Genomic DNA, 45,970 nt, shown 5'->3' with positions numbered 1-45,970 from the left:
GCTCGGGCTGAACCCCGAGGACATGAGCGAGGCGGCGAAGGTCAAGCGGGTGCTGCGTGGGCTCGCCGATCTCGACGGGATCAGTTTCGTCGCGAAGATCCAGATCGAGCCGAGCCGCAACCCCGCCTACAAGGACGCCAACAAGCTCGACCATGTCGTGCTGCCCACGGCGCCCGAATGGCAGAAGGTAATGGCGGGCGAAACCGTGCCCGCGCAGCCGTCGAACAAGCCCCGGCCCGCCGCCGCAGCCGCGCAGCCCGCGCCCCCGGCATGGGGCCAGCCGCAGTCGGCCTCCGCGCCGGCGGCGCCTGCCTGGGGCGCGCCGTCGGCTCCCGCCCAGCCCGCCACCCAGACACCGCCCGCCGCCAAACCCGGCAACGGCCCAGCCTGGCTGAACCCGTGAGCCCGGACGAATGGCAGGCGCATGTCACCACGGAGGCGGCACTGGCGATGGGACGCTGGCTCGAGGCGCGCGGGCGTCTCGACCGCCCCATCGCCAGCCTGACCCGGCGCGATCTGGAATGCATGGCCTCGAACGCCATCAGCCGGTTCATCGTGCTGTCCTCCGAGCGCCGGACCGCCGCCCCGGACAAGGAGGAGCGCGACACGCTGGACCTGCTGCTCATGGGGTGAGCGGCGTCTCGGAAAGGCTCCGGGGGAGCGTTTCAGCCGCGAACGGGCGGAGCCCTCCTTCACGCGCGGACCTCGCCCGGCGCGTGCCCTGCGCCCAGTGCGGTCGCGAGGCCCGGGGCTTTGGCTACTGCCACGGCCTGCGCTGGGATCACCACCCTCATTACCGCTTCTGCTCGATGGCTTGCCTGATGGCGGGCTCGGCCAACGCCAAAAGGAACCACGGCATGATCGACAAGACCGACATGGAGACGCGCGCCATCGTGGAGGCCCGCCGGATGCTCGCCGAGGCGCTGACGGAGCTGGGCCTGATGGCGCCCTTCTTCGACCGCCCGGCCGCGGACATCGACCGCGTGATCGAGGCCTGCGTCGACGGCTTTCGGGCCTCGATGCAACGCCAGTCCGACAATGGCGACGTGCCGTTCTGAAGGGGTGCGGATGCTGGTCGATTTCAATCACGGATCGGGCTTTGTCTATGGCCGCGGCACCTCTGATCCCGAACCACTGGGCGCGCGGATCAACTCCCGCATCGATGCCGCGCTGGTCGCCGAACGCGAGGGCCAGCGCCCGCGCGACTATCTGGGCGCGAGCCGCATCGGCGAGCCCTGCGCGCGGCGGCTGGTCTACGAGGTTACCCGCACGCCGCCCGATCCGGGCAAGGATTTCGAGGGGCGCGTTCTTCGCATCTTCGCTGCCGGGCATGTCTTCGAGGATCTGGCGATCCGCTGGCTCCGGCAGGCCGGATTCGATCTGCGCACGCAAACGCAAGCTGGCGGCCAGTTCGGCTTCGAGACGGCGGGCGGACGCATACGCGGCCACGTGGACGGCGTGATCGTCGGCGGCCCGGAGATCGGCCTCGAATGGCCTTTGCTCTGGGAACACAAGGCGCTGAAAGCCTCGTCCTGGTCCGACACCGCGAAGAAGGGCGTGCAGCTCTCGAAGCCCGTCTATTTCGGCCAGATGCAGATCTACATGGCCTACATGGGCCTCGGGTCCGCGCTTTTCACGGCGCTGAACAAGGACACCTGCGAGATCTACCACGAACATGTGCCGTTCGATCCGGCCGCCGCGCAGGCGCTGTCGGACAAGGCGGTCGACGTGCTGCGCGCCGCGGACGCGGGCGATCTTCTGCCCCGCATCGCGACCAGTCCCGACTTTTTTCTCTGCCGGTTCTGCCCGTTCGCAACCCGCTGCTGGGAGGACCGCGTATGACCATCACCCTTTCTGATACCCAGGGCCGCGCCATCGCCGCCATCCGCGACTGGTACGAGACGCGGCGGCACGACCAGCAGATCTTCCGCCTCTTCGGCTATGCCGGGACCGGCAAGACCACGATCACCGCCATGGCGATCGAGGCGCTGGGGCTTGAACCGATGACCCCGGGCGGGCTTGGCGGCGTGCTCTTCGCCGCCTTCACCGGCAAGGCGGCGCTCGTCATGACGCGCAAGGGAACGCCCGCGCAGACCATCCACAGCCTGATCTACCGCGTCTCCGAGGCGACGCCCGAAGAGATCGCGCGCGCGACCGAGGATCTGCTGGCGCTGCGGCGCGACCTGCCGCGCATGGGCCCGGCCGAGCGCGGTTTCGCGATGACGCGCATCGCCCAGCTCGAACTGCGCCTCGAGGACATCCACCAGCCGAAGTTCCTGATCAACGAGCAGTCGATCCTGCGCGACGCGGACCTCCTGGTGCTCGACGAGGTGTCGATGGTGGGCAAGGAGATGGCCCACGATCTCATGGCCTTCGGCAAGCCGATCCTCGTGCTGGGCGATCCGGGGCAGCTGCCGCCCGTCAAGGACACGGGCTTTTTCACCGAGACCGCACCGAACGTGATGCTGACCGAGGTGCACCGCCAGGCGAGCGACAGCGCCATCCTGAGGCTCGCGACGCTGGCCCGTGAGGGGCTGCCGATCCCACCCGGCGCGCATGACGACCATGTCTGGAAGATGTCGCGCCACGAGGTCGGTCCCGCGCAGATGCTGCAGGGCGGCCAAGTGATCTGCGGCACCAACGCGACGCGGCGCTGGCTGAACACCGCGATGAAGCGCGCGGCCGGGTTCAGCGCCGATTATCCGACAGGCGGCGGCGAGAAGATCATCTGTCTCAAGAACCGCCACGATCTCGGGCTGATCAACGGCATGTTCCTGACCCTGACCGAGGTGCGGCAGGATCCGGACGACGCCTTCGCCTTCAGCGCCATGGTCGAGACCGAGGACGGGGTGAGCCTCGGCGGGCGACAGAGTTTCTGGCGCGGCGAATATGCCGATCATGTCGCCTACGACCCCGAGCGTGGGCGACGGGAGTGGCAGGTCCGGCGCGGGCTGATCGAGTCCAGCTGGGGCTATGCGATCACCTGCCACAAGTCACAGGGCTCGCAATGGGAGAACGTCGTCGTGTTCGACGACGGGTTCGGGCGCAGCGCCGCCGACCGCAACCGCTGGCTCTATACCGCGATCACGCGGGCCGAGAAAGGTCTGGTGATCCTTGCTTGACCTCAACGACGCCAAACCGCTCGGTGGCGAGCCTCTGCGCTACGATCTCGATCTGGTGGTGGCGCGCCTTCGCGAGACCGCCGAGATATGGGTGCCACGCCTGTTTCCGCGCGGGCGCAGGTCGGGCGACGAGTGGCGGCTCGCCAACATCCGGGGCGACGCGCCGCGCAATACCGGCTCCTGCGTCATCACCCTGCGCGGCGCGCATGCTGGCGACTGGATCGACTTCGACGGCAATCAGGGCGGCGGTCCGATCAGCGCCATCGAGGAAGCGACCGGGCTCGACGGCCGGGCCCTGATCGTCGAGGCGGCCGAGATCGCAGGCATTGCGCCCGGCGCGCCGGAACGTCGCGCTCCGCCGACGCCACCCCCATTGAAGCGCGATCCCGCGCTGGAGATCGCGCACATCCTGACGGGTGCGGAGACGATCACGGGCTCTCCGGTCGCGCGGTATCTGACCGGACGCGGCCTGACCGTGCCCGAGGCCGCCGATCTGCTGTTTCACCCCGACCTTACCCATTGGGAGACGAAGACCGGCTATCCGGCCATGCTGGGACAGGTCCGCGACCGCGATGGCGCGGTCATCGGCCTGCACCGCAGCTACCTCGCCACCGATGAGGTGGCGGTCACCAAGGCGCCGCTCGACAAGGCGAAGAAGATGCTGGGCCGAGTGGCTGGTGGCGCGGTGCGTCTCGCCGATCTCGGCGACGGTGATCGGCTTGCGCTTTCCGAAGGGATCGAGACCGGGCTCGCGGTGATGACCGCATGCCCCGATCTGCCGGTCTGGGCGACGTTGTCGACATCGGGCCTCGAACAGGTCGATCTACCGCCTGGCGTCCGGCGCGTGCTGATCCTGGCCGACAATGACACCTCCGGGGCCGGTCTGCGGGCCGCCGAGGCCGCCGCCCGGCGCCTGCGCGCGCAAGGGCGCGACGTGGCCGTCGTCTTGCCGCCCGAGGAAGGCGAGGATTTCAACGACCTGCTGCTGCGCGAGGGGCCCGAGGCTATCGCCGCCCTGATCGCAGATGCGGAGGCCATCACCGAGGCCGAGCCCACGCTGCTGATCGGGCAGCACAGGCCGGTCAACTATCAGGGCAGCGGCGAGGCCATCCCCACCTTGCGCGCCGACGAGGGCGATCTGGCCCGCTCGGTCGAGCGGGTCTGGAGTCTGCTCATGGCCTCGAACCGGACGCCATGGGTGTTCCGCTTCGCCGGGCAGCCGACATGGGTGGTGCCCGACGACGAAGGCCGCCCGGTCGCCACCGCGATCACCGAGGAACGGCTGCGTCACATGCTGGCGCGGCTGGCGCACTGGAAGAAGCTGAACGGCAAGGGCGAGTTGGTCGCGGCCCCGCCGCCGATCGCCGTGGTCAAATCCGTGCTGGCCACGCCCGACCCCGCGCTGCCCGTGCTGGTGGGCATCGTCAACACACCCGTCTTCGGTCGCGGCGGCACGCTGCTGACCACGCCGGGATATCATCCCGATGCGCGGCTTCTCTATGCCCCGACTCCCGGCTTCGTGGTGCCGACCATTCCGGCCAAGCCGTCAGCCGCCGAGGTTGCCGCCGCCCGCAGCCTCCTGTGCGAGGATCTGCTGGGAGACTTTCCCTTCGTCGGCCCCGCCGAGATGGCGCATGTGATCGCGCTGCTGCTGCTGGGCTTCCTGCGCGGCATGATCGACGGGCCGACGCCGCTGCACCTGATCGAGAAGCCCAGCCCCGGCTCCGGCGCCACGCTGATGGTCGATGCCGTGGCCACCATCCTCACCGGCTCAGGCGCGAGCGTGATGACTGAAGGGCGCGACGACGATGAATGGCGCAAGCGCGTCACCGCCAAGCTGCGCCAGATCCCCGCGATCGTGCTGATCGACAACCTGCGCGCCAAGCTCGACAGCTCCGCCGTCGCGGCCGCCCTGACGGCGCCCTTCTGGGAGGACCGGATCCTCGGCGCATCGGAAATGGCGCGGCTGCCGATCCGCTGTCTCTGGATCGCCACCGGTAACAACCCCGAGTTCTCCAACGAGATGGCGCGCCGCCTCCTGCGCATCCGGCTCGACCCGCACGAGGAGCGCCCCTGGCAGCGCACCGGCTTCCGCCATCCCGATCTGATGACATGGGTGCGCGCAAACCGCCCCCGGCTGGTCGCCGCCTGCCTCACGCTGTGCCAGGCGTGGATCGCCGCCGGAAAGCCGCGCGGGGCGCGCACCATCGGCTCCTTCGAGAACTGGGCGCATGTCGTCGGCGGCGTGCTCGAGGTCGCGGGCATTCCCGGCTTCCTCGGCAATCTCGACGAGATGATGGAGGCCTCCGACAGCGAAGGCGCGGGCTGGAGCGCCTTCATCGCCGCCTGGTGGGACCGGTTCGGGACCGCCGAGGTGGGCGCGGCCGACCTCTTCGACGTCGCCCTGTTCTGCGATCCGGCGCCCCCCATCACCTGCCACACGGATCGCGCGCAGAAAACCAGCTTCGGGATCGCCATCAAGAAGATGCGGGACCGCGTGTTCAAGGTGGGCGATCTGACGCTCAGGCTGGTGCAGGCGGGCACGTTTCGGAGGGCGGTCAAATGGCAGCTGAAGGTCTCGGAGCAACCGTCGCGTCCGCAATCGGGCGCACGAGGGCCCGACGCGTGTGAACCTCCGAGCGCGGGTGTGAACCTCCAAAACCGAGGTTCACACGATCAAGCCGTTGATAAGAATGGCAAATGTGAACCTTGTGAACCTTGTGAACCTCTTCCAACCCTTACGTACGCGCGCGCGCACGCACATGCGAAGGATGATGCCGGAAAAGGTTCACAAGGTTCGCGAGGTTCACAAAGCCCAGCGAATTCAGAGCCTTGTGCGTGTGAACCTCCATGTGAACCTCCCGCGGCAGGTTCCCGAGGTTCACCCGTCCCCGATTGGCTGAGGGAGCTCGATCCATGAGCCCCGCATGCCCCGCCCGTCACCCCATCGAGCAGCAAACCGGAAAGGAGCCCATCATGGCCCACGCATCTCCGACCCCGACACCCATGAGCGCCCCGTTCCCCGGCGTGCCGGTCATCCTCGCCCTCGATCTCGGTACCACCACTGGCTGGGCGCTGCAGGCTGCGGACGGTCTGATCACCAGCGGCACCGTGTCATTCCGGCCCAGCCGCTATGACGGCGGGGGCATGCGCTACGTGCGGTTCCGGGGCTGGCTCGAGCAGCTGGCGAACGACGCCGGAGCCATCACCGCCATCCACTTCGAGGAAGTGCGCAGGCACGTCGGGACTGACGCGGCGCATGTGTATGGCGGGCTGCTGGCCACGCTGACGTCATGGGCGGAGACCGCGGGCGTCGCCTATCAGGGCGTGCCGGTCGGCACCATCAAGCGCCACGCCACCGGCAAGGGCAACGCGAACAAGGACGCCATGATGGCGGCCGCCCGAGCGCGCGGCTTCTCTCCCGCCGACGACAACGAGGCCGACGCCATCGCGATCCTGCTCTGGGCGCTGGAGACCCGGGGAGGTGTGCAATGAGCGGCATGCGGTTCACGCCCAAGGGCTACGGCGGTCACCGCCGCAACCCTGACGAGGTCAAGCGCGACGGCTGGAAGGAACAGGGCCTGCTGGCCGTCGCCGTCGACGACGACCGCCTGACCTGGCCGGAGCGAGAGCTGGTGCGCCAACTCGGCGAGCGGCTCTACGGCAAGCGGGAACAGGAGGCGCGCCATGGGTGAGTGGACCACAGCGCAGGTGCAGGATCGGCTTGAACTTGCGGCGGGCGTGATGCGGCAGATGCCGGGCGTGATGCCGCAGGGCTTCTTCAACGCCTGGCCCGAGTATTTCCACAGCTTCGCCGACAAGGTCGGTCAGGAGCCGCAGATGCGTCGCCCGAGGCCCAGCCCGCGACAGATCACGCAGGCGGAAGAAGCGATGCTCTGGCTGCGCTGGCTCGAGCCCGAGGACGGGCGGCTGGTCTGGGCCCGCGCCGACGGAATGGCGTGGAAGCCGATCTGCTGGCAGTTCGGCCTGTCGCGCACGGCCGCGACCAAGCGCTGGCAGTACGGCCTTGCGGTGATCACCTGGCGGCTGAACGGTCGCGTGCCGTCGCCCCGGCGCTCGCAGCAGTTCGTCATCGAAAACGCCAATCGGCTGTCAAGAAAAATCGTCCTCTGAGGAAATTTTCGGGTGTACATCGCAGGGCCTTACACATTTCGTCGAGGCCGTTAGAAAACCAATATGCTCGGGAGAGAAGCGCGCAGGCAGAGGCCGCGCCGCTGGCTTCCGGGGTCCAGCGAAGGGTCCAGCCGGGGTCCAATGGGCTAACCCATTGAGTTCTTGGTTCCTTCCTCGCGATATTCGTATGCTGGCGGGCGAAGCGCGGGACATCGCCAGCGACAGGGCCGGATTTTTGGGAAGCCACCCGGAAGCCGGAGCCACCCGCGCCTTGCGCAAACACCAATGAACGCTGGCCTTCCGACCGGACACCGCTGGTGGCCGCTGGACCCCGTGTGGAGTCCTGCGCGGCATCCGGAGTCCGGATGCCACCGGCATCCACTCGACCGAGGAACCTTGCCCACCATGACGCTGAGCTTCGCCCCGGACGCGATCGAGATGTGGCCGCTGTCGCGCCTCCAGCCCTACGCGAAGAACGCGAAGGCGCATGGCGCGGACCAGGTGGCGAAGATCGCTGCCAGCATGGCCGAGTTCGGCTGGACCGTGCCATGCCTCGTGGCCGAGGACGGGGAACTAATCGCGGGGCACGGGCGCGTGCAGGCCGCGACGCAGCTCGGGCTGACCGAAGCGCCGGTGATCTTGCTGGGGCACCTGACCGAGGCGCAGCGCCGCGCATACCGCATCGCGGACAACAAGCTGACGGAACTCGGGACCTGGGATGAGGCGCTGCTCTCGGCGGAACTGAACGACCTGCTGGCCGAGGATTTCGACCTGTCGCTTGTCGGGTTTTCCGATGGCGAACTCGATAAGCTGCTGGCCTACGTCGCGGAAGACGACGGTGAAGAAGGTGGCCCCGGGGGCTCGGTGCCACCGGTGACAATCCCCGAACCCCCACGCAATCCGGCGTCGCGGACGGGCGATCTCTGGATCCTCGGCGATCACCGGCTGCTCTGCGGCGACAGCACCAGCGCGGCCGATGTGCGCCGTCTGATGAATGGCGAGCGGGCGATCCTGTTCGCGACCGATCCGCCGTATCTCGTCGATTACGACGGCTCGAACCACCCGACCCGGAACAAGGATTGGTCGGCGTCCTACGGCACGACCTGGGACGACAGTTCTCAAGGCGCGGAACTCTACGACGGCTTCATCGCTGCGGCGGTCGCCGAGGCCATCGCCGAAGACGCCGCCTGGTACTGCTGGCACGCCTCGCGCCGCCAGGCGATGCTGGAGGCTTGCTGGGAGAAGGCGGGCGCCTTCGTCCACCAGCAGATCATCTGGGTGAAGGACCGCGGGGTCCTGACCCGGTCGCACTACCTCTGGAAGCACGAACCCTGCTTCATGGGCTGGCGCCGCCCGAACCGCCCGCCCAAAGTCGCCGAGGAAACGCTGCCGTCGACATGGGCGCTGCCCAGCTTCGCCAAGGATGACCGGCCCGACCACCCGACACCGAAACCGCTCGACGCCTTCGGGATCCCGATGCGCCAGCACGTCGCCCGCGGCGGGATCTGCTACGAGCCGTTCTCAGGCTCGGGTTCGCAGATCATGGCGGGCGAGGCCAACGGACGCCGGGTCTTCGCGATGGAGATCAGCCCGGCCTATGTCGATGTCGCCGTGGAACGCTGGCAGGCGGAGACCGGCCACGACGCGATCTTGGATGGCGAAGGACGCAGTTTTGCGGACGTGAGGACGGAGCGGCTCGGTAACGACGAGTCCGATGCCCCCACCGACGCCGCGAGCGCAGGGCGCAGGAAGAGCAAGGCCGCATGAAGCAGTCGCGGCTCATGTCGCTGGTCGAGTCCATCGCCAATGTCGCGGTCGGCTATGGCGTCGCGGTCGTGACGCAGATCCTGATCTTCCCGATCTTCGGTCTGCACACGACGCTCGCGCAGAACTTGCAGATGGGGTTGGTCTTCACCGGGGCCTCCATCGTCCGCAGCTTCACGTTGCGGCGGCTGTTCGAGGCGCTCAGGGTCAGCGCGACGAAGCCGCCGCTCAGGACGAGCGGCGGCTCTGTTCCGGTCCGGCTTCCCTACCGCCGGAACTTCGGCGGTGCGCCGGGTCGGGATCAGGCTTCGAGCCGGTAGACCCGCCCGCGCCCCTCGACCTTGTCGGAGGTTACTTCGAGCCCGAGTTTCTTCTTGAGCGCGCCGGCGAAGGCGCCGCGCACCGTGTGCGGCTGCCAGCCGGTGGCGGCGACGATCTCGTCGATGGTCGCGCCTTCCGGCGCCCGCAGCATGGCGATGAGCTGAGCTTGCTTCGTGCCCTCGCGCGGTTTGCGCACCTTAAGCGCGGGAGCGTCGTCTGTCGTGATCTCCGTCGCGGCGTCCGCGTTCGGCGCGTCCTCGGGTTCGACGCCGATGGCGGCGAGGCCAGCGTCGGTGATGTGGAGCAGGATGGCGCGGCCATCCTCATCGTTCCGCCAGATGCGGTTCAGCGCCGCGTCGGCCTTGGTCTGGCTGTCGGTCATGGTCTCGGCAATGAGCCCGCGGGAGAGAAGCGCGGCCACCACCTTGGTCGCGGCGCCGCCGCGCAGCGAGCCGGGCAGCGGCAGAACGTTGCGGTCGTCGCGCTGCGCGGCCGCGCTCAGGATCAGGAGCTGGGTGCCGGAAAGTTTGGTCATGGTCGTCTCCGTCGCATCGGGGCGCGCGGGATGCGGGCCCTTCTACGAGGTCGAGCCCGCCAGTCGGCGGGCAGGACTCGGAGAGATGACCCGTCAGTCAGCGTGTTCGCCCTCGCCGAAGGCGCTGTCGGTGATGCGCTTCAGGAGGCTGGCGTAGTGCTCGAGGGTGCCGACATGCCCCCAGTTGATTTCGTCGGGGTGGGCGTTGAAATGCTCGTCGCTGAGGCCCTGCAGCCGGGCGAGCATCGCGTCGATCTCGGCCTTCTTTGCAATGAAGGCGTCGAGCGCGGCTTGCTTGTTCCGTTGCGTTTTCTCGGCGCGGAGCTCGTGGCGGGGCGTGGTGATCGGGTTCAGGCGGGTCGTCATCGTGGTGGCTCCGTAGTGAGTTGCATCGTCCTTGTGGGACGGACGTTCGCTCCGGCGCGGAGGCTTATCAACTCGATAAGCACATGAATCTGAATGATAATCGGGGCCGTCGATGCAGGGCATGAGCGAGCGCCAGTACGCCGCCCATGTTGGGCTGTCGCGCGGCGCGATCCAGAAGGCGAAGGCCGCCGAGCGGCTGGTCCTCTATCCGGACGGCAGCATCAACGCGGCCGCCAGCGACGCGAGGCGTGCCGAGACGACGGACCCGTCGAAGACCCGCAAGCCGCCCGCGCCGAAGCTGAAGCCCGTCCCCGAGGCGGCGGTGGCCGCCGTCGGCGACACGCTGCGCGAACAGGGTCTGGCGGTCCCGGCCGTCGGCGGTGGCACGACCTTCCTGCAGGCCAAGACCGCCAACGAGGTGCTGAAGGCGCAGGAGCGCCGGCTGCGCCTCCAGAAGATGAAGGGGGAGCTGATCGACCGCGCCCGCGCGACCGCGCTCGTGTTCCGGCTCGCCCGCGAGGAGCGCGACGCCTGGGTGAACTGGCCGTCCCGCGCCGCGGCGCTGATGGCGGCCGAGCTCGGCGTGGAGGCGGCCGCGATGCAGAAAGCGCTGGAGAGCCATGTACGCGCCCACCTCGACGATCTCGCCGAGGTCCGGCCCGAGTTCAGGTGACGCCGAAGATGCCCTGACCGACTTCGATGGCGTCGCGGAGGTCCTGCGCGCCTGGGGCGCCGGGCTCCGGCCCGACCCGGACCTGACCGTCTCGGAATGGGCGGACCGGCACCGCATGCTGGCGCCCCGCGCGTCGGCCGAGCCGGGGCGATACCGCACGGCCCGCACGCCCTACACGCGCGAGATCATGGACGCGCTGTCGCCGGGGAACGCCGCGCAGCGCATCGTCTTCATGAAGGCCGCGCAGGTCGGCGCCACCGAGGCCGGCAACAACTGGATCGGCTTCGCGATCCACCAGGCGCCGGGGCCGATGCTTGCGGTCCAGCCCACGGTGGAACTCGCGAAGCGCAACTCGCGCCAGCGGATCGACCCGCTGATCGACGAGAGCCCGGAGCTGCGGTCGCGGGTCAAGCCAGCGCGCTCGCGCGACGCCGGCAACACGATGCTGTCGAAGGAGTTCGCGGGCGGCATCCTGATCATGACCGGGGCGAACTCGGCGGTGGGGCTTCGCTCGACGCCGGCGCGCTACATCTTCCTTGACGAGGTGGACGCCTATCCGGCCTCGGCCGACGAGGAAGGCGATCCGGTCACGCTCGCCGAGGCGCGGTCGCTGACCTTCGCGCACCGGCGCAAGGTATTCCTGGTCTCGACTCCGACGATCCGGGGGCTGAGCCGCATCGAGCGAGAGTTCGAGGCGAGCGATCAACGGCGCTTCTTCGTGCCGTGCCCGCATTGCGGCGCGATGCAGTGGCTGAAGTTCGACCGGCTGCGCTGGCAGAAGGGCCGCCCGGAGACGGCGGAGTATCACTGCGAGGTCTGCGACGCGGCAATCGCGGAACACCACAAGACGGCCATGCTGGAGGGCGGCGAATGGCGGGCGACCGCCACGGCCGCCGATCCGACCACGGTCGGATATCACCTCTCGGCGCTCTATTCGCCGATCGGCTGGCTGAGCTGGGAGCGGATCGTGCGGGCATGGGACGCGGCGCAGGGGTCCGACGAGGCGATCAAGGCCTTTCGCAACACGATACTCGGCGAGACATGGGTCGAGACCGGGGAAGCGCCCGACTGGCAGCGGCTCTACGACCGGCGCGAGCGCTGGACGTCCGGCACGGTGCCTGCGGGTGGGCTGTTCCTGACTGCCGGGGCCGACGTGCAGAAGGACCGGATCGAGGTCGACGTCTGGGCCTGGGGCCGCGGACTGGAAAGCTGGCTCGTCGATCACGTCGTCATCGAGGGCGGGCCGGACCGGCATGACGCCTGGTCGGAACTGACCGTGCTGCTGGACAAAAGCTGGCTGCATGAACGTGGCGCGCATCTCAGGATCGCGCGGCTCGCCATCGACACCGGCTACGAGGCCCCGGCCGTCTATTCCTGGTCGCGGGCGCACGGGTTTGCGCAGGTATCGCCAGTCAAGGGCGTCGAGGGGTTCAACCGCTCGAGCCCGGTGTCGGGGCCGACCTTCGTCGATGCGACCGAGGGCGGCAAGCGGCTGCGGCGCGGCGCGCGGCTCTGGACGGTGGCGGTGTCGACCTTCAAGGCCGAGACCTACCGCTTCCTGCGGCTGGCGCGGCCGACCGAGGAGGAGATGGCCGACGGGGCGGCGTTCCCGCCCGGCTCGGTGCACCTTCCGCACTGGGTCGAGAACGAATGGCTGAAGCAGTTCGTGGCCGAGCAGCTGGTGACGGTGCGCACGAAGCGCGGCTTCGCCCGGCTGGAATGGCAGAAGCTGCGCGAGCGCAACGAGGCGCTGGACTGCCGGGTCTATGCCCGCGCTGCCGCCTGGATCGCGGGCGCGGACCGCTGGCCCGACGAGAAATGGCGCGACCTCGAGGATCAGCTCGGGCGGGCGCCGACCGCGGCGGATGCCGCGGGGCTGATCAACAGGCCCGCCTCCGCGCCGCAGACGAAACGGCGCTCGGACTGGCTCGGGCGACGTGAAGGATGGTTCTAATGGCGGACTGGACCGAAGCTGAACTGGCCGCGCTCCGGCGCGCTTATGCCAGCGGCACGACGCGCGTCAGCTATGACGGCAAGTCCGTCGACTATGGCTCGGCCGAGGACCTGCTCGCGCGCATCCGGACCATCGAGCGCGCGATCACCGGAACAAGCCGGCCGTTGCCGGTCGCAGGTCTCGCCGGCTTCTCGCGCGGGGACCGCTGATGTCGGCAAGCTGGTTCGACCGCGCCATCGCAACGGTTGCGCCGCGAGCCGCCGCGCGTCGGGTGCTCGCGCGACAGGCGTTCGACACCCTCACGCACACCCGCGGCTACGACGGGGCGGCGCGTGGGCGGCGGACGGATGGCTGGCGGGCGAGCGCGTCCTCGGCCGACACCGAGATCGGCGTCGCCGGTGCGCTCTTGCGCAACCGGATGCGGGATCTGGTACGCAACAACCCGCATGCCGCCAAGGCGGTGGCGGTGCTGGTGAACAACATCATCGGCGCGGGGATCATGCCCCGCGCCGCCAGTGGCGACGACAAGCTCGATCGAAAGGTCGACGCGCTGTTCGAGCGCTGGTCGTCCGCCTGCGACGCCGACGGTCAGCTCGACTTCTATGGGCTGCAGACGCTGATCTGCCGCGAGATGGTCGAGGCCGGCGAGGTCCTGGTGCGCCGTCGGCTCCGCCGTCCGAGCGACGGGCTCCCGGTCCCGCTTCAGCTTCAGGTACTCGAGGCCGACTTCCTCGATGCCAGCCGGACCGGCGCCATCGGGTCCGGTCGCCTCGTGCAGGGGATCGAGTTCGACCCGCTCGGACAGCGCCGGGCCTATTGGCTGCACGGTGAGCATCCAGGCGACGCCTTCGGCGCGGTGCAGGCGGGCGCGTCGAGCCGGGCGGTACCGGCGAGCGAGATCGCGCATGTCTACGAGAAGCAGCGGACCCAGGCGCGCGGCGTGCCCTGGGGCGCGCCGGTGATCCGGTCCTTGCGCGATCTCGACGATTACGAGGTGGCCGAGATCGTCCGCAAGAAGACCGAGGCCTGCGTCACCGCCATCGTCTTCGGCGACGACGAGGCCCAGCAGGGCATCGCGCCCGCCGTCGTCGACGCCGATGGGAACCAGGTCGAGCAGTTCGAGCCCGGGCTCATCGCCTATGCCCGCGGCGGCAAGGACATCCGCTTCAACCAGCCGTCAGCGACAGGCGGCTATGCCGAGTACAAGCGCGCGAGCCTGCACACGATCTCGGCCGGGTTCCGGGTGCCCTACGAGTTGCTGACCGGGGACCTCTCCCAGGTGAACTACTCCTCGATCCGGGCAGGCCTCGTCGAATTCCGCCGCCAGATCGACGCCGTGCAGTGGCAGCTCTTCATTCCGATGCTCTGCCAGCCGGTCTGGCGGTGGTTCACCGAAGCCGCATGGGCAACGGGCCAGATCCCGCGCCCCGACATACCGGTTGAATGGTCGCCGCCGAAGTTCGAGGCGGTCGACCCGCAGAAGGACGCGATGGCGAACCTGCTGGCGATTCGCTCAGGGACCACCAGCCTCGCCGAGGTGATCGCCCAGCAGGGCCGCAACCCCGATGCCGTGCTCGCCGAGATCGCGGCGACCAACGCCAAGCTCGACGCGCTCGGGCTCGTGCTCGACAGCGATCCGCGGCGCGTCACTAAGACCGGCAGCGCGCAATCCAACGACCCGGCGCAGACCGACGCCGCTGAACAGGACTGATCCATGGAGACGATGATCGAACTGCCGGCGCTCCGCCGGGCGGCGGAGCTTGCGCCGAGCACGGCCGAGCCGGAGTCCCGCACCGTCGAGGTGGTCTGGTCGGCCGGCGCTCGCGTCCGCCGCATCACGCTCTTCGGTGAGACCTACGACGAGGAGCTGAGCCTTGACCCGGACCATGTCCGGCTGGAGCGGCTCAACGCCGGCGCGCCATTTCTGAAGGTGCACGAGCTGACCGAGCTCGATGCGGTGATCGGCTCGGTCGTGCCGGGCTCGGCCAGGATCGAGAACGGCCGGGGTGTCGCCCTCGTGCGCCTCTCGGAACGCGCGGAGGTCGAGCCGATCTGGCGCGACATCCAGGACGGGCACATCCGCGCGGTTTCGATCGGCTACCAGGTCCACCGCTTCGAGGTCTCCAAGCCCGAGGGCGGTCGCGAACTCTGGCGCGCGGTCGACTGGACCCCGTTCGAGGTCTCCGCCGTGGCGGTCGGCGCCGATCCCGCCGCCGGCTTCCGCAGCCATGCCCCGCTTCACGACTGCGTCCTTCATCGCCGGCACGCGCCCATCGCCACCACAGGAGTCAGCCCGATGACGGACAAGACCAAGAGCCCGGCGGCCAAGGACGCCGATGCGAAGACCCCAGATGAGACGACCGAGACGGTCGAGACCGAGGAGAAGACGACCGTGACCGAGCCGAAGGACGGCGCGAGCGAGACCCGCGCCCAGACGAAGAGCCAGCAGCCGGCGAAACCGGAGCCGGGCACCGCCTCACAGGGCGAGGATGCCGAGGCGCTGGTGACCCGCGCCCGCGATGCCGAGCGCGACCGCGTCTCGACGATTTACGACCTGGCGGGCCGGCTCAGCCTCGAGCGCGGCTTCGCCGAGGATCTGGTCAAGCGCGGCGTGGCTATCGACGAGGCGCGCCGCCTGATCCTCGATCAGGTCGCGGCCAAGTCCGAGGAGACGCGGACCTTCAGCCAAGTCTCCGTGCCGCTCGGCGGCCGTGACGAGCGCGTCACCCGCCGCGATGCGGTAGCGAGCGCGCTCCTGCACCGCTACAGCCCGACGCTCTTCCCGCTCGAGGATGCCGCGCGCCAGTACCGCGGCATGACGCTGCTCGAGCTCGCGCGCGAGAGTCTCACCGACGCCGGCGTGAACACGCGTGGCCTGTCGCGCGACGAGGTGGCGACGCGCGCGCTCCACACGACCTCGGATTTCCCCGAGATCCTCTCGGCGGTCACCAACAAGACGCTCCGGCAGGCCTACGAGGCCTATCCGCGAACTTTCGCGCTCTTCTGCCGGCAGGTGCTCGCCACTGACTTCAAGGCCATGCACCGGGTGCAGCTCGGCGAAGCGCCGCAGCTCCTCGAAGTCGGGGAGAGCGGCGAGTTCAAGCGCGGAACGTTGGGCGAGTCGAAGGAAAGCTACAAGGTCAAGACCTATGGCCGGGTGGTCGCCATCACCCGGCAGGTTCTGATCAATGACGACCTCGACGCCTTCACCCGCATCCCCGCGATGTACGGCAACTCGATCGCGCAGCTCGAGAGCGATGTGGTCTGGGGCATCATCACCGCCAATCCGGCGATGGCCGACGGCAAGGCGCTGTTCCACGCCGATCACAAGAACCTCGCCGGCAGCGGCGCCGCGCTCGCCGTCGACGCGGTCGGCTCGGGCCGCGCGGCAATGGCGAAGCAGACCGGGCTCGACAAGAAGACGGTGCTGAACATCCGGCCCGCCTTCCTGATCGTGCCGGCCTCGCTGGAATTGAAGGCCGAGCAGCTGGTCGCGCAGAACCTGGTGCCCGCGTCGAGCGCGAGCGTCGTGCCACAGTCGATCCGGACCCTGGCGCCGATCAGCGAGCCACGGCTCGACGCCGCGAGCGAGACTGCCTGGTACCTCGCCGCGAGCCCGAACCAGATCGACACCATCGAGTACGCCTATCTGGAGGGCCAGCAGGGTGCGTACATCGAGACCCGCAACGGCTTCGACGTCGACGGGGTGGAGATCAAGTGCCGCCTCGACTTCGGCGCCAAGGCCATCGACTGGCGCGGCCTCTACAAGAACCCGGGCGCCTGATCCGCGCTCGTCCCCGACATCTGAACCCTGACGAGACGGGCGGCCACGGCCGCCCTTCGTCGTTCTGTGAAGGACTATTGCGATGAAGAACTACGTCCAGCCCGGCAACACCATCACGCTCGCCGCGCCCTATGCCGTTGCCTCCGGCGACGGCCTGCTCGTCGGCTCGATCTTCGGCGTGGCGTCCGGCGATGCCGCGAGTGGCGAGAGCGTCGAGGTCGCGCTTGTCGGCGTCTTCGACCTGAAGAAGGTCGCTTCCCAGACCTGGTCGGCCGGCGACAAGGTCTACTGGGACAACACCAACAAGGAAGCGACCAAGACCGCGACGGGGAACACGGCTGTAGGTGTCGCCGTCGAGGCGGTCGCGGGCGGCGCAGGCGACTTGATCGGCCGGGTGCGCCTGAACGGCTCCTTCTGATGTCGGCCTTCGCCGCCGCCGTTGGCGCGCTCTTCGCCGATCCGAACATCGGCCGGGACGCAGTCTACATAGCCGACGGCGGCGCGCCCGTGCTGGTGCGCGTCGTCGCCCGGCGCGCCGACGCGATCAGCGACTTCGGCGATGCGCGGCTCTGGTCCGAGACCACCCGGGTCGATCTGCGCGTCGCGGAGGTGACGAGCCCGCGCCCCGGCGACCGCATCGAGATCGATGGCGAGGCCTTCCTCATTCAGGGCGAGCCCGTCCGCGATCGCGAACGGCTTGTCTGGACCGTCGATCTGAGGCCCGCGTGAAACTGAAGCTCGACATCGATCCCGACATCGTCGCGATGATGGCGGCCGAGGTCGCGGCGGGTGAACGCGCCGTGACCGCCGCCATGCGCGAGGCCGGGAGCGGGCTGAAGATCGCGTGGCGGTTGCAGATCACCGGCGCGGGGCTCGGCACCCGGCTCGCCAATTCGATCCGCAGCCAGAGCTTCCCCAAGGCGGGCGAAAGCCTGGACGCCGCGGCGCTGGTCTGGTCCAAGGCCCCGGTCATCGTCGGCGCCCACGATACGGGACCGCTGATCCGCTCGAAGGACGGGTTCTGGCTGGCGATCCCGACCGAGGCCGCCGGTCGCGGGCTTCGCGGCGGGCGGATCACCCCCGGTGAGTGGGAGCGGCGACGTGGGCTGCGCCTACGGTTCGTCTATCGGCGTCGGGGGCCGAGCCTGCTCGTAGCCGACAAGGCGCGGCTCAACACGCGAGGCCAGGCAGTGGCGTCTCGCTCGAAGACCGGCCGCGGCCAGGTGACCGCGCCGATCTTTCTGCTGGTGCCGCAGGTCAAGCTGCCGAAGCGGCTCGACTTGGCGCGGGACGCGGAGCGCGCACATGGTGCGGTGCCGGGACTGGTCGTGGAGAACTGGGTGAAGGAGCGGTTCTGAGACGAGAACGGTCGCGCGGAGGGCCTCATGGGTCCTCCGCGCTGTTCTTACCCGGGTGGCGGGAACGGGTCGTTTCCGTAGCTGTTGCGCTCGCGGATCCGCCCGTCACGTCCGTGGATCAGAACTTCGCTCTGCTGGTTGCGCGCGATCTCCGTGGCCCGATCGACTGCCTCAGCCTGAGTGCCGTACCGCGCCGTGTCGCGGCTGTTCCCGGCGCCGAGGACGGCCCATCCGTCCTCGCGCCGAACAACGTGCTGGTTCTTGCCTGCCATGCCCATCACCTCCTTTCGGTGGCATGGCCAGGATGTGGTATGCTGCAATCGAACGTTCAAGTAAGAATTTGACCTTAGAGTTCGCTCAGCCTATCTTGTGCCCAAGTGTGGGCCGGGAGAAGCCCGACACGCGCACCTGAGGAACCCGTCATGAACCGCACCGAAATGTCTCGTCGGCTGAGGGAGGCACGAGAACTCGCATCAATCAGTCAGGGTGAAGCAGCTGAAGCGCTCGGCCTTCCCCGTACGGCCGTCACGCAGATCGAAGGAGGGAACCGCGCAGTGTCCACCATGGAACTTGCACGGCTTGCGGACCTCTATCGTCGCCCGGTCAGCTGGTTCCTCGCGGACGCGCCGGACGCCGAAGAGGACGTCGTCGTGGCGCTGCATCGAATTGCGCCGGGCCTCGACGCGGCTCCGGAGATCCGGATCGAGGTGGACCGCTGCGTGCAAATCTGCCGCGAAGGTGTCAGCCTGGAGGGATTGCTGGGGCGCGAGGAGCGCGACGGGCCGCCGGCGTATCGTGAGCCGGTACCGAGATCGACCGGGGATGCCGTCGCCCAAGGCGAGCGGGTGGCTGAACAGGAACGGAGACGCCTTGAGCTCGGGAGTTCTCCGATTGCCGACATGACGGAACTGCTCGGCGATCAGGGTATCTGGGCATCTGTCGTCGATCTTCCGCACACCATGTCCGGCTTGTTCCTGCATCATCCGAGCATTGGCATGGCCGTGCTCGTGAACGCTGGACATGTGCGCGCCCGCCAGCGGTTCTCGCTGGCGCATGAATACGCGCATGCCCTTATGGATCGGAACCGGGTGGTCGGCGTCAGCAGTGCAGACAACAGCCGTGAACGGATTGAGCAGCGGGCAAATGCTTTCGCTGCGGCTTTCCTGCTTCCTGAGGCGGGGCTCGAAGAGGAACTGCGCCAGCTTGGAAAGGGTCAGCCGGCGCGCACGGATCAGATCGTCTTCGATGTGGCGACGGGCGGCAGCATACAGGGCCAACTACGTCCAGCGCCGCGCTCCCAGACGATCGGCTTTCAGGACGTCGCGTTCATCGCGCACAGGTTCGGCGTGAGCTATCAGGCGGCGGTCTATCGACTGAAGAGCCTTCGCTACATCAATCAACCGGAAAGCCTCCTGCTTCTGTCGCCGGAACAGGAGAATGCTGGAAAGGACTACTTGCGGGCACTGGACCTGTTCGAAGATCTTGAGGAGCCAGTCCGTGGCCCCAGAGGAACCCGAGAGCTTCGCAGCCGCGTGGCCCACCTGGCGCTCGAGGCGTATCGGCTCGGCGAAATCTCCCGAGGACGCCTTCTCGATGTAGGCAAGACCGTCGGCGTTGACGGGCGCAAGCTGCTCGAACTTGCGGAAGCAGCGCGAGCCGAGTGACGTCCAAGATGCCTGCGCCGCCGCCAATTGTCCTCGTCACAGACACGTCCGTACTGGTGAACTTCCTTCGGATCGACCGGATGGGTCTAATCCGGGACCTGTCGCCGCAGTTTCTGGTCACCGACCATGCCGCTGGCGAGATCACCGATGTGTACGGGGATCAGTTGGCCCGGTTTGAAGCCGCGGTTGCCGCCGGATGCTGCGAAGTCTGCCGCGTGGAGGACGACGCTGCCCTCGAAATGTTCGGACAGCTGACCGGCACGCAGCGCCTCGGCATCGGTGAAAGCGCCACGATCGCGCACGCCATTTCGATCGGCGCCGGTCTCGCTCTGGACGACAAGCGCGCGGCGAACGAAGCGCGTCGCATCAACGACGGTCTGGTGGTTCTCGGGACAGCCGACCTGACTGTACAGATGATCGTGGAAGGTCTCCTGAGCGTCGAGGAGGCCGACGCCATCAAGGACGACTGGGCGGCGAACCACCGGTTCAGACTGAAGATCGCGAGCTTCGGCGACCTTCTCTGACCTTTTTCACCGCTTCCATACGAAGACGGAAACATGCCCACCCCTCGCGAAACCATCCTCGCCGCGCTGCACGCGCGGCTCTCGGCGCTGCCCGCCACTACCTTGCGCGGTGAGGTTCTGCCCGAGCGCGTACCCATCGATGGCCTGCTGATCCTGCGCGACGGCGAGCCGGGGGAGCCGGAGGTGACGCTGTCGCCGTTGAGGTACCACTATCAGCACCGAGCCGAGATCGAAGCGGTCGTGCAGGGCACCAATCGCGACGCAGACTTCGACACACTGACCGCCAGCATCGGTGCCGCGCTCGTGGTCGACCGCACGCTGGGCGGTCTCTGCGACTGGGTCGAGGCGGAGGCGCCGCGGCCGGTCGATTTGCCGGTCGAGGGCGCGGCGAGCCTGAAGGCCGCCGTCATCCCCGTCGTCCTGCACTACACCACGGCCGACCCGCTCGGCTGACCCCGACCATTCAAGGAGAACACGATGGCACGCGCCCAAGGGGCGCGAGCGCAGATGGCGCTCGCGTTCGAGACCATCTATGGTACGCCGCCCGCGAGCGGCTTCACGAAGATGCCCTTCGCCAGCGCCTCGCTCGGCGCGGAACAGCCGCTCTTGAACTCGGAACTGCTCGGCTACGGCCGCGATCCGCTGGCGCCGATCAAGGACGCCGTGACGGCCGATGGCGACGTGGTCGTGCCGATCGACGCCGAGGCCTTCGGTTTGTGGCTGAAGGCGGCGTTCGGCGCGCCGACGACCACCGGCACCGAAGCCCCCTACAGCCACGAGTTCCAGTCTGGCGCCTGGACGCTGCCGAGCCTCTCGATCGAGACCGGCATGCCCGAGGTGCCGCGCTACGCCATGTATTCGGGCTGCGTGCTCGATCAGCTGAACTGGCAGATGCAGCGCTCAGGCCTGCTGACCGCCACGGCGCGCCTCGTCGCGCAGGGCGAGACGGTCGGGACGACGAGCAGCGCTGGGACGCCGGACGCGTTGGAGCTGAAGCGCTTCGGGCACTTCAACGGGTCGATCGCCCGGAACGGCTCGGCACTCGGCAACGTGGTCTCGGCCGACATCACCTATGCCAACAACCTCGACCGGATCGAGACGATCCGCGCCGACGGCCGGATCGACGGGGCGGACCCGTCCATCGCCGCGCTGACCGGCTCCATCGAGGTGCGCTTCGCCGACAGCACGCTGGTCACGCAGGCGATCAACGGCGATGCCTGCGAGATGGAATTCGCCTACGTCCTGCCGTCCGGCGAAAGCTTCACCTTCACCGTGCACGCCGTCTACCTGCCGCGACCCCGAATCGAAATCTCCGGGCCGCAGGGCGTGCAGGCGACGTTCGACTGGCAGGCCGCCCGCGACAGCGTGGTCGGCCGGATGTGCACTGCCACCCTCGTGAATGATGTGGAGACGTATTGATGCTCACGCTCGACCTGACCAACGCCCCGCGCTGGCACGATCTCGCCCCCGGCGTTCGGGTGCAGCTGCGCCCGCTGACCACCGCCTTGATGGTCTCAACCCGCAGCGATCCCGCCGTCGAGGGGTTGCCCGAGGAAGCCTCCGACGAGGAACGCGCCGTCGCCTTCGCCAAGTCTCTCGCGCGGCGGGCGGTGCTCGCCTGGGAGGGGGTGGGCGATGCTGACGGCAACTCCATCGAACCGAGCCCGGAGGCCATCGACGCGCTGCTCGACGTCTGGCCGATCTTCGAGGCCTTCCAGCTGACCTACGTGTCCAAAGGCCTGCTGCTGGAACAGGAAAAAAACGCCTCTGCGCTCTCGCCGAATGGTCCTTCGGCGGGGGCGACCGATACTGCGAAGCCTGTGAAGGGCCGTGCCCGGACTGCCCGGCGCGACTGAACCGGCCGCTCACGCATGAGGGCTGGCAGGTCTGGGATCTGGTCGGCCGCCTCGGCGGTCAGCTGCGCGTGTTGCCCGGCGCAATCGTCGGCTGGGACCTGACCGCCGCACTGGCGCTGGGTGATGCCCTCGGCGTGCCGCCCGCCGCCGCGGCCGAACTGCTGCCGCTCATCGAAGCGGTGATGGTCTCAAAGCTCAACGAGCAGATGGAAGTCTCGCATGGCCGAGAAACGCGTTAGCGTCCGCCTCGCCGCGGTCGGCGGGCGGCAGGTGCGCGCCGAACTTGAGGGCGTCGGCGATGCCGGAGCGAAGGGCTTTGGCCGCCTCAGCCACGAAATGGAGGCGGCGAACAGGCGGCTCGCGAGCTTCTCGCGCAGGATTTCCGTGGCGATGGGCGCGGCTGTCGCCGCCGCCATCCCGGCTATGGGAGCGATCGCGAACGCCACCATCCGCGCAGCTGCCGAGACGCGGGAATTCGCGCAGATAGCAAACGCCACACCGGAGGCCTTTCAGCGCTGGGCCGGCGCCGCCCGAACGGTCGGCATCGAGGAGGAAAAGCTCGCCGACATCCTGAAGGACGTAAACGACCGCGTTGGTGATTTCCTGCAGACCGGCGGCGGACCGATGGCGGACTTCTTCGAGAATGTCGCGCCCAAAATCGGCGTCACCGCCGAGCAGTTCGCGCGGCTGTCCGGACCCGAGGCCCTGCAGCTCTTCGTGGATAGCCTCGAGCGCGCCGGGCTCGGGCAGCAGGAGATGACCTTCTACCTCGAAGCCATGGCGAGCGACGTCACCCGCCTCCTGCCGCTTTTGCGCAACGGCGGGGCGGAGATGAAGCGCCTCGGTCGGCAGGCCGAGGATCTCGGTGCGGTGATGGATTCCAGCACCATCGAGACCATGCGCCGGGCGCAGATCGCGTTGATCGGTGTCGGCCAGGTCTTCGAAGGGATGCGCAACCAGATCGGCGCCGCGCTGGCGCCGGTGGTGACCGATCTCGCCAATGCCTTCGTTCGGCTCGCCTCCTCGGGCGGGGTGCTGCATCGCGCATTCCAAGCCCTCATCGACAATCTGGGCCGGCTCGTCACCTATGCCGGCACCTTCGCCGCTTTCATGGCTGGGCGATGGGTGGCGGGGCTGGCTGCAGCGGCATTCTCCGTTCGCGGCCTTGCCACTGCGCTCGTGGTCCTCCGCGGCGCGCTCATCCGCACTGGCATCGGGGCGCTGATCGTCGGCGCAGGCGAGCTGATCTACCAGTTCACTCAGCTGGTCCGGGGCGCCGGCGGGTTCGGCAATGCGCTGGAACTGATGGGCGCCGTGGCCAAAGCGGTCTGGGACGGGATCAAGGCCACGGCCGGCTCCTTCGTCGACGACTTCCGGGCCCTGCGGGCCGACGTCGAGGGGATCTGGCTGCGCCTGATGGCCTTCCTTTCGCAGAAGTGGGCCGACTTCCTCGGGCAGATCGGCCCGACCTTCAACGCCGTAGCCGAACAGATCGGCGCGGACACCCGGATCGACTGGTTCGGGGCCGAGAGCTACGCGTCGATGCTCGGGCACGCCGCCAGCAATGCCGGCGCCTCGGCCGAGGCTTTCCGCCGACAGGCGGCCGCTACGCGCGCCTCCGCCTTCGACGGCGTCGGCCCCGCCATGCAGGCACTGCGCGACGCGATGCGCGGCGACGACGAAGTCGGTGCGGACGCCGCGCTGACAGAGGCAACGCAGGCTGCGGAGCGGTTCGAAACGGCGCTCGACGGCGCCGGGAGCGCCGCAACGGATGCAAGCGCCGCCACGGCGGCGGCTGCAGCTGCCGCCGAGCCAGCGACCGATGCGGCCGTCACGGGATGGCAGGCGGTCACGGCCGCGCTCAGCGACTATGCCAGCAAAGCGCGCGAGATCGGCGGCGATATCGGCCAGAGTCTCGTCAGTGCCTTCCGGAGCGCGGAGACTGCAGTCGGCGAGTTCGTGAAGACGGGCAAGCTGAACGTGCACGATCTCGTCACCTCGCTCATCGCCGATCTCGCCAAGCTCGCGGCCCGGCGCTTCATGCTCGGCCCGCTCTCGAACGCGCTCGGCGGCATTCTCGGCCGAGCCGGTGGCGTGTTCGCGAACGTGCTGCACGGCGGTGGCATAGTCGGCGCTCCCGCGCCGGCGCGCATGATCCCGGCGCTCGCCTTCGCGGGGGCGCCTCGGATGCATTCCGGCGGCGCGGTCGGGCTGCGGCACGACGAAGTGCCGGCGATCCTGCAGCGGGGCGAGCGGGTGCTCTCGCGTCGTGAGGCCCAGAACTACGGCGCAGGCGGCGTGAACGTCACGATCATGGCTCGCGACGCGGAGAGCTTCCGGCAGTCCCGCACGCAGGTCGCGGCCGACATCGCCCGCGCCGTCTCGCTCGGCCGGAGGGGGCTCTGATGGCGCTCCACGAGGTCCGGTTTCCGGACGACATCAGCCGCGGGGCGCGCGGCGGTCCGGAGCGGCGCACGCACATCGTCGAGCTCGCCTCCGGCGACGAGGAGCGCAACGCCAGCTGGGCGAACTCGCGCCGCCGCTATGACGTGGCCTACGGCATCCGCCGCGCCGACGACCTGGCGGCTGTCGTCTCCTTCTTCGAGGCGCGCAACGGCCGCCTCCACGGCTTCCGGTTCAAGGACTGGGCCGACCACAAGTCTTGCCTGCCGTCGCAGACGCCGGCTCCGACCGATCAGCCGATCGGCACTGGCGACGGAACGACCACCGCCTTCCAGCTGGTGAAGCGCTACGCGTCGGGCAGCCAGACATGGGTGCGGACGATCATCAAGCCGGTGGCAGGGTCTGTCCGCATCGCGCTCGATGGCATCGAGCAGGGCAGCGGCTGGCTCGTTGACACGACCACCGGCGTCGTAGCCTTCGACACCGCCCCGGCAGCGGGCGTCGCCATCACCGCGGGCTTCGCCTTCGATGTCCCCGTCCGCTTCGACACCGACGCGCTCGACGTTACGCTCGACACAGAGCGGCTCGGCTCGATCACCTCCATCCCGCTCGTGGAGATCCGGCGATGAAATCCCTCTCGCCCGCGCTGCAAGCCCATCTCGATGAGGGCACGACCACGCTCGCCTGGTGCTGGCGGATCACCCGCGCCGACGGCGTGACCTTCGGCTTCACCGACCACGACCGGGCGCTGAGCTTTGACGGCACCGACTTCGAGCCAGAGAGCGGGCTGACCGCCTCCGAGGTGCGCTCGGGCTCCGACCTGTCGGTGGATGCGCAGGACGCCGAGGGTGTGCTGACCTCCGACCGGATCACCGAGACCGACATCCTCGACGGCCGCTGGGACAATGCGGAGGTCGAGGTCTGGCGGGTCAACTGGGCGGACATGAGCCAGCGCGTGCTGATGCGCCGCGGCGCCATCGGACAGATCCGGCGCGGACGGCTCGCCTTCGTCGCCGAAGTCCGCTCGCTCGCCCATGTCCTCGGCCAGACGGTCGGACGGACGTTCCAGGCGAGCTGCGATGCCGCGCTTGGGGATGCGCGCTGCGGAGTCGATCTGGAGGATCCGGCCTACAAGGGCACGGGCGTTGTGCTCGATGTCCTCCGCGATCGCGCGCTCACGGCCTCCGGCCTCGGCGGCTTCGAGGCGGGCTGGTTCACCTTCGGCACGGTCGAGTGGACCAGCGGCGCGAACGCGGGGCGGCGCACCGAGGTGCTGGGCCATGACGTTACGGATGGCATCGCCGTGCTGACCCTGCTCGAGGCGCCGGTGCGCGCGATCGCCGAGAGCGACGGTTTCACCATCCGCGCGGGCTGCGACAAGCGGATGGAGACCTGCGGCGCGAAGTTCGCCAACACCGCCAACTTCCGCGGCTTCCCGCACATTCCCGGCCAGGATGCGGTGCTGCGCTACGCCACCAAGGATGGCGGGCATGAGGGTTCGGTGTTGTGATCTCCGCTGACCCCGCACGCGTCATCGCCGTCGCACGCTCCTGGCTCGGCACGCCGTATCACGACCAGGCGAGCCTGCGCGGCGTCGGCTGCGACTGCCTCGGGCTCGCCCGGGGCGTCTGGCGCGAGGTCGTCGGCCCCGAGCCGTTCCCGATCCCGCCCTACAGCCGCGACTGGGGCGAGACCGGTCCGCGCGAGGTGCTGGCGGAAGGCGCGCGCCGGATGATGATCGAGGTGCCGACTTCCCAGGCTGGGCCCGGCGCGCTGGTCCTCTTCCGCATGAAGCCCCGCGCCATCGCCAAGCATGTCGGGATCCTGACCGGTCCCGCCACCTTCCTCCATGCCTACGAGCGGCTCGGCGTGATCGAGGAGGCGCTAACCCAATCTTGGCGGCGACGCATCGCCTTCGCCTTCCTGTTTCCGCAACGCTGAGATCCCGACCATGGCAACGCTCGTTCTTGGTGCCGCTGGCGCCGCCATTGGCGGCAGCATCGGCGGCGCGATCCTCGGCGTCAGCGCCGCGACCATCGGCGGTTTCATCGGCTCTAGTATCGGCTCGGTCGTCGACAGCTGGATCATCTCGTCGCTGGCGCCCACGCAGCGCATCGAGGGTGCGCGGCTCGACACGCTGCGCATCACCTCGGCCACCGAAGGCGCGGTGATCCCGCGGCTCTATGGCCGGATGCGGATGGGCGGCAACATCATCTGGGCGACGGATTTCCGCGAGGAGACGAAGACCACCACGCAGGGCGGCGGCAAGGGCGGCGGGGGCGGAAAGGTCAAAACGACGGAGTATCTGTACTATGCCAGCTTCGCGGTGGCCTTGTGCGAGGGCCCGATCACCGGGATCGGCCGCATCTGGGCGGACGGCAAGCCGATGGACCTCTCCGGCGTCACGTGGCGCTGGTATCCCGGCGACGAGGTGCAGAGCCCCGATCCGTTCATCGCGGCGAAGATGGGCTCCGCCAACACGCCCGCCTATCGCGGCACCGCCTATGTGGTCTTCGAGGAGCTGGCGCTCTCGACCTACGGCAACCGCCTGCCGCAGCTCTCCTTCGAGGTGTTCCGCCCACTGGCCGATCCCGACACCGCCGAGGGGCTGACCCGCGCCGTCACCATGATCCCGGCATCCGGCGAATTCACCTACGCGACGCAAGCCATCCGCAAGACCGATGGCGGCGCGACGGTGCCCGAGAACCTGAACGCTCTGGCCGACTCCACCGACATGGTCGAAGCGCTGGACCGGCTGCAGGCGATGGCGCCTGCGGTCGAGAGCGTCAGCCTCGTCGTTGCCTGGTTCGGCGACGATCTGCGTGCAGGGTCCTGCAAGGTGCGGCCCGGCGTCGAGGTCTCGGCCAAGTCGACCACGCCCGCCAGCTGGTCGGTCAATGGCATCAGCCGGGCCAGCGCCTTCCTCGTCAGCCGGGATGCAGAGGATCGTCCGGTCTATGGCGGCACGCCGTCCGACTTCGCCGTGGTGCAGGCGATCCAGGAGATGAAGGCGCGCGGGCTGAGGGTGACCTTCTATCCGTTCATCCTGATGGACGTCCCTCCCGGCAACACGCTGCCGAACCCGTATTCGGACAACGCCGCCGAGGCAGGTCAGCCCGCGTTCCCCTGGCGTGGGCGGATCACCTGTTCGCCTGCCGCTGGTTTCGCGGGGACCGTGGACAAGACCGCCACGGCCGCAAGCCAGGTCGCTGCGCTGTTCGGCGCGGCCACGCCCGCCAGCTTCAGCGTCTCGGGTCAGACGGTTTCGTGGACAGGCACGCCCGGCGACTGGGGCCTGCGGCGCATGGTGCTGCACTACGCCCATCTCTGCGCGGCGGCGGGCGGCGTGGACGCCTTCCTCATCGGCACCGAGATGCCGGGGCTGACGACGATCCGGTCGGGCGCGGCCACATATCCGGCCGTGCAGGCGTATCGGGACCTGCTCGCGGATGCGCGCTCGATCCTCGGTGCCAGCACGAAGATCGGCTACGCCGCCGACTGGTCGGAATACTTCGGGCACCAGCCCGGCGACGGCAGCGGCGATGTGTTCTTCCATCTCGATCCGCTCTGGGCCGATCCGGAGATCGATTTCGTCGGCATCGACAACTACATGCCGCTGTCGGACTGGCGCGACGGGTTCGAACACGCGGATGCGGCCGAGGGCTGGCCCGCGATCTACGACCGGGCCTACCTGCAGGCAAACATCGCGGGCGGCGAAGGCTTCGACTGGTTCTACGCCAGCGCAGCGGATCGCACCGCGCAGGTCCGCACGCCGATCACGGATGGTGCGGTCAGCAAGCCGTGGGTCTTCCGCTACAAGGATCTGCGCGCCTGGTGGTCGAACGCGCATTACGATCGCCCGGGCGGGGTGGAGAGCGCGACGCCGACGGCGTGGGCGCCACACTCCAAGCCGATCTGGTTCACCGAGCTCGGCTGTCCCGCCATCGACCGGGGCACGAACCAGCCCAATGTCTTCTTCGATCCGAAATCGTCCGAGAGCTTCACGCCGCATTTCTCGCGGGGCTGGCGCGATGACGCCATCCAGCGTGCCTATCTCGAGGCGACCTATCTCTGGTGGGGCGAGGCCGCCAACAATCCGATCTCTGGCGTCTACGGCGACCGCATGGTGCAGGTGCCCGAATGCGCCGCCTGGACCTGGGACGCACGGCCCTATCCGTTCTTCCCGGCGCTGACCGACGTCTGGACGGACGGGGCGAACTGGCGGCTCGGCCACTGGCTGACGGGGCGGCTCGGCGCGGTGTCGCTTGCGGCGCTGGTCCGGCACCTCTGCCTGCGGGCCGGGATGCCCGAGTCGAGGATCGACGTCTCCGGCCTCTGGGGCGCGGTCGAGGGCTACGCCATCACCGCGCTGGAAAGCCCGCGCGCCTCGATCACCACGCTGTCGCGCCATTTCGGCTTCGACGCCGTCGAGACCGAGGGCGTGATCCGCTTCGTGATGCGCGGGCGGGCGTCCGTCGCTACCCTCGGGCCCGACGATCTGGTCGCCGCCCGCGAGGGCGACCTGCTGGAACTGACGCGCGGCCAGGAAACGGAACTGCCGCAGGCGTTGAAGTGGCAGATCGCGCGGGCGGACGAGGATTACGACGTGGCCCTCGTCGAGGCGCAACGCATCACCGTGGACACGACGCGGATCGCCTCGGAGTCCTTCCCGATGGCTGTGCCATCCGAGGAGGCCGAGCGCCGCTGCCGTCGCGCGTTGATGGAGGCGTGGGTGGGGCGCGAGACCGCGGCCTTCCGTCTGCCGCCCTCGCGCCTCGCCCTCGATCCGGCCGACGCGATCCGACTCGCGCATGACGGACGGCTGGTCGATCTGCGGCTCGTCTCTATCGCCGACGCCGAGGCACGCGGCATCGAGTCCGTCCATCAGGACCGGGCGAGCTATGACCTGCCGCCCGGCGATCCCCGTGCGGCGTCGCTGACGCGGGCCGTGGTGTTCGGCGCGCCGGATGCGATATTGATGGACTTGCCGCAGCTGACCGAAGACCAGCCCGCGCATCGGCCGCTGATCGCCGCGCACGCGGTTCCCTGGCCGGGCGAGATGGCGGTGTTCCGCAGTCCGTCGACGGACGGGTTCGAACTGCTGACCACGGCTCAGTCCCGCGCCCGGATGGGGGCACTGGTCTCCGACTTCTACCCGGGCCCCACCTCGCGTTTCGATGTCGGCAACGCGCTGGTGGTCGATCTGCTGACCGGCACGCTGGAGAGCGTCACCGACCTGACGCTGTTTGGCGGAGCGAACGCGCTGGCCATCGAGAGCGCGCCGGGGGTGTGGGAGATCGTGCAGGCGAGCACGGCCGAGCTGCTCGCGCCCGGCCGGTATCGGCTGACCCGGCTCCTGCGCGGCCAGCGCGGCACCGAAAGCGCCATGGGCAATCCGACGCCCGCCGGCGCGCGGGTCGTGGTGCTCGACGACAGTCTCGCCTCGCTGCCAATCGCCGAGGCCGATCTCGGCATTCCTTGGAACTGGCGCATCGGCCCCGCAAGCCGTCCGGTCAGCCACGAGACCTATGTGGCGCAGGCATTCATGCCGGTGGGCGTGGGGCTGCGGCCGTTCTCGGTCGCCCATGTCGAGCAGCCGTGGCGCAGGCCTCGCACGTCCGGCGATCTGACGCTCCGCTGGACGCGCCGGTCCCGCGCGCTCGCGGCCGACAGCTGGGGCGGGCTCGAGGTGCCGATAGCCGAGGAGACCGAGGCCTACGAGGTCGAGATCATCGACGGTGTCACCGTGAAGCGGGTGCTGAGCACGGACACCACCAGCGCGGTCTACACCGCCGCCCAGCAGACCGCCGACTGGGGCGCGGCGCTCGGCCCGGGCGACACGCTCGACATCCGCATCTTCCAGCTCTCCGCCCTCGTCGGGCGGGGCGCGCCCAAGACCGTCACGCTGACCTTTTGAGGCATGCAATGAGTTCTGGAAGTGCACGCATCCTGCGGCGTAAGCTTGGGTCATGCGCCCTGAAGACGAAGACCGTATAGCAGCCCAGCTTGCCAGAGTGATGGCCGTGGCCTGCGTGCGCAACACGCAGTTGGAGGCCCTGCATGCGGGCCGGACGCCCATCTCGCGCACCGGTGACGGCAGCGACGTCATCGTCCAAGATGCAGAGGGCAACCGCATTCCCTGGTCCGAGGTCTCTCGGATCGATGACGACGAGATGCGCGCGCTCATGCGCGAGATTGTCGATCGGCTCTACACCTTCCATCTGCGGATCGATGACCCGGCCTTCCGTGCCGAAATTGATCGCTGGGCCGCGATGACCGCGAAGTGGGACGCGGCGAAACCCGACCCAGTTCTGTCCGCGATTCCGGGGAAGACGCCCGAGCGCGGGTAGCTCGTCAGCACCACCGCTGCGCCACTGTTCGCCGCCTGCCATGCAGGCGGCCTTCTTCGTTCTGGAGACCGTCCATGTCCGATGCCACGACCCATCTGCTGCTGCCCTACATCCTGGCGGCGCAGGCCCAGAAGCACGTCACCCAAAACGAGGCGCTGAGGATCCTCGACGGACTCGTGCAGCTCTCCGTCCTCGACCGGGACCTGACCGCGCCACCCGGAAGCCCCGCCGACGGCGACCGATACATCGTCGCCTCCGGCGCAACGGGCGACTGGGCGGGCTGGGATCTGAACGTCGCGCTTTGGACCGATGGCGCGTGGCTGCGTCTGCCACCCCGGACCGGCTGGCGGGCGTGGGTCGAGGACGAGGGCCTGTTGCTCGTCTACGACGGTGCAGCCTGGATCGGAACGACACCCACGGCGCTGCAGAACATGGCGCTGCTGGGGCTCGGCACCACGGCGGGCGCCGCGAACCCGTTCTCGGCCAAGCTCAACGCCGCGCTCTGGACGGCGAAGACCGTGGCCGAGGGCGGGACCGGCGATCTGTTCTACACCATGAACAAGGAGGCCGCTGGCGACGATCTCGGGCTGACGTTGCAGACCGGCTTCGTGACCAAGGCGCTGGTCGGGCTGTTCGGCTCAGACCGCTTCCGGCTCGCGGTCTCGGCCGACGGCAGCACCTTCTTCGACGGGCTCAGCGTCGACAACGCCAACGGCATCGTCGACCAGCCCCGGCTCCCGCGGTTCAAGGCATGGACCAACTACGACAACTATGTCGGCGTCGGGACCTGGACGAAGATCGGCCTCAACAACACCGACTACAACGATCAGGGGGCCTTCGACGCCGCGAACAACCACTACGTGGCGCCTGTGGACGGCACCTACCTCTTCGGCGCGACGCTGCTCTACAAGATCAACGCCAGCACCGCGGCGCGCATGAGCGGGCGGCTCGTGCTGAACGGCGGGACTGAGATCCGCGGCTCATTTGGGGAGATCAGCGGGGCTCACGTCTCCGATGCCACGGCGCTCTGGCTGCAGACCATGGTGCCGCTGACAGCGGGCGACACCGTCGAACTCCAAGGGTACTTCCGCGCGGCCGACGGCTACTTCGCCGCCAACCACACCTCTTTCTGGGGCGCGAAGATCGGCTGACGAGGAGGATGCCATGACGGTACGCCGCAACGATCAGGGCCACGTCCGCATGCCCGAGCCGGAGTTCGAGGCGATCCTCGCGCGGGCGGCCGAGGAAGGCGCGAAACGCGCGCTGGCCGATGTCGGTCTCGACGGCGACGAGGCCGCGCTCGACATCCGAGATCTGCGCTCCCTCGTGGATTGCATTCGTCTGGTGCGGCGCACGGCGATGCAGACCGCCGTCCGCATGATCACCACTGGCGTCATGCTGGCGCTGCTCGCGGGCATCGCCATCAAGCTCAAGATCTTCGGCGGCAGCCCGTAGCCGCTCACCATCCCATCCATCAGCCCAACCGCGCCCGCCCTTGAGGCGGGTTTTTCGTTTTCGGAGGATTCTCATGACCACGACCTTCCACCGCCATTGGCGCGACTTGCCTGAGGGCACCTGGCGCTGGCCCAACTTCTCGCCCGCCGAGATCGCCTGCCGCGGCACCGGCAAGCTGCTCATCAACGAACCCGCGCTCGACAAGCTGCAAGCGCTGCGCGACCGGCTGGGCAAGCCGCTGATCGTGCGCTCGGCCTATCGCAGCCCCGAGCACAACCGTGCCGTTGGCGGCGCCACCCGGTCGAAGCACATGGACGGCGGCGCCTTCGATATCGCCATGACGAACCTCGACCCGGTGGCGTTCGAGGCGGCGGCGCGCGAGGTCGGATTCCTCGGCTTCGGCTTCTATCCGCGCTCGGGGTTCATCCATATCGACCTTGGGCCCGCGCGTCAGTGGGGCGAGCGGTTCCCGGTCCGGGCGACAGCATTTGCAGCCGAGACGCCGCCCGCGCGCGAAGTGCTGGCCGACAGCCGCACCATGAAGGGCGGCGGGGCGGCCGGTGTGGCGACGTTGGGTGCTGCGGGCGTGGAGGTCGCGCAGAGCGTCCTGGCCGAGACCCAGTCCGCCATCCTGCCGCTCGTGCCATATCTCGACACGCTCCGCTGGGTGTTCATCGCAGTGGCGCTCGGCGGCATCGCGGTCACGATCTACGCCCGGCTCGATGACTGGCGCCGGGGGCGGCGGTGATCGGCACCTTGCTCGGCGGGATCGCCACGAGCCTGTGGATGCGGGCGGCGCTGCGCTACGGCGCCTTCGCGCTCGCGGTACTACTGTTCCTGCTCGCACTCCGGCGCTCCGGCGAACGCACGGGCCGCCTCGCCGAACGTCTCGGAACCTTGGAGAAGACCAATGATGTCCAACGCCGGATGCTGGATGCGGCGGCTCGCCGTCCTCGCGATCGCAACGAGCTTGCTCAGCGGCTGCGCGACGGACGGTTCTGAGTCGGGCAGGCTCGCGGCGTGCCCACCGGTGGTCGAGTATGGCCGCGAGTTCCAGGCACGGGCGGCCGAGGAACTGGGGATGCTGCCGCAAGGCTCGTCGATCGCGGAGATGCTGAGCGATTATGCTGTCGTAAGAGATCAGCTCCGCGCCTGCCGAGGGACGGGTACGACCGGCTTAGGTAGGTGATCGTTGCGCACAGTAGCCCTGATTGGGTTCCGGACATCGCTGCCGGAGCAACGCCGCTGCGAGATAATGACCGGACTGCTGCCTAAACGGCGACCATAGGCAGGTTTCTCACAGGCGCAGTTCGCCATCGGCGGAAGCGGATCGAGCGCCAATACGAGGAAATCTTGCCCTTCTTGGCGACAATCGAGCCCTGCCGATTCCCCGCGCCTGAATTTCCAGCTATTTCAGGATTATGGATATCGTTCTGGTCACCACTGTCATCGCGTCCCTGTTTCTCGTTATCGGCGCGGCGGAGCCGCTCGCCGCGCGCCTTCGTATGCCCTACAGTGTGATCCTCGCCGTGCTCGGCATATTGATCGGTGCGGGGGCGATCTTCTTCCTGCGGACGGAGCTGACCGACGCGCTCAACCCCGTGGCCGAGGCCATTCTCGGGCTGCCGATCCGCTCCAACGTCTTTCTTTACGTGTTCCTGCCGACGCTGCTGTTCCAGGCGACGCTGGGGATGAACCTGCGCCGGATTCTGGACGACTGGGTGCCGATCCTCGTGCTCGCGGTCGTGGCCGTGGTCGTTGCGACGCTGAGCGTGGGCTACGCCCTCGCTTGGGCGAGCGCGCTGCCGCTCGCGGCTTGCCTGCTGATTGGCGCGATCGTGTCCACGACCGACCCGTCCGCGGTGGTCACCATCTTCCGCTCGATCTCTGCGCCCCGCAGGCTCGCGCGGATCATCGAGGGCGAGAGTCTTCTGAACGACGCCGCGGCGATCGCGCTCTTCGGCGTGTTCATGGGCTTTGTGATGCTGGGGATGCCGGATCCCGACCTTGACGAGGCGCTGTCGCGATTTCCGGTCCTGATCGCGGGCGGCGCGTTCACGGGCTGGCTGGCGGCGCGGGTGGCGGTCTGGATGATGGCGCTCTTCAGCCGGCATGAGTTGGCTCAGATCTCGATTTCGATCGCGCTGCCCTACCTCGCCTATATCGGAGCGGAGCAAAGCATCGGCGCCTCGGGCGTCATCGCCGTGGTGGCCGCGGGGCTGACGCTGAACCTGACCGGACCCGGGCGCCTGCCGCCGCAGGCTTGGGCGAACCTGCGCGAGATCTGGGACGTGCTGGCGCATTGGGCCGGGGCGCTGATCTTCATTCTCGCCGCGCTGCTGATCCCGCGACTTCTCGAGGAGGTGCGGCTTGAGGATTTTGTGCTGGTCGGCGTGGTGATCCTCGCCGCCATCGCCGCTCGGGCAGTGATCCTGTTCGGGCTTCTGCCGCTGCTGACCGCGCTGAAGCTTTCCCCCGAGGTGGAACGGCCCTACCGGGTGGCGATCCTCTGGGGCGGCTTGCGGGGCGCTGTGACGCTGGCTCTGGCGCTGGCGGTGACAGAAAGCTTTCGCGTGCCGGATGAGATCAGCCGCGTCGTGGGCATCCTCGCCACGGGTTTCACGCTCTTCACCCTCATCGTGCAGGGCACGACGCTGAGGACCATGATCGGCTGGCTCGGCCTCGACCGCCTGTCGCCGATCGACCAGGCGCTGTCGCGGCAGGTGGTCGCCGTGGCGCTACAGACGGTGCGCGAGGACGTGGCGCGCACCACCGAGAACTACGAGCTGAGCCACGATACCGTGCGGTCCGAGGCCAAGCGGTTCGGCGTGCGCCTGGACGCGGCCGTGAAATCGGCGGAGGACAGCGCCGACATCCTCGACCGCGACCGGGTCACGCTCGGCCTGATTGCGGTCGCGGGTCACGAGCGCGACACGATCATCGAGCGCGTGCGCGACCGGACGATCTCGGCGCGCATGGCCGAACAAATCCTGTCGGATGCCGACCGGCTGATCGAGGGCGCGCGCAGCCAGGGGCGAAGCGGTTACAACCGCGCGGCGCGGCGCAGCGTCGCCTATGGTCGGGGGTTCCGTGTCGCCGTGCTTTTGAACGGTCGTTTGCGCCTGTCCGGGCCGCTGGCGCGCATGACCGCCGACCGGTTCGAGCTGCTGCTCTCGCAGCGGCTGATCCTGCGCGATCTGGGCACCTTCATCGACGGGCGCATCCGGCGCATTCACGGCCGGCGGGTGGCGGACCTGCTTCACGAGCTGCTCGCCCGGCGGATCGAGACGGTGGAAACCGCGCTTGAGGGGCTGCGCCTGCAATACCCGGGCTATGCCGAGAAACTGGAGCGCCGCTTCATCAGGCGAACGACCCTTCGGCTCGAGGAGCGGGAATACACGGCGATGCGCGAGGACGGGCTGATCGGCGCCGAGGTCTACACTGCGCTGATGCAGGACCTCGATGCGCGCCGGGCCGTCGCTGAGGAACGCCCGCATCTCGACATCGCGCTGCAGCGGGCAGAGTTGGTCCGGCAATTCCCGCTCTTCGCCGAGATCGACGATGCCGTGCTCAAGCGACTCGGCCGTGCGCTCGAGACGCGCTACGTCAATGCCGGCGAGGTGATCATCCGCAAGGACAGCGCCGCCAGGAGCGTTTTCTTCATTGCCTCGGGGGCGGTGGAACTGGAAACCGCCGGGCAGACCTGGCGGCTCGGGCGGGGTGAGATGTTCGGTCAGATGGCAATCCTGATGAAGAAGGCCCGCCGCGCCGAGGTGCGCGCCATCGCCCCCTCGACGCTGCTCGTGCTCGACGAGGCGCGGTTCCGCCGCCTGCTGGACCGCAGCGCAGCCCTGCAGGACGCCGTCCGCGCAAGCGCCGAGAAGCGCGGGGTCGACCCGGACGACCTGTTCTAAGGCACCACCGTCGCGCGCGCGGAATGAGGATCGCGCGACGGCGTCACCTCAGTCCAGCGTCGCGTCGAACTCGATGACGTTGTGCCCGTCCTCGGTCGTGGGCGGCCGATGATCTTCGCATTCGCGAAATCCGACCCGGAAAACTCGGTCGACCGGTCATGATGAACTCATGGATCAGGATGCCTGCTTCTCTTCCGTTTCGATGGACGGGATCTCGGTCCGCTCTTCCTCCGGGGCGCCGCAAAGGAGATCCACTGCCCGGTCAGCGGCATCCTGGAATGGCTCCAGCACCATGTCCGCGCCGGAGGCGAAGAGTTCCTCTGTGTCCTTGGGATGATGCGAGCCCACGGCCACGCGCCCGCGGAAGCCGGAGGTGCGTGTGAGCTGGATCAGCGTCGTGCGCGTGTCCTCGTGGCTGAGGCCTGTCGGGTGGATCGGCACGGTCGAGACGATCCATTCCGCCCGCGCCAGTGGAAGTTCGGCCACGAATTCCGGATCGGTCGCGTCGCCGAACTCTGTTTCGAGCCCCAGTTCGCGCCAGCGACGCACAGCCAGAGGGTTGAAGTCGACCCCGAGCACCCGGATGCCCCGCTTCTTCAGGCGCATTCCGATCGCCGTGCCGAACCGGCCCAGCCCGAATATTATCACCTTGTAGCCGTCCTCGCGATGCGACCCGGCCTCGGATGGCTCGCGCGGCGTACCCTTGCGCTCGAACGCGCCGAGCAGCGGCTCGCACACGGAATAGAGCTGATGGGAGTAGGTGATCATGTAGGTCGAGGCGGCGATGGTCACGAGCCCGACCATGGTGACGAGGCCGAGCGCGTCTTCCTGCACATGGCCGAGCGACACCCCCATGGCCACGAAGATGAGGGAAAACTCGCTGATCTGCGCGACTGTCAGGCCGGCGAGGAAACCGGTGCGCTTGCGGTAGCCCATGGCCCCCATGATCGCCAGAACGATGAGCGGGTTGCCGATCAGCACGAACAGCGAAAAGACGATGGCACCGGTCACATGCGCGCCGAGTAGCGACAGGTCGAGCGCCGAGCCGAGCGCGATGAAGAAGAAGAGAAGAAGGAAGTCGCGCAGAGGTGCGAGCCGCGCCGCGATGGTTTCGCGATAGGGCGTCGAGGCGAGCGCGACGCCGGCCAGCAGGCCGCCCACCTCCTTGCCGAGGCCGACGATGTCGCCGGCCGCCGCGAACATCGCCGCCATGGCGATGGCGAAGATCACGAGAAGCTCCGGCGCGTGCGCCAGCCGCTCGGTCAGCGGATTTGCGACATAGCGGACGAAGAGGATGACGAGGGCCACCATCGCCACGCCCGAGGCCAGCACGATCGGGACCGACCCGCCGCCACGGCCGCCGTCACCGGCCGCGCCGATCCCGATGGCCGAGAGCACGATCATCGCCAAAACGACGACGAGGTCCTGCACGATCAGGAAGCCCAGCGCGATCTGGCCGTGCAGGCTGTCGATCTCGCGCTTGTCCGACAGCAGTTTCACGATGATGATCGTCGAAGAAAAGGTCAGCGCCACGGCGACGTAGAGGCTGGTGACATGCCCGAGCCCGAGCGCGAGCCCGATCAGGTAGCCGAAGATCGACGTGAACGCGACCTGGCCCAGCCCGGTCAACAACGACACCGCCCCGAGAGAGCGGATGAGCTTCACGTCGAGCTTGATGCCGACGAGGAACAGAAGCACCGCGATCCCGAGTTCGGAAAGCAGGCTGATCTGCTCGTCCGACCGGACCAGGTCCAGCGCCGAGGGACCTGCGATCAGGCCGACCGCGATGAAGCTCACGATCAGCGGCTGGCGCAGGATGATCCCGAGAAACCCGATAACTGCGGCAAGCACGAGAAGCGCGGCGATCTCCGCAAACGGCGACTGAACAATCACCTCCATCAATTCTTCTGTTCCTTCGTCTTCTGTGCTGCTGACTCCTCCGGAGATGTGTCCGTGCCGCCATTGGGCCTGTCGGCGGGCCGCGTCGCGTGACCTTCGAGGAAGGCGTCGAGGTCGTCCGGGCCGATCCGCCATCCCTTGCCGATATCGATCGCCCTGAGCTCGCCGTCCTTGATCCAGCGTCGTACTGTGACCTCGTTGACCCGCAGAAGGTCCGCGACCTCCTTCACGGTCCGATATTGCTCGCGTGACATGCTGGCGCCTTTTCACCGAGTTTGGCTTAAGATAGCGTATTATAGAGCAGATCAGATGATTCAGACAGAGCTTGACGCGTCGCAGCGCGTCGCTCCCAGAAGTGAGGCCCGGGACCGGAGACGATGAAGACAATCATGGTGGCAACGGACCTTTCGGAACGGTCGGATCGGGCGCTGCGGCGCGCGACTCTGCTGGCCCGCCAGTTCGAAGCCGCCATGCTCCTGATCCATGTCGTCGACGACGATCAGCCGCGCCGGATTGTGGACGTCGAGTGGGACGAGGCCTCGACGCTTCTGCGCCAGATGGCTGCAACGCTTCGGGATGTCGATGGCGTGGCGTGCGAGCCGCGCGTCATCCTCGCATCTCCCTTCGTCGGCATCGCTCAGGCGGTGGCGGACGCAGCGCCCGACATTCTGGTGATCGGGTCGCATCGACGGCAGGTGCTCAGGGACGTGTTTGTCGGCACCACGGCAGAGCGGACGATCCGGTCGGTGGAGTGCCCGGTCCTGATGGCGAACGCCACGCCGGCCGGGCACTACCGCCACGTGCTGCAGACGACTGACCTGTCCGATGGCTCGCGCGACGCGTTGCTGAGGTTCCAGGCGCTGGGACTTGGCGACCATGCGCGAACGTCGCTGATTTATGTATTTGATGCTCCTGCGCTCCGTCTCGCCTTCAGTCATTCGATCCCGAAAGATGATCAGAAACACTATCTCGAGGATGAACAGCGGGACGCTGCTCTCGAACTTGCTCGATTCCTCTCCTCGACGAATCTCGCTCGGCTACGACAGATCGTGCGTTACGAGGCTTCGCAAGCACCGCACGAGATCCTGAAGGCGGCCACCGAAGAGCACGCTGACCTGATCGTGATGTCCACCCATGGTCGAAGCGGACTGGCCAAGATGCTCATCGGAAGCGTCACGGAGCAGGTGCTCAAGACAGCGCAGATCGATGTCCTCGCCATTCCTCCGCAACGCGGAGAATGAGCCAGGCGTCGGCTTTGCAACACCGAATGCGGGTCGCAGGTCAGTCCTCGAGTGCCAGCCAGATCTGTCGTGCAGCCGCTCGCGGTCCGCGGAGCGCCTCCCTCAAGGTCATCAGTCGTTGCTCTATGGGCTGCGAAGCGCCAGTTTTTCCGGGGCTCTGAGCCTCGAAGAGAACCTTGCGTTCCCCGTCGACCTCCACGAGGGACCATATCTCATGCCGCAACGCGCTACCTTCACCAAGCGACCGTTCATGCAGAGTCCTGATGTAGGTCAGCGAGCTGAGAGGCAGATGGCTCTCTCGGTGGCCGCCACTTTTCATGTCCCGAGCAGCGGATTGCCGAAGATCGCTGCGAGCAGATTGCCGACCTGGACGCCCAGAATATGCAGGAAGATCGCCTCCACAAAGGCCATCGACCAAAGCCTTCTGGCAAACAAGCCGTCATAATAGGCCCATACGAGGGCGACGATGTAGGAAACGCCGTTGAGCTTCAGGTTGGCTTCGGGATCTTCGCCGAGAACAAGATAGAGCGCCGTCCCAAGTAGAACGCCGCGCCACATCAGCGCGCCGGTGGGACGAAGCGTGTCCGCGCTGATCCCGGTTCGCTGCAGTCGCTCTACGAGCCCGTCAAAAAATCTCACGTTGTTCATGTCGTGTTCTTTAACAGATTCCACCGATGGATGCCACGCCGAGGTCGTCGCCGTGCCGTCTGAGGACTGCCGCGCGGCTTGGCCACCCATCAGCTTCGTTGCGGCAAGAGGATCACCGCGCTGCCAATCAGGCAGAGCGCGAGGCCAGCGGCGTCCCACCGGTCGGGCCGACGCCCTTCGACCAGCCACATCCAGAGCATCGAGCTCGCAATGTAGACCCCGCCGTAGGCGGCATAGGTGCGCCCCGCCAAGGCGGTGTTGGCGCGCGTGAGTACCCAGGCGAACAGCGCGAGACTGGCGATGCCCGGGATCAGCCAGAACAGTGACTTGTCCAGCCGCGCCCACGTCCAGAAGGCGAAGCATCCCGCTTCTCCGCGAATGCCGCGATCAGATACCAAGCGAAAGTCATGCGCGGTTCTCTGTTCGGCGCCGCGCCAATTCGCGATAGAGCGCTTCCCGCGTTATGCCCAATTCGGCGGCCACCTCCTGCCAGCGGCCCTTCTCGGGCAGGCTGTTTCCTTCTCCAAGCCAGGCATCGAGGCGATCCGCGACCTTCGGCAAGGAGCGGATCTCTGACCTGAACCTTGCAGCTTGAACACTGCGCGCCAGCATGGCGGACCAACTTGCGGCAATCGCTGGATCATCCGCGAGCGCGCTCAGAAAGCGGGATTTCGGCAAGCCTGCGACGACGCTTTCCTCGGCGGCGACGGCATCGCAGTGATACCGGGATGAATATGCTGAGGCTTCGGCGACGACCCCGCCCGGACCCGCGTTCTGCAAAACCATTTGCGCGCCATGCGTCGTGTGGCGATGCAGATGCACTCTGCCGGAGCGCACCATGTAGATGTTGGCGACATCTTCGCCCGCTGCGAAAAGCGTCTCACCAGCGGCAAGCCCGGTGTCGCCGGCATCCTGAAAAAGCAAGGAAATCGACGTCGGCATGATCTTGATCATATGGCTATCGGCAATCCTCTGCAACAAGGGGGCTATGCACCCACTGGAGGCCCCATGATCCGTTTTGCGTTAGTCGTCACCCTTCTTGCGTCGCCCGGTCTCGCGCTGGCTCAGGATGCGGCCGGTCAGCATGGCGGGATGCGGCATGTGCCCGGGATGTCCCGCGGCGGCCACGGGATGAACGCGGACGCCTTGCCCGCAGAGCTCATGGAGGGGGGACAATCCGCCTTCGCTGCCATTCAGGAGATTGTCGCGCAGCTGATGGCGGATCCGGAGACGGACTGGAGCCGCGTCGATATCGAGGCGCTTCGCCAGCATCTGATCGACATGGACAACGTGACGCTCCGCGCCCGCGTCCGCGTCGAGGAGATCGACGGCGGTGCCCGCTTCGAGGCGACTTCGGCGGACGCGGGCGTCACCAGCTCGATCCGCGCCATGGTCTCGTCCCACGCAGCGACGATGGATGGTGTCGAGGGCTGGACCATGCAGGCGGCGGAGATCCCGGGTGGCGCGGCCTTGGTCGTGACCGGCGCCGACCCTGACCGCTTCAGGGCCCTCGGGTTCATTGGCGTGATGACGGTGGGCATGCATCACCAAGCCCATCACCTCGCGCTGGCGGCCGGGCAAAATCCACACGCGCATTGATCCGAGAAGGACACCAACGGTTCGGGGCTCGCTTTACCGAATGGGACTTCGGCGCGCGCGATCACGGACGGACGAAGCGCGACGCGTAATTCGAGATTAATGAAAACAATGACTTAAGGTGGAGAAGGTTGGAAATCAGGCCCATCCCCTCCGCCACTTGCCACTGCGAAAGCGTTCTCCCGATCCGGCCGCGGCCGGATTTTCTTGTTATATTCAAGGGTTATGTGGGTGAGGCTGAGCACCGGCTCGGTCGCCAAGAGCCCCCGAAGCGGTCTCTCAGGGCCGATATTCTCCGGACCTGATGACTGCCCGGATTTGGTGAATAGCTTGTAAGTCTTCGAAAAGACGCAAATTCTTCGGGCAGGCAGCTGAACACTTCGATGACAGTCGCGCTCGGCGAGATGGAACGGAAATCGAACATTCGCTGTCGGATAACGGATAGCCTCTTCTCTTGCCGAACTACTCCGACGAGGACCCCGCTCAGCGAAGCGGGCTGGACAGTGCTTGCAGGTCCCAGCCTTGCCGGGGCACTTTCACAAAGCTGTACGAGGTGCGAGACCCGTCAAGGCATTGGAATTGAGGCGCGGCATGGCAATCAAGAAAAGTGACATCTACCGATCCTTGTGGGACAGCTGCGACCAGCTTCGGGGCGGCATGGATGCGTCGCTCTACAAGGACTACATCCTCACACTGCTCTTCGTGAAGTACGTCTCCGACCGGGCGGGTCAGCAGGATGCCCTGATCGAAGTTCCCGAGGGCTGCTCCTTTGAGGACATCCGGAAGCTGCGCGGCACCAAGGACATCGGTGAAGGCATCGACAAGGCCATCGCGGGGATCGCCGAGGCGAACGACCTCAAGAACGTCATCGACCGGGCCTACTTCAACGACACCGAGAAGTTCGGGCGCGGCGCCAAGATGGTCACCACGCTCACCGCCCTCATCAACATCTTCAGCCGCGAGGAGCTGAACTTCAGCCGCAACCGGGCGGATGGCGACGACATCCTGGGCGACGCCTACGAGTATCTGATGCGGAACTTCGCGACCGAGTCCGGCAAGAGCAAGGGCCAGTTCTACACGCCCGCCGAGGTCTCGCGTGTCGTCGCCGCCGTGGCGGGCGTGGACCGCGCCACCAGGCCGAAGCAGACCGTCTACGACCCCACCTGCGGTTCGGGCTCGCTCCTGCTGAAGGCCGCTGACGCCGCCGATGTCAGCCTGACCATCTACGGCCAGGAGATGGACATCACCACTCGCGGCCTCGCCAAGATGAACATGATCATGCACGGGCGGGAGGACGCCGAGATCGCCCAGGGCGACGTGATCGGCGAGCCGCAGTTCAAGGCGTCCGAGACAGAGCTCCAGACGTTCGACTTCCTAGTCGCCAACCCGCCCTTCTCGGCCAAGGCGTGGGGATCGGGTCTCACCAGCGACACCAGGTTCGGGCGGTTCGACCTCGGGATGCCGCCCGACAAGAACGGCGACTTCGCTTTCCTGCTGCACATCCTCGGCTCCATGAAGGCCACCGGCTCGGGCGCCGTCATCCTCCCCCACGGCGTGCTCTTCCGGGGCAACAAAGAAGCAGAGCTGCGGGAGAAGATCCTCAAGCGCGGCTACATCAAGGCGATCATCGGCCTGCCGGCTAACCTCATTCTACGGCACCGGCATCCCCGCCTCGATCATCGTGCTGGACAAGTCCGCCGCCTGTGCCGAGCGGCCCGTCTTCATGATCGACGCCTCGCGGGGCTTCATGAAGGACGGCAACAAGAATCGCCTGCGCGAACGGGACATCCACAAGATCGCCGACGCCTACACCCGGCAGGCCGAACTCCCCGGCTACTCCTGTCTCGTTCCCTACGCCGAGATTACGCGCAATGACTTCAACCTGAACATCCCGCGCTACATCGACGGCTCCGATCCCGAGGATCTTCAGGACATCGAAGCGCACCTGAAAGGCGGCGTCCCGAACCGCGATATCGACCTGTTGGCCAATTTCTGGGAGGTAATGCCCGGCATCCGCGCCACGCTCTTCGGACCGAACCCGCGCCCGGGCTATTCCGATCCGCTGGTCGAGCCGGAGGAGGTCCGGACTACCATCCGCAACCATCCCGAGTTCGGCGCCTTCCGCGACCGAATCCACGCCATCCTCGACGGCTGGGCCGGGCAGAACGCGCCGCTCATGGATGGCATACAGGTGGGAGACAAGCCCAAGGCGCTGATCCACACCATCGCCGAGGACATGCTGACTCGCTTCGCAGAGGCGCCGCTCATCGACCAATACGAGGCCTATCAGCGGCTCATGGCCTACTGGGCCGAGGTGATGCAGGACGATGTCTTCATCATCGCCCACGACGGCTGGGAGGCTGCGAAGGAGCTGCGCGAGGCCCGCAAGGAGGTCGATGGCAACAAGGTCAAATGGCTGGAAGAGGCCGACCTGACCGTGAACAAGGTGCGCCTTGTGGCTGATGTTGTCCCGCCCCGGCTGATCGTCGCCCACTTCTTCCCTCAGATGCAGCAGGAGCTGGAGGATGCGCAGGCCAAGGCCGAAGAACTGGGCCGCGAGATCGAAGAGCTGGTCGAGGAACACGGGGCCGAGGGCGGGCTGCTGGCCGATGCGCTGACCGAGGCGGGCAAGCTGACGGCAGCCTCGGTCAAGGCGCGCATGAAGGACAGCGCGGTCGAGCCGGAGGAGGCGAAACTGCTAAAGCAGGTGGCCAAGCTGATGACGGCCGAGACGGCGGCAAAGAAGGCGGTCAAGGAAGCCGAGGAGGCGCTGATCGAGGCCACGCTGAAGAAATATCCCGATCTGACCCAGGACGAGATCCGCTCGTTGGTCGTGGATGACAAATGGCTGACCGACATCGCCGGGCTGATCGAGGCCGAGATCGAGGCGCGGACGGAGCATCTGACCGCCCGCGTGCGGGTGCTGACGGAGCGGTATGGGCACACGCTGCGGGAATTGACTGAGAACTTTGGCGCGCTCGAAAGCAAGGTGGCCGATCTCCTGCGCGCCATGGGGTTCGCGCAATGACCTCAAGCTGGACCGAGAAGCCTCTCGGGGAAATCATGACGCTCCAACGTGGGTTCGACCTTCCCAAAAAGGAACGTCGTGAAGGGCAGGTTCCGATTATCTCATCATCAGGAGCCGAAGCCTTCCACGCAGTTCCGGCCAAGCAAGGCCCCGGTGTTGTCACCGGGCGCTATGGGACCATTGGAAAGGTCTATTATTCCGAAGAACCCTACTGGCCTTTGAATACCACGCTCTTCGTGTCGAACTTCCACGGCGAGTTATGTCCGAAAGTTGGTGATGGCCTGAAGTAGGCGGCATATCATGGCGGTGTTCACGCGCCGTCAGTCTCAAAAGAGAAAGGATATGCCACCATGGCCAAATCTACCGTTGTCCCGTTCGAACTGCCATCGGAATTTTCTGCGGATCCGTTGACCGAGGTAATCCAAGCTGGGGCCAAGGAGCTTCTGCGAACGGCGGTTCAGGCGGAGGTATCCGCCTTCCTCGCCGAGCATGCGCATCTTCTGGACGAGGAGGGCCGCCAGCGTCTTGTGCGCCATGGTTTTCTGCCCGAGCGCGAGATGATGACCGGGATCGGGACCATTCCTGTGCAGGTCCCGCGCGTGCGCGATCGCGGCCGCAATGAAGATGGGAGCAAGATCAAGTTCCGCTCGGCGCTGGTACCGCCGTATTTGCGCAAGGCGAAGTCGGTCGAGGAGTTGCTACCTTGGCTGTACCTGAAGGGCATCTCGACGGGCGACTTCAGCGAGGCACTGGCGGCGCTCCTCGGACCTGATGCCGAGGGGCTGTCGTCCTCGACCATCACGCGTCTGAAGGCCGCGTGGTGGGAGGAGTACGAGGCCTGGCGCAAGCGCGATCTCACGGGCAAGCGCTACGTCTACATCTGGGCGGATGGGGTCTACTTCACGCCACGCCTGGACGGCGATCGCCAATGTATGTTGGTGATTATTGGCGCCGACGAATACGGCGAGAAGGACATTCTCGCCATCACAGACGGGTTCCGTGAGAATGCCGACAGCTGGTGCGACCTGCTGAAAGGGCTGAAGAAGCGCGGCCTGACTGTGCCCCCGGAACTGGCCACAGGCGATGGTGCGCTCGGGTTCTGGACGGCCCTGCGGGATGTCTTCCCCGACACGCGCGAGCAGAGATGTTGGGTTCACAAGACCGCCAATGTGCTGGGCGCGACCCCCAAATCCATGCATGAAAGGGTCAAGGCCGATCTGCAAGACATCTGGATGGCCGAGACGAAGAAGGAGGCGAATGCCGCCTTCGATCTCTTCGTCGAAATCTACGGCGCGAAGTACGAGAAGGCTGTGGCCAAGCTGGTGAAAGACCGTGACGAGCTGCTGGCCTTCTACGACTTCCCGGCCGAGCACTGGAAGCA

48 protein-coding genes and 2 pseudogenes are annotated in these 45,970 nt (G+C 67.5%); 42 read left to right on the top strand and 8 right to left on the bottom strand.

From position 1 onward, the window contains the following. From JSE7799_RS02120 to JSE7799_RS02070, 11 genes and pseudogenes are all read left to right on the top strand, one after another. Positions 1-403, top strand: a pseudogene (locus tag JSE7799_RS02120) (hypothetical protein); the annotation flags it as partial. Beyond that, the gene (locus JSE7799_RS02115; RefSeq protein ID WP_055662132.1) at positions 400-633 is read left to right on the top strand and encodes a hypothetical protein; all 234 of its coding nucleotides are present in this window, start codon (positions 400-402) and stop codon (positions 631-633) included. The pseudogene JSE7799_RS02120 and the gene JSE7799_RS02115, both read left to right, overlap by 4 nt. 83 nt (positions 634-716) lie before the next feature. Continuing rightward, positions 717-1,058: a DUF6511 domain-containing protein gene (locus tag JSE7799_RS02110; RefSeq protein WP_055662131.1), complete on the top strand. Its 342-nt coding sequence runs from the start codon at positions 717-719 to the stop codon at positions 1,056-1,058. Positions 1,059-1,068: 10 nt separating this feature from the next. After that, positions 1,069-1,842: a hypothetical protein gene (locus JSE7799_RS02105; RefSeq protein ID WP_055662130.1), complete on the top strand. Its 774-nt coding sequence runs from the start codon at positions 1,069-1,071 to the stop codon at positions 1,840-1,842. Next, entirely contained in the window at positions 1,839-3,122 is a 1,284-nt protein-coding gene (locus tag JSE7799_RS02100; protein WP_055662129.1) for an ATP-dependent DNA helicase, read from the top strand. The genes JSE7799_RS02105 and JSE7799_RS02100 overlap by 4 nt, the downstream gene beginning before the upstream one ends. Next, on the top strand, positions 3,115-6,042 hold the full coding sequence (locus tag JSE7799_RS02095) for a DUF7146 domain-containing protein (protein WP_055662128.1): 2,928 nt from the start codon (positions 3,115-3,117) through the stop codon (positions 6,040-6,042). The genes JSE7799_RS02100 and JSE7799_RS02095 overlap by 8 nt, the downstream gene beginning before the upstream one ends. 86 nt (positions 6,043-6,128) lie before the next feature. Beyond that, on the top strand, positions 6,129-6,617 hold the full coding sequence (locus JSE7799_RS02090; RefSeq protein ID WP_222101686.1) for a hypothetical protein: 489 nt from the start codon (positions 6,129-6,131) through the stop codon (positions 6,615-6,617). Next, positions 6,614-6,817, top strand: a complete 204-nt coding sequence (locus tag JSE7799_RS02085; protein ID WP_083480157.1) for a hypothetical protein — start codon at positions 6,614-6,616, stop codon at positions 6,815-6,817. Before JSE7799_RS02090 ends, JSE7799_RS02085 begins: the two co-directional genes overlap by 4 nt. Beyond that, the gene (locus JSE7799_RS02080) at positions 6,810-7,256 is read left to right on the top strand and encodes a DUF6362 family protein (RefSeq protein WP_023851473.1); all 447 of its coding nucleotides are present in this window, start codon (positions 6,810-6,812) and stop codon (positions 7,254-7,256) included. The genes JSE7799_RS02085 and JSE7799_RS02080 overlap by 8 nt, the downstream gene beginning before the upstream one ends. A 405-nt stretch (positions 7,257-7,661) precedes the next feature. Next, positions 7,662-9,023: a site-specific DNA-methyltransferase gene (locus JSE7799_RS02075; protein ID WP_055662126.1), complete on the top strand. Its 1,362-nt coding sequence runs from the start codon at positions 7,662-7,664 to the stop codon at positions 9,021-9,023. Beyond that, positions 9,020-9,340: a DUF7220 family protein gene (locus JSE7799_RS02070; protein ID WP_370736634.1), complete on the top strand. Its 321-nt coding sequence runs from the start codon at positions 9,020-9,022 to the stop codon at positions 9,338-9,340. The genes JSE7799_RS02075 and JSE7799_RS02070 overlap by 4 nt, the downstream gene beginning before the upstream one ends. On the opposite strand, the gene JSE7799_RS02065 is transcribed toward JSE7799_RS02070, so the two are convergent. Then, a complete protein-coding gene (locus JSE7799_RS02065; protein ID WP_055662125.1) occupies positions 9,322-9,876 on the bottom strand; it encodes a DUF3489 domain-containing protein in 555 nt (184 codons plus the stop codon). The genes JSE7799_RS02070 and JSE7799_RS02065 overlap by 19 nt on opposite strands. Positions 9,877-9,969: 93 nt before the next feature. Then, a complete protein-coding gene (locus tag JSE7799_RS02060) occupies positions 9,970-10,242 on the bottom strand; it encodes a hypothetical protein (RefSeq protein ID WP_055662124.1) in 273 nt (90 codons plus the stop codon). Between the two features lie 112 nt (positions 10,243-10,354). Here JSE7799_RS02060 and JSE7799_RS02055 point away from each other — a divergent pair, with 112 nt between their 5' ends. The 8 genes from JSE7799_RS02055 to JSE7799_RS02020 all read left to right on the top strand — a co-directional run bounded on the left by JSE7799_RS02055 (position 10,355) and on the right by JSE7799_RS02020 (position 18,011). After that, positions 10,355-10,915, top strand: coding sequence for a hypothetical protein (locus JSE7799_RS02055; RefSeq protein ID WP_055662123.1), 561 nt, complete (start codon positions 10,355-10,357; stop codon positions 10,913-10,915). Then, on the top strand, positions 10,863-12,869 hold the full coding sequence (locus JSE7799_RS02050) for a phage terminase large subunit family protein (protein WP_055662122.1): 2,007 nt from the start codon (positions 10,863-10,865) through the stop codon (positions 12,867-12,869). Before JSE7799_RS02055 ends, JSE7799_RS02050 begins: the two co-directional genes overlap by 53 nt. Continuing rightward, positions 12,869-13,078: a phage head-tail joining protein gene (locus JSE7799_RS02045; protein WP_055662121.1), complete on the top strand. Its 210-nt coding sequence runs from the start codon at positions 12,869-12,871 to the stop codon at positions 13,076-13,078. The genes JSE7799_RS02050 and JSE7799_RS02045 overlap by 1 nt, the downstream gene beginning before the upstream one ends. Beyond that, the gene (locus tag JSE7799_RS02040) at positions 13,078-14,580 is read left to right on the top strand and encodes a phage portal protein (protein WP_055662120.1); all 1,503 of its coding nucleotides are present in this window, start codon (positions 13,078-13,080) and stop codon (positions 14,578-14,580) included. The genes JSE7799_RS02045 and JSE7799_RS02040 overlap by 1 nt, the downstream gene beginning before the upstream one ends. Positions 14,581-14,583: 3 nt before the next feature. After that, positions 14,584-16,653: a prohead protease/major capsid protein fusion protein gene (locus JSE7799_RS02035; protein WP_055662119.1), complete on the top strand. Its 2,070-nt coding sequence runs from the start codon at positions 14,584-14,586 to the stop codon at positions 16,651-16,653. Positions 16,654-16,735: 82 nt separating this feature from the next. Beyond that, a complete protein-coding gene (locus tag JSE7799_RS02030) occupies positions 16,736-17,071 on the top strand; it encodes a DUF2190 family protein (protein ID WP_055662118.1) in 336 nt (111 codons plus the stop codon). After that, positions 17,071-17,382 carry a head-tail joining protein gene (locus JSE7799_RS02025; RefSeq protein WP_055662117.1) on the top strand — a complete coding sequence of 104 codons (312 nt, stop codon included), beginning with the start codon at positions 17,071-17,073 and terminating at the stop codon, positions 17,380-17,382. The genes JSE7799_RS02030 and JSE7799_RS02025 overlap by 1 nt, the downstream gene beginning before the upstream one ends. Continuing rightward, entirely contained in the window at positions 17,379-18,011 is a 633-nt protein-coding gene (locus JSE7799_RS02020; RefSeq protein ID WP_055662116.1) for a DUF6441 family protein, read from the top strand. Before JSE7799_RS02025 ends, JSE7799_RS02020 begins: the two co-directional genes overlap by 4 nt. Before the next feature lie 47 nt (positions 18,012-18,058). Here the strand turns inward: JSE7799_RS02020 and JSE7799_RS02015 are convergent, their stop codons facing one another. Continuing rightward, complete coding sequence (locus JSE7799_RS02015; protein WP_055662133.1) at positions 18,059-18,283, bottom strand: DUF2188 domain-containing protein; 225 nt, start codon at positions 18,281-18,283, stop codon at positions 18,059-18,061. Between the two features lie 150 nt (positions 18,284-18,433). Here JSE7799_RS02015 and JSE7799_RS02010 point away from each other — a divergent pair, with 150 nt between their 5' ends. The 17 genes from JSE7799_RS02010 (at position 18,434) to JSE7799_RS01930 (ending at position 36,177) form a co-directional block, all read left to right on the top strand. Next, positions 18,434-19,675 (top strand): helix-turn-helix domain-containing protein, encoded by a 1,242-nt coding sequence (locus JSE7799_RS02010; RefSeq protein ID WP_083480155.1) that lies wholly within the window; start codon positions 18,434-18,436, stop codon positions 19,673-19,675. Between the two features lie 8 nt (positions 19,676-19,683). Next, a complete protein-coding gene (locus JSE7799_RS02005) occupies positions 19,684-20,199 on the top strand; it encodes a PIN domain-containing protein (protein WP_083480153.1) in 516 nt (171 codons plus the stop codon). 33 nt (positions 20,200-20,232) lie between these two features. Continuing rightward, positions 20,233-20,652 carry a hypothetical protein gene (locus tag JSE7799_RS02000; protein WP_055662113.1) on the top strand — a complete coding sequence of 140 codons (420 nt, stop codon included), beginning with the start codon at positions 20,233-20,235 and terminating at the stop codon, positions 20,650-20,652. Between the two features lie 24 nt (positions 20,653-20,676). Further along, positions 20,677-21,618 carry a phage tail tube protein gene (locus JSE7799_RS01995; RefSeq protein ID WP_055662112.1) on the top strand — a complete coding sequence of 314 codons (942 nt, stop codon included), beginning with the start codon at positions 20,677-20,679 and terminating at the stop codon, positions 21,616-21,618. Continuing rightward, entirely contained in the window at positions 21,618-22,055 is a 438-nt protein-coding gene (locus tag JSE7799_RS01990; RefSeq protein WP_055662111.1) for a phage-derived protein YdaY family protein, read from the top strand. The genes JSE7799_RS01995 and JSE7799_RS01990 overlap by 1 nt, the downstream gene beginning before the upstream one ends. Before the next feature lie 68 nt (positions 22,056-22,123). Then, positions 22,124-22,294 carry a DUF7697 family protein gene (locus JSE7799_RS01985; protein ID WP_245624769.1) on the top strand — a complete coding sequence of 57 codons (171 nt, stop codon included), beginning with the start codon at positions 22,124-22,126 and terminating at the stop codon, positions 22,292-22,294. After that, complete coding sequence (locus JSE7799_RS01980) at positions 22,275-24,461, top strand: phage tail tape measure C-terminal domain-containing protein (protein WP_055662109.1); 2,187 nt, start codon at positions 22,275-22,277, stop codon at positions 24,459-24,461. Before JSE7799_RS01985 ends, JSE7799_RS01980 begins: the two co-directional genes overlap by 20 nt. Continuing rightward, on the top strand, positions 24,461-25,087 hold the full coding sequence (locus JSE7799_RS01975; RefSeq protein ID WP_055662108.1) for a DUF2460 domain-containing protein: 627 nt from the start codon (positions 24,461-24,463) through the stop codon (positions 25,085-25,087). The genes JSE7799_RS01980 and JSE7799_RS01975 overlap by 1 nt, the downstream gene beginning before the upstream one ends. After that, entirely contained in the window at positions 25,084-25,968 is an 885-nt protein-coding gene (locus JSE7799_RS01970) for a phage/gene transfer agent baseplate hub protein (RefSeq protein WP_055662107.1), read from the top strand. Before JSE7799_RS01975 ends, JSE7799_RS01970 begins: the two co-directional genes overlap by 4 nt. Continuing rightward, positions 25,965-26,399: an NlpC/P60 family protein gene (locus tag JSE7799_RS01965; protein ID WP_055662106.1), complete on the top strand. Its 435-nt coding sequence runs from the start codon at positions 25,965-25,967 to the stop codon at positions 26,397-26,399. The genes JSE7799_RS01970 and JSE7799_RS01965 overlap by 4 nt, the downstream gene beginning before the upstream one ends. Before the next feature lie 10 nt (positions 26,400-26,409). Then, the gene (locus JSE7799_RS01960; protein WP_055662105.1) at positions 26,410-30,375 is read left to right on the top strand and encodes a baseplate multidomain protein megatron; all 3,966 of its coding nucleotides are present in this window, start codon (positions 26,410-26,412) and stop codon (positions 30,373-30,375) included. 52 nt (positions 30,376-30,427) lie between these two features. Next, complete coding sequence (locus JSE7799_RS01955) at positions 30,428-30,808, top strand: hypothetical protein (protein ID WP_055662104.1); 381 nt, start codon at positions 30,428-30,430, stop codon at positions 30,806-30,808. A gap of 74 nt (positions 30,809-30,882) precedes the next feature. Next, on the top strand, positions 30,883-31,959 hold the full coding sequence (locus JSE7799_RS01950; RefSeq protein WP_055662103.1) for a DUF2793 domain-containing protein: 1,077 nt from the start codon (positions 30,883-30,885) through the stop codon (positions 31,957-31,959). 13 nt (positions 31,960-31,972) lie between these two features. Then, the gene (locus tag JSE7799_RS01945; protein WP_055662102.1) at positions 31,973-32,263 is read left to right on the top strand and encodes a DUF6127 family protein; all 291 of its coding nucleotides are present in this window, start codon (positions 31,973-31,975) and stop codon (positions 32,261-32,263) included. Between the two features lie 73 nt (positions 32,264-32,336). Next, a complete protein-coding gene (locus JSE7799_RS01940; protein ID WP_055662101.1) occupies positions 32,337-33,011 on the top strand; it encodes a YcbK family protein in 675 nt (224 codons plus the stop codon). Next, positions 33,008-33,265: a hypothetical protein gene (locus JSE7799_RS01935; RefSeq protein WP_055662100.1), complete on the top strand. Its 258-nt coding sequence runs from the start codon at positions 33,008-33,010 to the stop codon at positions 33,263-33,265. Before JSE7799_RS01940 ends, JSE7799_RS01935 begins: the two co-directional genes overlap by 4 nt. 419 nt (positions 33,266-33,684) lie before the next feature. Continuing rightward, positions 33,685-36,177 (top strand): cation:proton antiporter, encoded by a 2,493-nt coding sequence (locus tag JSE7799_RS01930; protein WP_055662099.1) that lies wholly within the window; start codon positions 33,685-33,687, stop codon positions 36,175-36,177. A 174-nt stretch (positions 36,178-36,351) separates the two neighbouring features. Here the strand turns inward: JSE7799_RS01930 and JSE7799_RS01925 are convergent, their stop codons facing one another. Continuing rightward, positions 36,352-38,076 carry a cation:proton antiporter gene (locus JSE7799_RS01925; RefSeq protein ID WP_245624768.1) on the bottom strand — a complete coding sequence of 575 codons (1,725 nt, stop codon included), beginning with the start codon at positions 38,074-38,076 and terminating at the stop codon, positions 36,352-36,354. Further along, the gene (locus JSE7799_RS01920; RefSeq protein WP_083480149.1) at positions 38,076-38,330 is read right to left on the bottom strand and encodes a helix-turn-helix domain-containing protein; all 255 of its coding nucleotides are present in this window, start codon (positions 38,328-38,330) and stop codon (positions 38,076-38,078) included. Before JSE7799_RS01920 ends, JSE7799_RS01925 begins: the two co-directional genes overlap by 1 nt. Positions 38,331-38,453: 123 nt before the next feature. On the opposite strand from JSE7799_RS01920, the gene JSE7799_RS01915 reads away from it, so the two are divergent. Continuing rightward, a complete protein-coding gene (locus tag JSE7799_RS01915) occupies positions 38,454-39,317 on the top strand; it encodes a universal stress protein (protein WP_055662097.1) in 864 nt (287 codons plus the stop codon). Between the two features lie 315 nt (positions 39,318-39,632). Here the strand turns inward: JSE7799_RS01915 and JSE7799_RS01905 are convergent, their stop codons facing one another. Genes JSE7799_RS01905 through JSE7799_RS01895 form a run of 3 tightly spaced genes read right to left on the bottom strand, consistent with a single transcriptional unit; the run spans position 39,633 to position 40,919 of the window. Continuing rightward, entirely contained in the window at positions 39,633-40,055 is a 423-nt protein-coding gene (locus JSE7799_RS01905; protein ID WP_144431514.1) for a hypothetical protein, read from the bottom strand. After that, a complete protein-coding gene (locus tag JSE7799_RS01900) occupies positions 40,055-40,363 on the bottom strand; it encodes a YnfA family protein (RefSeq protein WP_055662094.1) in 309 nt (102 codons plus the stop codon). The genes JSE7799_RS01905 and JSE7799_RS01900 overlap by 1 nt, the downstream gene beginning before the upstream one ends. Before the next feature lie 7 nt (positions 40,364-40,370). Next, positions 40,371-40,919, bottom strand: a complete 549-nt coding sequence (locus JSE7799_RS01895) for a Crp/Fnr family transcriptional regulator (RefSeq protein ID WP_055662093.1) — start codon at positions 40,917-40,919, stop codon at positions 40,371-40,373. A gap of 54 nt (positions 40,920-40,973) precedes the next feature. On the opposite strand from JSE7799_RS01895, the gene JSE7799_RS01890 reads away from it, so the two are divergent. The 5 genes and pseudogenes from JSE7799_RS01890 to JSE7799_RS01880 form a co-directional block, all read left to right on the top strand. Further along, entirely contained in the window at positions 40,974-41,564 is a 591-nt protein-coding gene (locus tag JSE7799_RS01890; RefSeq protein ID WP_055662092.1) for a hypothetical protein, read from the top strand. A 588-nt stretch (positions 41,565-42,152) separates the two neighbouring features. Then, positions 42,153-43,199, top strand: a pseudogene (locus tag JSE7799_RS21205) (type I restriction-modification system subunit M); the annotation flags it as partial. A 43-nt stretch (positions 43,200-43,242) separates the two neighbouring features. Next, a complete protein-coding gene (locus JSE7799_RS21500; protein WP_245624767.1) occupies positions 43,243-44,589 on the top strand; it encodes an N-6 DNA methylase in 1,347 nt (448 codons plus the stop codon). A gap of 35 nt (positions 44,590-44,624) precedes the next feature. Next, a complete protein-coding gene (locus tag JSE7799_RS20260) occupies positions 44,625-44,879 on the top strand; it encodes a restriction endonuclease subunit S domain-containing protein (RefSeq protein WP_144431513.1) in 255 nt (84 codons plus the stop codon). Between the two features lie 60 nt (positions 44,880-44,939). Next, positions 44,940-45,970 (top strand): IS256 family transposase (locus tag JSE7799_RS01880; protein ID WP_055662091.1); only part of this gene is annotated, 1,031 nt, incomplete at its 3' end.

The sequence above is a fragment of the Jannaschia seosinensis genome (assembly GCF_001408515.1).
Taxonomy (GTDB): domain Bacteria; phylum Pseudomonadota; class Alphaproteobacteria; order Rhodobacterales; family Rhodobacteraceae; genus Jannaschia; species Jannaschia seosinensis.
Note: the sequence above shows the minus strand (reverse complement) of the source record. Positions and strands in the feature narration are given on the sequence as shown.

Excerpts from the sequence above, each read along its gene's own strand:
- JSE7799_RS02105 (WP_055662130.1), top strand. The coding sequence starts at position 1,069 with ATGCTGGTCGATTTCAATCACGGATCGGGCTTTGTCTATGGCCGCGGC.
- JSE7799_RS02100 (WP_055662129.1), top strand. The coding sequence starts at position 1,839 with ATGACCATCACCCTTTCTGATACCCAGGGCCGCGCCATCGCCGCCATC.
- JSE7799_RS02090 (WP_222101686.1), top strand. The coding sequence starts at position 6,129 with ATGAGCGCCCCGTTCCCCGGCGTGCCGGTCATCCTCGCCCTCGATCTC.
- JSE7799_RS02085 (WP_083480157.1), top strand. The coding sequence starts at position 6,614 with ATGAGCGGCATGCGGTTCACGCCCAAGGGCTACGGCGGTCACCGCCGC.
- JSE7799_RS02080 (WP_023851473.1), top strand. The coding sequence starts at position 6,810 with ATGGGTGAGTGGACCACAGCGCAGGTGCAGGATCGGCTTGAACTTGCG.
- JSE7799_RS02075 (WP_055662126.1), top strand. The coding sequence starts at position 7,662 with ATGACGCTGAGCTTCGCCCCGGACGCGATCGAGATGTGGCCGCTGTCG.
- JSE7799_RS02070 (WP_370736634.1), top strand. The coding sequence starts at position 9,020 with ATGAAGCAGTCGCGGCTCATGTCGCTGGTCGAGTCCATCGCCAATGTC.
- JSE7799_RS02065 (WP_055662125.1), bottom strand. The coding sequence starts at position 9,876 with ATGACCAAACTTTCCGGCACCCAGCTCCTGATCCTGAGCGCGGCCGCG.
- JSE7799_RS02060 (WP_055662124.1), bottom strand. The coding sequence starts at position 10,242 with ATGACGACCCGCCTGAACCCGATCACCACGCCCCGCCACGAGCTCCGC.
- JSE7799_RS02055 (WP_055662123.1), top strand. The coding sequence starts at position 10,355 with ATGCAGGGCATGAGCGAGCGCCAGTACGCCGCCCATGTTGGGCTGTCG.
- JSE7799_RS02050 (WP_055662122.1), top strand. The coding sequence starts at position 10,863 with ATGTACGCGCCCACCTCGACGATCTCGCCGAGGTCCGGCCCGAGTTCA.
- JSE7799_RS02045 (WP_055662121.1), top strand. The coding sequence starts at position 12,869 with ATGGCGGACTGGACCGAAGCTGAACTGGCCGCGCTCCGGCGCGCTTAT.
- JSE7799_RS02040 (WP_055662120.1), top strand. The coding sequence starts at position 13,078 with ATGTCGGCAAGCTGGTTCGACCGCGCCATCGCAACGGTTGCGCCGCGA.
- JSE7799_RS02035 (WP_055662119.1), top strand. The coding sequence starts at position 14,584 with ATGGAGACGATGATCGAACTGCCGGCGCTCCGCCGGGCGGCGGAGCTT.
- JSE7799_RS02030 (WP_055662118.1), top strand. The coding sequence starts at position 16,736 with ATGAAGAACTACGTCCAGCCCGGCAACACCATCACGCTCGCCGCGCCC.
- JSE7799_RS02025 (WP_055662117.1), top strand. The coding sequence starts at position 17,071 with ATGTCGGCCTTCGCCGCCGCCGTTGGCGCGCTCTTCGCCGATCCGAAC.
- JSE7799_RS02015 (WP_055662133.1), bottom strand. The coding sequence starts at position 18,283 with ATGGCAGGCAAGAACCAGCACGTTGTTCGGCGCGAGGACGGATGGGCC.
- JSE7799_RS02010 (WP_083480155.1), top strand. The coding sequence starts at position 18,434 with ATGAACCGCACCGAAATGTCTCGTCGGCTGAGGGAGGCACGAGAACTC.
- JSE7799_RS02005 (WP_083480153.1), top strand. The coding sequence starts at position 19,684 with ATGCCTGCGCCGCCGCCAATTGTCCTCGTCACAGACACGTCCGTACTG.
- JSE7799_RS02000 (WP_055662113.1), top strand. The coding sequence starts at position 20,233 with ATGCCCACCCCTCGCGAAACCATCCTCGCCGCGCTGCACGCGCGGCTC.
- JSE7799_RS01995 (WP_055662112.1), top strand. The coding sequence starts at position 20,677 with ATGGCACGCGCCCAAGGGGCGCGAGCGCAGATGGCGCTCGCGTTCGAG.
- JSE7799_RS01990 (WP_055662111.1), top strand. The coding sequence starts at position 21,618 with ATGCTCACGCTCGACCTGACCAACGCCCCGCGCTGGCACGATCTCGCC.
- JSE7799_RS01980 (WP_055662109.1), top strand. The coding sequence starts at position 22,275 with ATGGCCGAGAAACGCGTTAGCGTCCGCCTCGCCGCGGTCGGCGGGCGG.
- JSE7799_RS01975 (WP_055662108.1), top strand. The coding sequence starts at position 24,461 with ATGGCGCTCCACGAGGTCCGGTTTCCGGACGACATCAGCCGCGGGGCG.
- JSE7799_RS01970 (WP_055662107.1), top strand. The coding sequence starts at position 25,084 with ATGAAATCCCTCTCGCCCGCGCTGCAAGCCCATCTCGATGAGGGCACG.
- JSE7799_RS01960 (WP_055662105.1), top strand. The coding sequence starts at position 26,410 with ATGGCAACGCTCGTTCTTGGTGCCGCTGGCGCCGCCATTGGCGGCAGC.
- JSE7799_RS01955 (WP_055662104.1), top strand. The coding sequence starts at position 30,428 with ATGCGCCCTGAAGACGAAGACCGTATAGCAGCCCAGCTTGCCAGAGTG.
- JSE7799_RS01950 (WP_055662103.1), top strand. The coding sequence starts at position 30,883 with ATGTCCGATGCCACGACCCATCTGCTGCTGCCCTACATCCTGGCGGCG.
- JSE7799_RS01945 (WP_055662102.1), top strand. The coding sequence starts at position 31,973 with ATGACGGTACGCCGCAACGATCAGGGCCACGTCCGCATGCCCGAGCCG.
- JSE7799_RS01940 (WP_055662101.1), top strand. The coding sequence starts at position 32,337 with ATGACCACGACCTTCCACCGCCATTGGCGCGACTTGCCTGAGGGCACC.
- JSE7799_RS01930 (WP_055662099.1), top strand. The coding sequence starts at position 33,685 with ATGGATATCGTTCTGGTCACCACTGTCATCGCGTCCCTGTTTCTCGTT.
- JSE7799_RS01925 (WP_245624768.1), bottom strand. The coding sequence starts at position 38,076 with ATGGAGGTGATTGTTCAGTCGCCGTTTGCGGAGATCGCCGCGCTTCTC.
- JSE7799_RS01920 (WP_083480149.1), bottom strand. The coding sequence starts at position 38,330 with ATGTCACGCGAGCAATATCGGACCGTGAAGGAGGTCGCGGACCTTCTG.
- JSE7799_RS01915 (WP_055662097.1), top strand. The coding sequence starts at position 38,454 with ATGAAGACAATCATGGTGGCAACGGACCTTTCGGAACGGTCGGATCGG.
- JSE7799_RS01905 (WP_144431514.1), bottom strand. The coding sequence starts at position 40,055 with ATGGGTGGCCAAGCCGCGCGGCAGTCCTCAGACGGCACGGCGACGACC.
- JSE7799_RS01895 (WP_055662093.1), bottom strand. The coding sequence starts at position 40,919 with ATGATCAAGATCATGCCGACGTCGATTTCCTTGCTTTTTCAGGATGCC.
- JSE7799_RS01890 (WP_055662092.1), top strand. The coding sequence starts at position 40,974 with ATGATCCGTTTTGCGTTAGTCGTCACCCTTCTTGCGTCGCCCGGTCTC.
- JSE7799_RS20260 (WP_144431513.1), top strand. The coding sequence starts at position 44,625 with ATGACGCTCCAACGTGGGTTCGACCTTCCCAAAAAGGAACGTCGTGAA.